The sequence below is a fragment of the Amycolatopsis sp. NPDC049868 genome, assembly GCF_044461365.1.
GTDB lineage: Bacteria > Actinomycetota > Actinomycetes > Mycobacteriales > Pseudonocardiaceae > Amycolatopsis.
This window is the reverse complement of the sequence record NZ_JBITKV010000014.1, coordinates 1-54,300: the sequence shown is the minus strand read 5'-3', so window position 1 is coordinate 54,300 and position 54,300 is coordinate 1. Positions and strand designations below refer to the sequence as shown.

General features: G+C 67.9%; 62 protein-coding genes and 2 tRNA genes (1 of these 64 only partly in view). 36 read left to right on the top strand and 28 right to left on the bottom strand.

Annotated elements, in window-relative coordinates:
* From sigM to ACIBTM_RS38385, 5 genes are all read left to right on the top strand, one after another.
* Window positions 1–94 carry the end of an RNA polymerase sigma factor SigM gene (gene sigM / locus ACIBTM_RS38405; protein ID WP_395882055.1) on the top strand. It extends 566 nt beyond the left edge of the window, so 94 of the gene's 660 nt are visible here — the last part of the coding sequence; its start codon lies off the left edge, out of view; it ends in the stop codon at window positions 92–94.
* On the top strand, window positions 91–879 hold the full coding sequence (locus ACIBTM_RS38400) for a hypothetical protein (protein WP_395882054.1): 789 nt from the start codon (window positions 91–93) through the stop codon (window positions 877–879). Before sigM ends, ACIBTM_RS38400 begins: the two co-directional genes overlap by 4 nt.
* Before the next feature lie 215 nt (window positions 880–1,094).
* Window positions 1,095–2,090: a thioredoxin-disulfide reductase gene (trxB, locus tag ACIBTM_RS38395; RefSeq protein ID WP_395882053.1), complete on the top strand. Its 996-nt coding sequence runs from the start codon at window positions 1,095–1,097 to the stop codon at window positions 2,088–2,090.
* Window positions 2,091–2,127: 37 nt separating this feature from the next.
* Entirely contained in the window at window positions 2,128–2,451 is a 324-nt protein-coding gene (trxA, locus tag ACIBTM_RS38390; RefSeq protein WP_007032253.1) for a thioredoxin, read from the top strand.
* Between the two features lie 251 nt (window positions 2,452–2,702).
* Window positions 2,703–3,851 carry an N-acetylmuramoyl-L-alanine amidase gene (locus tag ACIBTM_RS38385; RefSeq protein ID WP_007032252.1) on the top strand — a complete coding sequence of 383 codons (1,149 nt, stop codon included), beginning with the start codon at window positions 2,703–2,705 and terminating at the stop codon, window positions 3,849–3,851.
* 371 nt (window positions 3,852–4,222) lie between these two features.
* Here the strand turns inward: ACIBTM_RS38385 and ACIBTM_RS38380 are convergent, their stop codons facing one another.
* Window positions 4,223–4,867, bottom strand: coding sequence for an N-acetyltransferase (locus ACIBTM_RS38380; RefSeq protein WP_007032251.1), 645 nt, complete (start codon window positions 4,865–4,867; stop codon window positions 4,223–4,225).
* A 194-nt stretch (window positions 4,868–5,061) separates the two neighbouring features.
* Here ACIBTM_RS38380 and ACIBTM_RS38375 point away from each other — a divergent pair, with 194 nt between their 5' ends.
* Window positions 5,062–6,381: a PLP-dependent aminotransferase family protein gene (locus ACIBTM_RS38375; RefSeq protein ID WP_395882052.1), complete on the top strand. Its 1,320-nt coding sequence runs from the start codon at window positions 5,062–5,064 to the stop codon at window positions 6,379–6,381.
* Between the two features lie 34 nt (window positions 6,382–6,415).
* Complete coding sequence (locus ACIBTM_RS38370; protein WP_395882051.1) at window positions 6,416–7,366, top strand: D-alanine--D-alanine ligase; 951 nt, start codon at window positions 6,416–6,418, stop codon at window positions 7,364–7,366.
* A gap of 49 nt (window positions 7,367–7,415) precedes the next feature.
* On the opposite strand, the gene ACIBTM_RS38365 is transcribed toward ACIBTM_RS38370, so the two are convergent.
* From ACIBTM_RS38365 to rpmH, 10 genes are all read right to left on the bottom strand, one after another.
* Complete coding sequence (locus tag ACIBTM_RS38365) at window positions 7,416–7,802, bottom strand: hypothetical protein (protein ID WP_395882050.1); 387 nt, start codon at window positions 7,800–7,802, stop codon at window positions 7,416–7,418.
* Entirely contained in the window at window positions 7,799–8,104 is a 306-nt protein-coding gene (locus ACIBTM_RS38360) for an HAD family hydrolase (RefSeq protein ID WP_395882049.1), read from the bottom strand. The genes ACIBTM_RS38365 and ACIBTM_RS38360 overlap by 4 nt, the downstream gene beginning before the upstream one ends.
* A gap of 210 nt (window positions 8,105–8,314) precedes the next feature.
* Window positions 8,315–9,331 carry a ParB/RepB/Spo0J family partition protein gene (locus ACIBTM_RS38355; protein ID WP_395882048.1) on the bottom strand — a complete coding sequence of 339 codons (1,017 nt, stop codon included), beginning with the start codon at window positions 9,329–9,331 and terminating at the stop codon, window positions 8,315–8,317.
* Window positions 9,328–10,257 (bottom strand): ParA family protein, encoded by a 930-nt coding sequence (locus ACIBTM_RS38350; protein WP_395882047.1) that lies wholly within the window; start codon window positions 10,255–10,257, stop codon window positions 9,328–9,330. Before ACIBTM_RS38350 ends, ACIBTM_RS38355 begins: the two co-directional genes overlap by 4 nt.
* A gap of 64 nt (window positions 10,258–10,321) precedes the next feature.
* Window positions 10,322–11,002, bottom strand: coding sequence for a 16S rRNA (guanine(527)-N(7))-methyltransferase RsmG (gene rsmG, locus ACIBTM_RS38345; RefSeq protein ID WP_395882046.1), 681 nt, complete (start codon window positions 11,000–11,002; stop codon window positions 10,322–10,324).
* A 212-nt stretch (window positions 11,003–11,214) separates the two neighbouring features.
* Entirely contained in the window at window positions 11,215–11,772 is a 558-nt protein-coding gene (locus ACIBTM_RS38340) for a R3H domain-containing nucleic acid-binding protein (RefSeq protein WP_007032243.1), read from the bottom strand.
* A gap of 30 nt (window positions 11,773–11,802) precedes the next feature.
* Window positions 11,803–12,906 carry a membrane protein insertase YidC gene (gene yidC, locus ACIBTM_RS38335; protein ID WP_395882045.1) on the bottom strand — a complete coding sequence of 368 codons (1,104 nt, stop codon included), beginning with the start codon at window positions 12,904–12,906 and terminating at the stop codon, window positions 11,803–11,805.
* Window positions 12,907–12,910: 4 nt separating this feature from the next.
* A complete protein-coding gene (yidD, locus tag ACIBTM_RS38330) occupies window positions 12,911–13,216 on the bottom strand; it encodes a membrane protein insertion efficiency factor YidD (protein WP_016338357.1) in 306 nt (101 codons plus the stop codon).
* Window positions 13,217–13,220: 4 nt separating this feature from the next.
* The gene (rnpA, locus tag ACIBTM_RS38325; RefSeq protein ID WP_037333978.1) at window positions 13,221–13,604 is read right to left on the bottom strand and encodes a ribonuclease P protein component; all 384 of its coding nucleotides are present in this window, start codon (window positions 13,602–13,604) and stop codon (window positions 13,221–13,223) included.
* Window positions 13,605–13,627: 23 nt separating this feature from the next.
* Complete coding sequence (gene rpmH, locus ACIBTM_RS38320; RefSeq protein ID WP_005154511.1) at window positions 13,628–13,771, bottom strand: 50S ribosomal protein L34; 144 nt, start codon at window positions 13,769–13,771, stop codon at window positions 13,628–13,630.
* A 602-nt stretch (window positions 13,772–14,373) separates the two neighbouring features.
* On the opposite strand from rpmH, the gene dnaA reads away from it, so the two are divergent.
* The 16 genes from dnaA (at window position 14,374) to ACIBTM_RS38240 (ending at window position 31,168) form a co-directional block, all read left to right on the top strand.
* Window positions 14,374–16,008 (top strand): chromosomal replication initiator protein DnaA, encoded by a 1,635-nt coding sequence (gene dnaA, locus ACIBTM_RS38315; protein WP_395882044.1) that lies wholly within the window; start codon window positions 14,374–14,376, stop codon window positions 16,006–16,008.
* 923 nt (window positions 16,009–16,931) lie between these two features.
* On the top strand, window positions 16,932–18,065 hold the full coding sequence (gene dnaN, locus ACIBTM_RS38310; protein ID WP_020632653.1) for a DNA polymerase III subunit beta: 1,134 nt from the start codon (window positions 16,932–16,934) through the stop codon (window positions 18,063–18,065).
* Window positions 18,066–18,103: 38 nt separating this feature from the next.
* Window positions 18,104–18,994, top strand: coding sequence for a phosphogluconate dehydrogenase (NAD(+)-dependent, decarboxylating) (gene gnd / locus ACIBTM_RS38305; protein ID WP_016330461.1), 891 nt, complete (start codon window positions 18,104–18,106; stop codon window positions 18,992–18,994).
* A gap of 9 nt (window positions 18,995–19,003) precedes the next feature.
* On the top strand, window positions 19,004–20,158 hold the full coding sequence (gene recF / locus ACIBTM_RS38300; RefSeq protein WP_395882043.1) for a DNA replication/repair protein RecF: 1,155 nt from the start codon (window positions 19,004–19,006) through the stop codon (window positions 20,156–20,158).
* Window positions 20,159–20,333: 175 nt separating this feature from the next.
* Window positions 20,334–20,924, top strand: a complete 591-nt coding sequence (locus ACIBTM_RS38295; RefSeq protein WP_395882042.1) for a DciA family protein — start codon at window positions 20,334–20,336, stop codon at window positions 20,922–20,924.
* 206 nt (window positions 20,925–21,130) lie between these two features.
* Complete coding sequence (gyrB, locus tag ACIBTM_RS38290) at window positions 21,131–23,098, top strand: DNA topoisomerase (ATP-hydrolyzing) subunit B (RefSeq protein WP_395882041.1); 1,968 nt, start codon at window positions 21,131–21,133, stop codon at window positions 23,096–23,098.
* A 51-nt stretch (window positions 23,099–23,149) separates the two neighbouring features.
* Entirely contained in the window at window positions 23,150–25,675 is a 2,526-nt protein-coding gene (gene gyrA, locus ACIBTM_RS38285) for a DNA gyrase subunit A (RefSeq protein WP_395882040.1), read from the top strand.
* Window positions 25,676–25,711: 36 nt separating this feature from the next.
* Entirely contained in the window at window positions 25,712–26,398 is a 687-nt protein-coding gene (locus ACIBTM_RS38280; RefSeq protein WP_125679336.1) for a DUF3566 domain-containing protein, read from the top strand.
* 47 nt (window positions 26,399–26,445) lie between these two features.
* A tRNA-Ile gene (locus tag ACIBTM_RS38275) sits at window positions 26,446–26,519 on the top strand.
* Window positions 26,520–26,773: 254 nt separating this feature from the next.
* Complete coding sequence (locus ACIBTM_RS38270; protein WP_034321928.1) at window positions 26,774–26,962, top strand: DLW-39 family protein; 189 nt, start codon at window positions 26,774–26,776, stop codon at window positions 26,960–26,962.
* Window positions 26,963–26,999: 37 nt separating this feature from the next.
* Window positions 27,000–27,072, top strand: a tRNA-Ala gene (locus tag ACIBTM_RS38265).
* Between the two features lie 79 nt (window positions 27,073–27,151).
* On the top strand, window positions 27,152–27,592 hold the full coding sequence (locus ACIBTM_RS38260; RefSeq protein WP_395882039.1) for a hypothetical protein: 441 nt from the start codon (window positions 27,152–27,154) through the stop codon (window positions 27,590–27,592).
* A 97-nt stretch (window positions 27,593–27,689) separates the two neighbouring features.
* Window positions 27,690–28,061 (top strand): hypothetical protein, encoded by a 372-nt coding sequence (locus tag ACIBTM_RS38255; RefSeq protein ID WP_395882038.1) that lies wholly within the window; start codon window positions 27,690–27,692, stop codon window positions 28,059–28,061.
* A gap of 4 nt (window positions 28,062–28,065) precedes the next feature.
* Entirely contained in the window at window positions 28,066–29,100 is a 1,035-nt protein-coding gene (locus ACIBTM_RS38250) for a hypothetical protein (protein WP_395882037.1), read from the top strand.
* A gap of 2 nt (window positions 29,101–29,102) precedes the next feature.
* Entirely contained in the window at window positions 29,103–29,615 is a 513-nt protein-coding gene (locus ACIBTM_RS38245) for a YbaB/EbfC family nucleoid-associated protein (RefSeq protein ID WP_395882036.1), read from the top strand.
* 86 nt (window positions 29,616–29,701) lie between these two features.
* Complete coding sequence (locus ACIBTM_RS38240; protein ID WP_395882035.1) at window positions 29,702–31,168, top strand: MFS transporter; 1,467 nt, start codon at window positions 29,702–29,704, stop codon at window positions 31,166–31,168.
* Here ACIBTM_RS38240 and ACIBTM_RS38235 read toward each other — a convergent pair.
* The 6 genes from ACIBTM_RS38235 to ACIBTM_RS38210 all read right to left on the bottom strand — a co-directional run bounded on the left by ACIBTM_RS38235 (window position 31,083) and on the right by ACIBTM_RS38210 (window position 36,133).
* Window positions 31,083–31,481, bottom strand: a complete 399-nt coding sequence (locus ACIBTM_RS38235; protein ID WP_395882034.1) for a MerR family transcriptional regulator — start codon at window positions 31,479–31,481, stop codon at window positions 31,083–31,085. The genes ACIBTM_RS38240 and ACIBTM_RS38235 overlap by 86 nt on opposite strands.
* Before the next feature lie 19 nt (window positions 31,482–31,500).
* Complete coding sequence (locus tag ACIBTM_RS38230) at window positions 31,501–32,433, bottom strand: alpha/beta hydrolase (RefSeq protein ID WP_395882033.1); 933 nt, start codon at window positions 32,431–32,433, stop codon at window positions 31,501–31,503.
* Between the two features lie 64 nt (window positions 32,434–32,497).
* On the bottom strand, window positions 32,498–33,157 hold the full coding sequence (locus ACIBTM_RS38225) for a response regulator (RefSeq protein ID WP_395882032.1): 660 nt from the start codon (window positions 33,155–33,157) through the stop codon (window positions 32,498–32,500).
* Window positions 33,148–34,212, bottom strand: a complete 1,065-nt coding sequence (locus ACIBTM_RS38220) for a sensor histidine kinase (RefSeq protein WP_395882031.1) — start codon at window positions 34,210–34,212, stop codon at window positions 33,148–33,150. The genes ACIBTM_RS38225 and ACIBTM_RS38220 overlap by 10 nt, the downstream gene beginning before the upstream one ends.
* 60 nt (window positions 34,213–34,272) lie before the next feature.
* Window positions 34,273–35,124: an ADP-ribosylglycohydrolase family protein gene (locus ACIBTM_RS38215; protein ID WP_395882030.1), complete on the bottom strand. Its 852-nt coding sequence runs from the start codon at window positions 35,122–35,124 to the stop codon at window positions 34,273–34,275.
* A 10-nt stretch (window positions 35,125–35,134) separates the two neighbouring features.
* The gene (locus ACIBTM_RS38210; RefSeq protein ID WP_395882029.1) at window positions 35,135–36,133 is read right to left on the bottom strand and encodes an AraC family transcriptional regulator; all 999 of its coding nucleotides are present in this window, start codon (window positions 36,131–36,133) and stop codon (window positions 35,135–35,137) included.
* A gap of 53 nt (window positions 36,134–36,186) precedes the next feature.
* On the opposite strand from ACIBTM_RS38210, the gene ACIBTM_RS38205 reads away from it, so the two are divergent.
* Window positions 36,187–37,380 carry a DNA glycosylase AlkZ-like family protein gene (locus ACIBTM_RS38205; protein WP_395882028.1) on the top strand — a complete coding sequence of 398 codons (1,194 nt, stop codon included), beginning with the start codon at window positions 36,187–36,189 and terminating at the stop codon, window positions 37,378–37,380.
* On the opposite strand, the gene ACIBTM_RS38200 is transcribed toward ACIBTM_RS38205, so the two are convergent.
* From ACIBTM_RS38200 to ACIBTM_RS38190, 3 genes are all read right to left on the bottom strand, one after another.
* Window positions 37,361–38,638: a M14 family metallopeptidase gene (locus ACIBTM_RS38200; RefSeq protein WP_395882027.1), complete on the bottom strand. Its 1,278-nt coding sequence runs from the start codon at window positions 38,636–38,638 to the stop codon at window positions 37,361–37,363. The genes ACIBTM_RS38205 and ACIBTM_RS38200 overlap by 20 nt on opposite strands.
* Window positions 38,639–38,732: 94 nt before the next feature.
* Complete coding sequence (locus ACIBTM_RS38195) at window positions 38,733–39,374, bottom strand: pyridoxal 5'-phosphate synthase (RefSeq protein ID WP_395882026.1); 642 nt, start codon at window positions 39,372–39,374, stop codon at window positions 38,733–38,735.
* Window positions 39,374–40,090, bottom strand: a complete 717-nt coding sequence (locus tag ACIBTM_RS38190; RefSeq protein WP_395882025.1) for a hypothetical protein — start codon at window positions 40,088–40,090, stop codon at window positions 39,374–39,376. Before ACIBTM_RS38190 ends, ACIBTM_RS38195 begins: the two co-directional genes overlap by 1 nt.
* A gap of 72 nt (window positions 40,091–40,162) precedes the next feature.
* On the opposite strand from ACIBTM_RS38190, the gene ACIBTM_RS38185 reads away from it, so the two are divergent.
* Entirely contained in the window at window positions 40,163–40,687 is a 525-nt protein-coding gene (locus ACIBTM_RS38185) for a DUF2020 domain-containing protein (RefSeq protein WP_395882024.1), read from the top strand.
* A gap of 166 nt (window positions 40,688–40,853) precedes the next feature.
* Window positions 40,854–41,306: a DUF6918 family protein gene (locus ACIBTM_RS38180; protein WP_038507053.1), complete on the top strand. Its 453-nt coding sequence runs from the start codon at window positions 40,854–40,856 to the stop codon at window positions 41,304–41,306.
* 195 nt (window positions 41,307–41,501) lie between these two features.
* On the opposite strand, the gene ACIBTM_RS38175 is transcribed toward ACIBTM_RS38180, so the two are convergent.
* Window positions 41,502–42,089 carry a TetR/AcrR family transcriptional regulator gene (locus tag ACIBTM_RS38175; protein ID WP_395882023.1) on the bottom strand — a complete coding sequence of 196 codons (588 nt, stop codon included), beginning with the start codon at window positions 42,087–42,089 and terminating at the stop codon, window positions 41,502–41,504.
* A 78-nt stretch (window positions 42,090–42,167) separates the two neighbouring features.
* Here ACIBTM_RS38175 and ACIBTM_RS38170 point away from each other — a divergent pair, with 78 nt between their 5' ends.
* Both ACIBTM_RS38170 and ACIBTM_RS38165 read left to right on the top strand, forming a co-directional pair.
* A complete protein-coding gene (locus ACIBTM_RS38170; protein ID WP_395882022.1) occupies window positions 42,168–42,566 on the top strand; it encodes a nuclear transport factor 2 family protein in 399 nt (132 codons plus the stop codon).
* The gene (locus ACIBTM_RS38165; protein ID WP_395882021.1) at window positions 42,563–42,775 is read left to right on the top strand and encodes a heavy-metal-associated domain-containing protein; all 213 of its coding nucleotides are present in this window, start codon (window positions 42,563–42,565) and stop codon (window positions 42,773–42,775) included. The genes ACIBTM_RS38170 and ACIBTM_RS38165 overlap by 4 nt, the downstream gene beginning before the upstream one ends.
* A gap of 68 nt (window positions 42,776–42,843) precedes the next feature.
* Here ACIBTM_RS38165 and ACIBTM_RS38160 read toward each other — a convergent pair whose 3' ends face one another.
* Window positions 42,844–43,539 (bottom strand): hypothetical protein, encoded by a 696-nt coding sequence (locus tag ACIBTM_RS38160; RefSeq protein WP_395882020.1) that lies wholly within the window; start codon window positions 43,537–43,539, stop codon window positions 42,844–42,846.
* Between the two features lie 89 nt (window positions 43,540–43,628).
* Here ACIBTM_RS38160 and ACIBTM_RS38155 point away from each other — a divergent pair, with 89 nt between their 5' ends.
* The 3 genes from ACIBTM_RS38155 (at window position 43,629) to ACIBTM_RS38145 (ending at window position 45,778) form a co-directional block, all read left to right on the top strand.
* Complete coding sequence (locus tag ACIBTM_RS38155) at window positions 43,629–44,183, top strand: peptidylprolyl isomerase (RefSeq protein ID WP_037333946.1); 555 nt, start codon at window positions 43,629–43,631, stop codon at window positions 44,181–44,183.
* A 43-nt stretch (window positions 44,184–44,226) separates the two neighbouring features.
* Window positions 44,227–45,189 (top strand): rhomboid family intramembrane serine protease, encoded by a 963-nt coding sequence (locus tag ACIBTM_RS38150; protein ID WP_395882019.1) that lies wholly within the window; start codon window positions 44,227–44,229, stop codon window positions 45,187–45,189.
* Window positions 45,190–45,289: 100 nt separating this feature from the next.
* Complete coding sequence (locus ACIBTM_RS38145; protein ID WP_395882018.1) at window positions 45,290–45,778, top strand: hypothetical protein; 489 nt, start codon at window positions 45,290–45,292, stop codon at window positions 45,776–45,778.
* Here ACIBTM_RS38145 and ACIBTM_RS38140 read toward each other — a convergent pair.
* On the bottom strand, window positions 45,763–46,140 hold the full coding sequence (locus ACIBTM_RS38140) for a PH domain-containing protein (RefSeq protein WP_395882178.1): 378 nt from the start codon (window positions 46,138–46,140) through the stop codon (window positions 45,763–45,765). The two genes, ACIBTM_RS38145 and ACIBTM_RS38140, sit on opposite strands and share 16 nt — an antisense overlap.
* A gap of 118 nt (window positions 46,141–46,258) precedes the next feature.
* Window positions 46,259–46,525 (bottom strand): cell division protein CrgA, encoded by a 267-nt coding sequence (gene crgA, locus ACIBTM_RS38135; protein WP_005161856.1) that lies wholly within the window; start codon window positions 46,523–46,525, stop codon window positions 46,259–46,261.
* Between the two features lie 415 nt (window positions 46,526–46,940).
* On the opposite strand from crgA, the gene ACIBTM_RS38130 reads away from it, so the two are divergent.
* The 3 genes from ACIBTM_RS38130 to ACIBTM_RS38120 all read left to right on the top strand — a co-directional run bounded on the left by ACIBTM_RS38130 (window position 46,941) and on the right by ACIBTM_RS38120 (window position 49,154).
* A complete protein-coding gene (locus tag ACIBTM_RS38130; protein ID WP_395882017.1) occupies window positions 46,941–47,837 on the top strand; it encodes a class E sortase in 897 nt (298 codons plus the stop codon).
* Window positions 47,837–47,995 (top strand): hypothetical protein, encoded by a 159-nt coding sequence (locus ACIBTM_RS38125; protein WP_395882016.1) that lies wholly within the window; start codon window positions 47,837–47,839, stop codon window positions 47,993–47,995. The genes ACIBTM_RS38130 and ACIBTM_RS38125 overlap by 1 nt, the downstream gene beginning before the upstream one ends.
* A 184-nt stretch (window positions 47,996–48,179) precedes the next feature.
* Window positions 48,180–49,154 carry an LLM class flavin-dependent oxidoreductase gene (locus ACIBTM_RS38120; RefSeq protein ID WP_395882015.1) on the top strand — a complete coding sequence of 325 codons (975 nt, stop codon included), beginning with the start codon at window positions 48,180–48,182 and terminating at the stop codon, window positions 49,152–49,154.
* Between the two features lie 4 nt (window positions 49,155–49,158).
* Here the strand turns inward: ACIBTM_RS38120 and ACIBTM_RS38115 are convergent, their stop codons facing one another.
* From ACIBTM_RS38115 to ACIBTM_RS38100, 4 genes are all read right to left on the bottom strand, one after another.
* Window positions 49,159–49,551 carry an SCO5389 family protein gene (locus tag ACIBTM_RS38115; RefSeq protein ID WP_005161845.1) on the bottom strand — a complete coding sequence of 131 codons (393 nt, stop codon included), beginning with the start codon at window positions 49,549–49,551 and terminating at the stop codon, window positions 49,159–49,161.
* A gap of 126 nt (window positions 49,552–49,677) precedes the next feature.
* Complete coding sequence (locus ACIBTM_RS38110) at window positions 49,678–50,079, bottom strand: hypothetical protein (protein ID WP_395882014.1); 402 nt, start codon at window positions 50,077–50,079, stop codon at window positions 49,678–49,680.
* A gap of 86 nt (window positions 50,080–50,165) precedes the next feature.
* Window positions 50,166–50,900, bottom strand: coding sequence for an ABC transporter permease (locus ACIBTM_RS38105; RefSeq protein ID WP_395882013.1), 735 nt, complete (start codon window positions 50,898–50,900; stop codon window positions 50,166–50,168).
* Window positions 50,901–50,916: 16 nt separating this feature from the next.
* Entirely contained in the window at window positions 50,917–51,627 is a 711-nt protein-coding gene (locus ACIBTM_RS38100; RefSeq protein ID WP_395882012.1) for an ABC transporter ATP-binding protein, read from the bottom strand.
* Window positions 51,628–51,760: 133 nt separating this feature from the next.
* On the opposite strand from ACIBTM_RS38100, the gene ACIBTM_RS38095 reads away from it, so the two are divergent.
* Together ACIBTM_RS38095 and ACIBTM_RS38090 are read left to right on the top strand one after the other, a co-directional pair.
* Complete coding sequence (locus tag ACIBTM_RS38095; protein ID WP_395882011.1) at window positions 51,761–53,596, top strand: sensor histidine kinase; 1,836 nt, start codon at window positions 51,761–51,763, stop codon at window positions 53,594–53,596.
* A complete protein-coding gene (locus tag ACIBTM_RS38090; RefSeq protein ID WP_395882010.1) occupies window positions 53,536–54,192 on the top strand; it encodes a response regulator in 657 nt (218 codons plus the stop codon). The genes ACIBTM_RS38095 and ACIBTM_RS38090 overlap by 61 nt, the downstream gene beginning before the upstream one ends.
* Window positions 54,193–54,300 lie beyond the last annotated feature (108 nt).

Sequence of the window (54,300 nt, the reverse complement as noted above, 5' to 3'; positions counted from 1 at the left end):
CGTCCCAACTCACGAAAGCAAACGAGAGCGCGCTACCCCGCAACGGGGTGCCAGGCGTCCTCAGGGCACGCCGGGTGACGGGGAGGGACGATGACAGACGAGAGCAGGGGGATCGGTGGGACCGTCGGTCCGCCGTGGTCTGTCGATGTGCTCGCCGACCTGCACGCAGGTGTGCTGGACGAGCGTGAGGCGGCCGAACTGTGGCCGTTGGTGAACGCCGACCCCGAAGCACTGGCGATCATCGAAGCACTGGAAGCGACCACGGCCGACCTCGCGGAGCTCGCGAACGAGCCGGTCGCTCCGATGCCGGCGGAGTACGCGGCACGGCTCGACGCCGCGCTGGCCGCCGAAATGCGGGTGTCGCCTGCGTTTCAAGGCGCATCTGAAAGGCAGCAGGAGCAGGTCGCCCCGGTGGTGGACCTCGCGGCCGCACGGCGGCGGCGGAACAAGCGGATCGGCTGGGGCGCCGGGATAGCGACCGTGGCCGCGGCGGCCATCGCCGCCGTGGCAATCGTTGTCCCGACCACTCAGGAGCCGAGTACGGGCGGTGTCGCCCAGCCCGCACCGTCGGCTCCTGCCGGACCTTCGGTCGGCGGAGACGGCGGAGGGGCCGAAGCCCTCGTCGGCAAGGCGATCGGCGTCCGCGACTTCGGCCCGCTGAAGACCGAAGAGCGCCTTGACGCCTGCGTCGCCGCGGCCGGAATGGACGCCGACGTACGGCCGGAGGGCATCCGGCCGGTGAACGTCGCGGGCAAGGACGGCGTGATGGTGATCTACACCACAGGCAAACTCGCCCAGTTCCGCATCGTCGCCTTCGGTGCCGACTGCGGCCCGGGCAACCCGGCGGTCCTCTTCGACAAAATCATCGGAGCCAAGTAACCGGCCGAAACCTCACTGGTCCCTCGCTCCCCACCACCCCCATTTCGGGGGGAGCGAGGGACCTTTGCTACCACGCTAGGTTTTCTAGCGGCGCTAGAGGTCGGATCTCCGCCGTGGCGCAAGGCGGGAGAAAGTAGCGCCGGTCACCACGGGAACACCGGCCCTTACGATCGTGTTGAGCCTGGTGAACAGGTCACTACGAGCGGAGGTCACGGGTGGCTGCCGAGGAGATCAGGAACCTGATCATTGTGGGATCGGGTCCTGCGGGATACACCGCCGCTGTCTACGCGGCACGAGCGCAGCTCGAACCGCTGGTGTTCGAGGGCACTCAGTTCGGCGGTGCGCTGATGACGACGACGGAGGTCGAGAATTTCCCGGGCTTCCGCGAAGGCATCCAGGGTCCCGACCTCATGGAAGAGATGCGCGAGCAGGCGAAGCGTTTCGGCGCCGACCTGCGTCAGGAGGACGTCGAGTCCGTCGAGCTGACCGGTGACGTCAAGTACGTCGTCGCGAACGGCAAGCGTTACGCGGCCCGCGCGGTCGTGCTCTCGATGGGTGCCGCCGCCCGCTATCTGAACGTGCCCGGCGAGCAGGAGCTGCTCGGCCGCGGTGTTTCGGCCTGCGCCACCTGCGACGGCTTCTTCTTCCGCGACCACGACATCGTGGTCGCGGGCGGCGGCGACTCCGCGATGGAGGAGGCGACCTTCCTGACGAAGTTCGCCAAGTCCGTCACGATCGTCCACCGCCGCGAGGAGTTCCGCGCCTCCAAGATCATGCTGGAGCGTGCCCGCGAGAACGAGAAGATCAAGTGGGCGCTCAACAAGCAGATCACCGGAGTCGAGGGTGAAGGCAAGGTCGAGGGCCTGACGCTCAAGGACACGGTGACCGGCGAGGAGTCCAAGCTCGACGTGACGGGGTTCTTCGTCGCGATCGGTCACGACCCGCGCAGCGAACTGGTGCGCGGTCAGGTGGACCTCGACGAGGACGGCTACGTGCTCACCCAGGGCCGGACCTCGTACACGAACCTCCCCGGTGTCTTCGCGGCGGGCGACCTGGTCGACCGCACGTACCGGCAGGCGATCACCGCCGCGGGCTCGGGCTGCGCGGCCGCCATCGATGCAGAACGATGGCTGGCGGAGCACGCCGGTGTCGAGACCGCCCAGGAGACCCCTGAGCTGGTCGGCGGCGGCTACGGCGCCACCACCAACTGACTTTTCCCAGCCCGTTCACCACCCAGAAGGAGACACCATGGCCAACACCGTGACGGTGACCGACAAGACGTTCGTCGACGACGTGCTGACGAGCGAGAAGCCCGTCCTGGTCGACTTCTGGGCGACCTGGTGCGGCCCGTGCAAGATGGTCGCCCCGGTGCTCGAGGAGATCGCCGCGGAGAACGGCGAGAAGCTGACCATCGCGAAGCTCGACATCGATGCCAACCCGAACACTGCGCGTGACTACCAGGTGATGTCGATCCCGACGCTGATCCTGTTCCAGGGCGGCAAGCCGGTGAAGCAGATCGTCGGCGCCAAGCCGAAGGCCGCGCTGCTCTCGGACCTCGCCGACGTCCTCTGATCTCGCGTTTCACCTGCCGAAACCCGGGGCCTGCCCAGGCTCCGGGTTTCGTCGTTCTTCGGATTGGGTAAAACTCCCTGTTACGGGAACGCCTGGACGAGTTCCACGAACGGCGACTTGACGCACCGACCGGGCCTCCGCGCTCACCGAGAGTTCACAGGGCACAATAGAGCACCGGGGTTCGCCCCGCAGGGTTTTCACAGTCGCGCATCGAGCTCGATCGGTGCCCCAAAGGGAAGAGCGAGGAGTGCATGCGGGTACTCCGCCGCGGTGACGCCGGACCGGACGTCGCCGAGATCAGGTCCACGCTGGCGGCGATGGAGCTGCTCCCGCCGGTGACCGAATCCGGGGAGTACGAGGTCTTCGACACGGCGATGGAACACGCCGTTCGAGCGTTCCAGCAGCGCCGTGGGCTCATCACCGACGGTCTGGTGGGTCCGGCGACCTACCAGGCGCTTCGCGGCGCGGGCTTCCATTTGGGCAGCCGCCCGCTGACCTACATGTTCTCCGCCCCCATGCAGGGTGACGACGTCTTCGCGCTCCAGGAGCGGCTGACCGAACTCGGTTTCGACGCCGGCCGCCCGGACGGGCACTTCGGCCCGCAGACCGAACGCGCGCTCAAGACTTTCCAGCGCGACATGCGCCTGGTCGCCGACGGTATGTGCGGTCCGGCCACCATCCGTGAGCTGCACCGGCTCTCCTCGCCGCGTGCCCGCGGCGGCCGTCCCGTTTTCCTGCGTGAGCAGGAGCAGGTGCGGCAGGCGGGCCCCCGGCTGCGTGGTAAGCGCATCGTGATCGACCCGGGCCACGGCGGTGAGGACCTCGGCGTCGTCGCCGGCGGCCTGCGTGAGGCGGACATCGCCTGGGACCTGGCACGGCGGCTCGAAGGCCGGATGCAGGCCACCGGCATGGAGGCGCTGATCTCGCGCGGCCCGAACCAGAGCCCGAGCGAGGGCGACCGGGCGAAGTTCGCGAACGAGGCGGGCGCCGACCTGTTCCTTTCGCTGCACAACGACAAGAACCCCTCGCCCAAGGCGCAGGGGGTCGCGAGCTTCCACTTCGGCACCGGCAACGGCACCACGTCGACCGTCGGCGAGCTGCTGGCGGGCTTCATCCAGCGCGAACTGGCCGCCCGCACCGGCATGCTCGACTGCCGCACGCACTACAAGACCTGGGAGATCTTCACCCGCACCCGCTGCCCGGCGGTGCGGATCGAGATCGGCTACCTGACCAACCCGGAAGACAGCCGCAAACTGGCGGACCCGGCTTTCCGCGACGTCGTCGCCGAAGGCATCCTGGTCGCCGTGAAGCGCCTGTACCTCCTTGGTGAAGGGGACCAGCCGACCGGCACGTTCACCTTCGCGGACGTCCTGGCCCACGAACTCGCCAAAGCGGAGTAGCCAGTCCTCCACACCCGCACGCGGGCGCACATCGTTCTGCCGACGCCCTCGGCACAACCGGTTGTGTGCCCCCGCGGCCGATCACGCCACCCCTAGATCAACCCGGCGCGCAGCCCCCGCCCTTCCCGGGGGGGCGTCCCCAGGTCCAGCCTACCCATCCACAGATTTTCCACCGCTCCTATCAGCGATCTGTGGATAACTCGGCGGGTTACCCACAGCTGTCCCCAACCCGGGGGATGGCTGCTGCGCGCGCTCGAAAACTCTGCTAGACGGCTCACTCGAGCGCTAGGAACGGTCCTTTCCTTGCGAAATTTGCAAGGAAAGGATCGTTCATGGCAAGCGGAAGGTACCCGTCCAGAAAGACGAGAGGGTCAGGCGCGGCCCAGGCTCGGCTCGGCCGTCGTGATGGAGACCTGGCCGAGCAGCCGTTCGAGGGCTGCCTCCACGTCTTCCTTCCACGAAATCGCCGACCGCAGTTCCAGCCGTAGCCGCGGCCACCGCGGATGCGGCCGCACGGTCTTGAATCCGACGCTCTGCAGGAACGCGGCGGGCAGCACGCAGCTGTGGCCGCCGTCCGGATCGGTCTCGTCGGGCTTGGCGTCCCCGAACGCTTCGATCGCGCGGACACCACGTTTGGTCAGATCCTTCGCGACGGCCTGCACCAGCATCCGGCCGAGTCCGCCACCTTGGAACTCGGGAAGGACCTGGAAGGCGGTCAGCAGGACCGCGTCCGGGCCGGGCGGCGAAGTCGGGAAGGCCAGCGAGCGCGGGACGGCGTTCGGCGGCGCGTAGAGCACGAAACCGACGGGCAAGGTGTCGCTGTAGACGATCCGGCCGCAGGAACCCCACTCCAGCAGCACGCTGGAAACCCAAGCTTCCTTTTCGACCTCGGTCGCGCCGTATTCCTCGGCCTGCGCCTTCATATGCGGCGCCAGCTCCCAGTACACGCAGCGGCGGCAGCTCTTGGGCAGGTGCTCGAGGTTGTCCAGGGTTACGCCCACGACGCGACGCGACACAGACAGACCTCCCTGAATGACGACACCCCACGCAGCCTTGTCCCGAGCAGGGCTCACCGAAGGGGTCCTGACCGAGGATAGGCCGATGTGATGAACACCGGAAGGCCAGGGCCCCTCAAGGGAGGGTGGTTACACTCGATGGAACTACCAGTCGGTAGCGACTATGTCCACTTCGAAGCCGGGTGAAGCGCCTGATGACCGAGAATCGCCCTGTCCGGCCGGAGCCCGGCCGCCACAACCTCGACCCTCACCTCGACCGCTACGCCGCGCGTACGGCCGGGATGACTGCTTCCGAGATCAGGGCCTTGTTCGCGGTCGCCAGTCGCCCCGAGGTGGTATCGCTCGCCGGCGGGATGCCGAACCTCGCCGCGCTCCCGTTGGACACGCTGTCCGCGCAGGTCGGCGAGCTCATCGCCGAGGACGGCCTGGTCGCGCTCCAGTACGGCTCCGCGCACGGCGTCCCCGCCCTGCGCGAGCAGATCTGCGAAATCATGGCCCTCGAAGGCATCAAGGCCCACCCGGACGACGTCGTGGTGACGGTCGGCTCCCAGATGGGGCTCGACATGGTCACCCGGCTGTTCTGCGATCCGGGCGACGTCATCATCGCCGAAGGCCCGTCGTACGTCGGCGCACTCGGCTCTTTCGCCGCGTACCAGGCGGACGTCGTCCACGTCGCGATGGACGATCACGGCCTGGTCCCCGAAGGGCTGCGCGCCGCGCTCGCGGAGACTCGGAAGGCGGGCCGCCGGGTCAAGTTCCTCTACACGATCCCCAACTTCCACAATCCCGGCGGCGTCACGCTGGCCGTCGAGCGGCGCGCGGAGATCGTGGAGATCTGCCGTGAGAACGACATCCTCATCATCGAGGACAACCCGTACGGCCTGCTCGGCTTCAGCGGTCAGACGTACCCGGCGCTCCGCTCGATCGACCCCGACAATGTCGTGTACCTGGGCTCATTTTCGAAGACCTTCGCCTCGGGCCTGCGGGTCGGCTGGGTGCTCGCACCCCACGCCGTGCGGGAGAAACTCGTACTCGCGGCCGAGTCCGCGACGCTTTGTCCGCCGACGCTTAACCAGTTGATCGTGTCGCGATACCTCTCGACTCACGACTGGATGGGTCAGATCAAGACCTTCCGCGAGAACTACCGGGATCGCCGGGACGCGATCCTGTCCGCGCTCGAACAGCACATGCCCGCCGGCTGCACCTGGACCAAACCCGATGGCGGTTTCTACGTCTGGATGACCGTTCCCGAAGGCGTGGACACGAAGGCGATGCTGCCGAGAGCCGTCACGGCCCGGGTCGCGTACGCCTCCGGAACCGGTTTCTACGCCGACGGTTTCGGCAGCAGACAGCTTCGGCTTTCCTACTGCTACCCGACGCCCGAACGGATCCGCGAAGGCGTCCGGCGGCTCGCCGCGGTGCTCGAGTCCGAAATGGACCTGGCGCGTACCTTCGGTAACGCGAGCCCACGCTCGATCTCGGGGCCGCAGAACCCCTCTCCGGACACGGTCTGATCGACCGGACGTCCCCAAGCACAAAGGAGTCTCGGTGGTCGACCGCACCGTTGCCGTACTCGCAGGCGGCCTTTCCCACGAACGCGATGTCTCGATCCGCTCCGGACGCCGGCTCTCGGTCGCGTTGCGGGCGGAAGGTCTCATCGTCGAGGAGTGGGACACCGACGCGGGTCTGCTCGAACGTCTTCGCACCCAGCGGCCCGACGCGGCCATCGTCGCCCTTCACGGTGGTGAAGGGGAGAACGGTGCGGTACAGACGGTCCTGGAGATGCTCGACGTGCCTTACGTGGGCACCAGTTCGCGGGGCTGCCGCCGCGCGTGGGACAAGCCCACGGCCAAAGCGCTCGTCGCCGACGCGGGCTTCACCACGCCGGACTGGGTCGTGCTGCCGCACAGCACCTTCCGCGAGCTCGGCGCGCAAGCCGTGCTGGACTCGATGGTCGATACGCTGGGGCTGCCCATGATCCTCAAGCCCGACCAGGGCGGATCCGCGCTGGGTGCCCAGGTCGTCAAGGACGCCGCGGAAATGCCCGGCGCGATGGTCGGCTGCTTCGCATACGGCGACACCGTCCTCGCCGAGAAGTTCGTTTCCGGCGTCGAGGTGGCCGTGACGGTCATCGAAGGCGAAGAGGGACCCGAAGCACTGCCCGCGGTCGAGATCGTGCCGGAGAGCGGCGTGTACGACTACACCGCCCGCTACACCGCCGGGCTGACCGATTTCTTCACCCCCGCGCGGATCCCCGACGACGCCGCCAAGGCGGTCGGCGAGCTGGCCGTCGCCGTACACCGGCAACTCGGGCTTCGCGACATCTCGCGCACCGACGCGGTGATCACCGAAGACGGCACGGTCCACTTCCTCGCGGTGAACCCCTCACCGGGTCTCACCGAGACGTCGATCGTGCCGGTGGCGATCGAGGCGGCAGGCGCCACCCTCGGCTCGGTCTTCGCAGGCCTCGTCGGACGGGCGATTTCCCGCAAGAGCTGAACCGGACTCGACGAAGGGGACTTGCCCACCGCGGGCGAGTCCCCTTTCTCTATTTCCGGGCCACGACTACGACCTGATGCTCGTCCTCGTAGACGATCTGTCCCGGGTTCGCCGACCAGACAGTTTCACAGGGAACCTCGTGCATCTTCAGGATCGACAAGTAGCCGTCGACCCGCTCGATGAAGACCCGAGCGGTCGCCTTGAACCAGGCCGCGGCCCCGGGATTGAGCTCCGGGTCGTAGACGCTCGGGTCGGCGTGCGCGGGGTTGGTGAAGTTCGCGTCGTACCAGTCGTTGTTCGTCCGGCGGAACGCTTCCTGCTCGACGGTGAGGCGTCCGGCGCGGGCGAGCCCGTTGACGAGACCGAAGACCCCGGTGAAGTTTCCTCGTTCATCGCGGGTCGGGCTCTGGAAGCGGACGAAGGGCAGGCCGGTCACCGCCGGGACCATCCGCAAGCGGTCAAGTACATCTCTGGATCCGGCTTCGGCGCGCTCACCTCATCGGCGGCTAGTTTCACGGGAAACATCTCCGCCAGCCCGCCGCGAACGAGCGCGGCGTCCAGCAGCGCCCGGGGCGAGTTGCCCGCGACGGCGACCGGTACGGCGGCGGCGGTCAGTTCGACCAACTCACGCGCGCCGGGCATCGCCTCCGCCTTCGCGGTGACGACCTCGGTCACCAACCTCAGCAACTCGGCCGCGATCTCGGCGCCGGCATCCGGTTCTCCGAACGCCTCCGCCATCGCGTCGGGCGCCGCGCGAACAGTTCAGTCTCGACGACCGACCAACATGGCTCGGTGTCCATGAGCAATCCGTCGCAGTCGAAGACCACGGCGCGCGGATTTCGACCGCCGAACAGACCCTTCACACTTGCCCCCAGTTCAAGCACTCAGCGTCACCGAGTCATCAGCACCGAGCTATCGTCACCGTGACAAAACAACCCGGGGTGATCCCTAATCGGTTTCCGGTGTCTGATTTGCCTGGTTTTGATCCATGAGCGCCACGATGCGTTCAAGATCGTCAACCGAGCCGAATTCGAGGGTGATCCGCCCCTTGCGGCGGCCCAAGTCGACCTTCACGCGAGTGTCGAACCGGTCCGAGAGCCGGTTCGCCAGTTCCTGGAGACCGGGCGCCTGGATCGGCTTGCGGGGAGCGGGCTTCGGCTTGGCCGGCTTTTCGCTTTTCTTGAGCGTGACGGCTTCCTCGGTCGCGCGGACCGACATGCCCTCCGCGACGATCCGCGCGGCCAGCTCTTCCTGACTTTCGGCGTCTTCGAGAGAGAGCAGCGCCCGCGCGTGGCCCGCCGAAAGCACCCCGGCCGCGACCCGTCGCTGGACGGCGAGGGGGAGTTTGAGCAAGCGGATCGTGTTCGTGATGACCGGGCGGCTGCGCCCGATCCGGCTCGCCAGTTCCTCGTGGGTGACCGCGAATTCGTCGAGCAGTTGCTGATACGCGGCCGCTTCTTCGAGCGGGTTGAGCTGAACGCGGTGGATGTTCTCAAGGAGCGCGTCGCGCAGCATCGCCTCGTCGGCGGTCTGGCGGACGATCGCCGGGATCGCCTCCAGCTCCGCCAGCTGGGAAGCGCGCAGCCGCCGCTCGCCCATGACGAGTTCGTACTCGTCGTTGCCGAGCTCCCGGACCACGATGGGCTGCATGAGCCCGAACTCGCGGATCGAGTGCTCCAGCTCGTTGAGCGCGTCCTCGTCGAAGACCTGCCGCGGCTGCTTCGGGTTCGGCTTGATCTGGCTGACCGGCACCTCGCGGTAGACCGCGCCGGCGACCGTTCCGCCGTGCGAACCGGCCGCGCCGTTGGCCGCGAACCAGCCCTTGTCGTCCGGCCCCGCGGGTTTGCTCGCGGGAGCGGACGGGACAGGGGAGCCGTTCTCGGCCGGAGCCGCCGAACCCGGTGGCGGACCGGTGGGGATCAGGGCGGCGAGCCCGCGCCCGAGCCCCCCTCTGCGCTCGCTCATGCCGTACCGCTCCTTTCCTTCATCTCCACTCCGCGCTGGGCGATCTCCTTCGCGGCGTCCACGTAGCTCATCGCGCCCCGCGAACCCGGGTCGTACGCGAGGACCGTCTGCCCGTACCCGGGCGCCTCGGAGACCTTCACACTGCGCGGGATCACCGTCTTGAGGACAGTGTCCCCGAAGTGGTTTCGGACCTCGCTCGTCACCTGATCGGCCAGCTTCGTCCGGCCGTCGTACATGGTGAGCAGAATCGTGGAGACGCTGAGTTCGCGGTTCAGATGCGCCTGAACGAGCTCGATGTTGCTCAGCAGCTGACCCAGACCTTCGAGCGCGTAGTACTCGCACTGGATCGGGATCAGCACCTCCTGCGCGGCGACCATCGCGTTGACGGTCAGCAGGCCGAGCGACGGCGGGCAGTCGATGAAGACGTAGTCGACGCCGATCTCGTCGAGGATCTCGGACGAGAGCGCCTCCTTGAGCCGCATCTCGCGGGACGCCATGGAGACGAGTTCGATCTCGGCACCGGCGAGATCGATGGTCGCGGGCACGCAGTAGAGGTTGGGCGACTGCTCGCTCTGCGCCGCCGCCTCGGCCAGCGTCACCTCACCGATCAGCACCTCGTAGATTGACGGCGTACCGGATCGGTGGTCGATGTCGAGCGCGGTGCTCGCGTTGCCCTGGGGGTCCAGGTCGATCACGAGCGTCTTGAGTCCGTGGACGGCGAGGGCGGCGGCGAGGTTCACCGTGCTCGTCGTCTTGCCGACGCCGCCCTTCTGGTTGGCGACCGTCAGCACTCGCCGGCGGTTCGGCCGGGGGAGCGCACCCTCCTTGGGGTGCAGCACGCTGGCGGCGCGGACGGCTTCTTCAGCGATGGGCGTCCAGCCGAGTTCCTGGCCGACGCTCGCAGGGTCGGACGGCGGGGGAGTCACCGGTCTCGAGCCTCCTCTGTAGTGGACGTGAGAGTCGTTCTGCGTTGTTTCACGTGGAACCGGTCTAGCTGCGCCTGCCGCGCTGTCGAGACGGTTTCGGGGGCAGACGGTGGATCACGACGACCGTGCTCGGAACCTCGAGCACCTTGGTGCCGCACTCGAAGACTTCCGGTTCGCCGCCGCCGGCCTTCCGGACGGCGGCGCGATCGCGTTCGATTTCCTCTCCAGCGCTCGCTCCTTTGAGGGCGACCAGAGTGCCTTGGGAACGCACGAGCGGGAGGCACCAGTTCGCGAGCCGGGCCAAGGGAGCGACCGCCCGGGCGGTGACGACATCCGCGCCACCGAGCTCCTCACGTACCTGCCGCTCCTCCGCGCGCCCGCGGACAACGGTGATAGGGAGTTCCAGCTTCTCGGCAACCTCGGCCAGCCAGTCGACCCGGCGAGCCATCGGTTCGAGCAGAACGATATCGAGGTCCGGTCGGCTGATCGCGAGCGGTACACCCGGAAGTCCCGCACCCGACCCGACGTCGACCACGCGGGCGCCGTCGGGGATCCGCTCGCCGATCACGGCGGAGTTGAGAACGTGACGCTCCCACAGCCGGTCGACCTCGCGGGGGCCGATGAGCCCGCGCTCGACGCCATGCCGTTCCAGGAGTTCGACGTAGCCGGCGGCTTGCTCGACGCGGTCTCCGAATACTTCCGACGCCGCACTCCGTACCGATGCGGCGACCCCGTCCAAGCCCAACTCTTGCTCCTCAACCCTCGACGCCGTTTCACGTGAAACGCGCTCCACTGATTGTCCATGACGCCGAGCGCAAAGCGGGGAGACAGTCCGAAGTTGTGGACAACTCCACTCGGCTTCCCGCGTTTCACGTGAAACGCCACGCTTGTAATTCACCCCCGACACAACGAAGCGGCCCGCCGGATGACCGGCGGGCCGCTTCGTTCGAGTAATCGTCAGGCGGGGAAGATGACGACCCGGCGCTTCGGGTCCTCTCCTTCACTCTCGCTCTTGACCCCGTCGACGGCGGCGACCGCGTCGTGGACGACCTTCCGCTCGAACGGGCTCATCGGCTGGAGCCGGACACGCTCGCCGGACGAGACGACCGTCTCGGCGGTCGAGCGGCCGAGCTCGCGGAGCTCCTCGCGGCGGTCCGCGCGCCAGCCCGCGATGTCCAGCATCAGCCGGCTACGCGAACCGGTCTCCTGCTGCACCGCCAGCCGCGTCAGCTCCTGCAGCGCTTCCAGCACGGTGCCGCGGGGACCGACGAGCTTCTCCAAGTCCTCGCCACCGTCGATGCTGACGATCGCGCGACCCGCTTCGACGTCGAGGTCGATGTCGCCGTCGTAGTCCAAAAGATCGAGCAGCCGCTCGAGGTAGTCACCGGCGATGTCGCCCTCCTTCACGAGGACGTCGTCGTCGACACCTCCCTTGCGAGCGGTCTCTTCAGCGGCGCCCTCAACCTCGGCCGCGCTGTTCTCCTCGGCGTCGATCGTGTCGATCGTCTCCGCCATTACTGGTCTCCTCTCCGGCCCGGATCGGCGTCAGCGACGCTTCCGGCCCGATTTCTTAGTCGAGTCCGAGATGAGACCGGGCACGTCCGTGCCGTTCTCCTTCGAGCCGTTCGTCGACGACTCGGCTGTTGCGTCTTCGGCGTCCTTCTTCTCGGCGGCGGACGAACCGGTCTGGGCGAAGCCGTGCGGCGAGCCCGCCTTCTTGACCTGACCACCGGAGGACGGCTTGTTCTTCTTCTGCTGGACCGGCTTCTGGCCGGGGCGCGGCGCGGTCGGCTTCTGGCCGGGCTTCGGGCCGAGGTTGGAGCGCTTCTCCTTCTCGGCGGCCTTGCGGGCCTCTTCTTCCTTGTCGATCCGCGTGTAGACGAGACGCTGCTGCATCAGGGTCCAGCCGTTGTTGGCGAGCCAGTAGAAGAGGAGGCCGACCGGGAACAGCGCACCGAAGATGAGGACACCCAGCGGGAAGATGTACATCGTCAGCTTGTTCATCATCGCGGTCTGCGGCGTGGCCGACTCGGGGTTCTGGCGCTGGACCGAGTGACGCGCGGTGAGGTGCGTGGCGATGCTGGCGACGATCATCAGCGGGATCGCGACCGGAGCGACGTACCAGTGGAAGCCCGCCGGTGCGTTGCCACCGCTGACCATGTCGACACCGGTGTAGATCGCGTCACCGAGGTTGACGCCGAACAGCTTCGCGTGAACGTAGGACTCGACGCCCGCCTGGTCGAAGAAGTAGTTCTCGGTCTTGGGGCCGCCGTACGGGTTGATGGTGAACATCCGCAGGACGTGGTTCAGACCGATGAAGACCGGGATCTGAAGCAGCATCGGCAGGCAGCTGCCCAGCGGGTTGACGCCGTGCTCCTTCTGGAGCTTCTGCATCTCCATCGCCTGGCGCTGCCGGTCGTTCGCGTACTTCTTCTGGATCTTCTTCATTTCCGGCGCGAAGTCCTGCATCTTCTTCATCGACCGGACCTGGTTCACGAACGGCTTGAACATGATGCCGCGGACCGTGAACGTCAAGAAGATGATCGCCAGGATCCAGGAGACCGCGTTCGCCTCACCGAACACGAGCCCGAAGACCTTGTGCCAACACCACAAGATGAAGGACACGGGGTAGTAGATGAAGTCGAGCACTGAGCTACTCCTCGATCGGTGTTTCAGGTCGGCGGTGGCGCCACGAGAACGTCTCGGGTACCGGATCGCGGCCAGGCATGGTCCACGGGCCACAGCGCAGCAGACGCCGGACCGCGAGATAAGTGCCGCGGCCGGCGCCGTGCCGGGTCAGTGCCTCGACGGCGTACGCGCTACAGCTCGGGTAGAACCGGCACGCCGGAGGAAGGAAGGGAGAGATCGCCTTGCGGTACAGCTTGATGGGCAGGAGCAGCACCCATGCCACCGGGCCCGGGCGGGCGTCTTCGGTGGTCTCGTTCTCGGTGGCTCGCATGCCATTACACCGCTGATCCGTGGTCGGGGGGTCGCGTCTGGCGGGACAACCCGAGACGCCGCAACGACGCGTCGAGGTCCGAGCCGAGTTCCGCGCTGGACGCGTCCGCGGCCGGAGGTAGTGCCCGTATCACCAACGAGCTGCCCGGCGGCAGTGTTCCGATCCTGGCGGAAACGAGATGCCTCAACCGGCGGGTGACCCGGTGGCGGACCACCGAATTGCCCACGGCCTTGCTCACCACAAAACCCGCCCGCGCCGCTTCGGCGGCATCGGGCGGGTCCGTGGTCAACGCATGGACGACGAGGCGGCGCCTGCCTGCCTTGGCCCCACGCCGCATCACGGCACGGAAATCCTCACTGCGCCGCAACCTCGCGGCGGCCGGCAGCACGACGTCCCTCGACGGCGGCCGGATCAGGCGGACAGCGCGCCGCGGCCCTTGCGACGGCGAGCCGCCAGGATGGCCCGGCCCGCGCGGGTCCGCATCCGCAGCCGGAACCCGTGGACCCGGGCGCGTCGGCGGTTGTTCGGCTGGAAGGTGCGCTTACCCTTGCTCACGACTAACTTCTCCTGTTTCTCGGCCGCCGGGAACGGTTCGACCCGTTCCTGGCGTGTCGTGCTGACGCACGGCAGTCTCTGGTGTCTCCTACCAACGTGTGGCCTCGTCACGTCGAGCGACGACAACGTGGGCACGCGAAACGCCCCCGCTGTATACGGGAGACCTTACGAGGGTACGCACCCACCGGCCGGGCCCGGCAAGCACCCCCTCGACCACGGACCGCGACCGTACGTGGAGAGTGATCACCGGCGACGCGAGGGCATCGAATGGCAACACGCCGTACACCGTGAAATGCTTGCGCACGAGGACGCCTTGTGGCAACGAGCGGGGCTTGTTAGCGTGCCCCTCCCGGGTTTTCGCCGAGGTGGAACGGTGCAGGCGCCCGGGTGTCCTTGGGGATGTGGAGGCGTCCCGTCGGCATACGACGATCCCGCAGGTGGCGTCACCGCGGGCCGCCGTACATTAGTGCACAGCTGTGGACAACTATGTGGATATTTGCTGTGCGCATGAGCCGACCGGGCCATGATGACGCTCGACCCGGCGTTCGGGCCGCTGAGTGATCTCGCCGCAGCGCACCGATGAGGGGAGGGGAGTCAGGCAGGTGTCCGATCACCAGCACAATCTTGGCGTCATCTGGGAACAGGTCGTGCGCGAGCTGTCCGATGGCACCCTCTCCCCGCAGCAGCGCGCCTGGATGCGGGTGACCCGGCCGATCGGCCTGCTCGACGGCACCGCGCTGCTCGCCGCCCCCAGCGACTTCGCCAAGGAAGCGATCGAACGCGCCCTGCGCGGCGCGATCACCGAAGCCCTTTCGCGACGGCTCGGCCGCGCGGTCTCGCTCGCGGTGAAGGTCGACAGCACCGAGCCCCACACTTCGATACCCCCGCCGTCGCCGGGTCCTCGCTATGAACCGACGTCACCCGGCCGGGTGGAAAACGGGTCCGGCCCGGTACCGGGTCCCCCGCCACTGCCCGAGGGTGACGGCATGCTGTCCCCGACCAGGCCCCGGCCCGAGCCTCCGAAGCCGAGGCCGCCGAGGCAGCAGCCGGTGGACAACAGCCTCAACGATGGCGATGACAGCGATGAAGAAGTCGACGAAGAGGGCGAGGCCCTCGCCGCCGTGACCGAGATCTGGCCGACGTTCTCCGGTCAGCCGATCGCGGGCCAGCCCTACACCGCGCCGGCGCAGCCGCAGACGTCGAAGACGAAGCTCAACGAGAAGTACACGTTCGACACCTTCGTCATCGGTGCGTCGAACCGCTTCGCGCACGCGGCCGCGGTCGCCGTCGCCGAAGCACCGGCGCGCGCGTACAACCCGTTGTTCATCTGGGGAGAGTCCGGACTCGGGAAGACCCACCTGCTGCACGCGGTCGGGCACTACGCCCAGCGGCTGTTCCCCGGCATGCGCGTGCGGTACGTGTCGACCGAAGAGTTCACCAACGACTTCATCAACTCGCTGCGAGACGACCGCAAGGTCGCGTTCCAGCGCCGGTACCGCGACATCGACATCCTGCTCGTCGACGACATCCAGTTCCTGGAAGGCAAAGAAGGTACGCAGGAAGAGTTCTTCCACACCTTCAACACCCTCCACAACGCGAACAAGCAGATCGTCGTCTCCTCCGACCGCCCGCCGAAGCGCCTCGAAACGCTGGAAGACCGGCTGCGCACGCGGTTCGAGTGGGGCCTCATCACCGACATCCAGCCGCCGGAACTCGAAACGCGTATCGCGATCCTTCGCAAGAAGGCGGCACAGGACCGGCTCGCGGTTCCCGGCGAAGTCCTGGAGTTCATCGCTTCGCGCGTCGAGGCGAACATCCGGGAACTCGAAGGCGCGCTCATCCGCGTCACCGCCTTCGCGTCGCTGAACCAGCAGCCGGTCGACGTGGCCCTCGCCGAGATCGTGCTCCGGGACCTCATCCCGGATTCGCACGCGCCGGAGATCACCGCGCCGACCATCATGGGCGTCACATCGGAGTTCTTCGACGTGACCCTCGACGACCTCTGCGGCCCCGGCAAGACGAAGGCGCTCGCGACCGCACGACAGATCGCGATGTACCTCTGCCGCGAACTGACCGACATGTCGCTGCCGAAGATCGGGCAGACCTTCGGCGGCCGCGACCACACGACCGTCATGCACGCGGACAAGAAGATCCGCAAGGAGATGGCCGAACGGCGGCGCATCTACGACCAGGTCCAGGAACTGACTTCCAGGATCAAGCAGCGCGCGAGGCAGTAATCCCTTAGCACACAAGGACTTCAGGGGCTCTCACCGTCCAGGTGGGAGCCCCTTCTGCATGCCCGCACGCACCCCTCGCGGCCGTCCACATAGGCCAGAGAGGCGTGTAGAGCGGCTAAGAGTGGGTACTTCGGAGATATGCCTGAAGAGTGAGAAGGACGCGAAGCTTGCGTACACGCACTTCAGAATTTTCCTTGTGCACAAAGGGAATCCACATGCTGTGGGTATCTTGTGCACAACTCCGGCGGGTCCGAGAGCTGCGGCGATCGGGTTTTCGTCCACATCGCACTCACAGGCAGTCCACAGCATTTCCACACCAAGATCCACACGCTGTCCCCAGGTTGCCCACATCTTGTGCACAAGGGTGACGCAGGCTGCACGGATCACTCTCCCGAGCGATTCCGGTCACGAACGGCGCCCACAACCCTGGGTACAAACCGCCCCACAACTGGGGATAACCATGGGGACAACTGTGGATGATTGTGGACAGATCGAGCGCCGCCCGAATCCATCCACGGACGGCCCGAGCTGTCCACCGTCCGTACACACCCGGAGTCCACAGCCTCGGACGCGCCCGGACCTGCGCGAACGAGCCTTGTCCACACAATCCACAACGCCTATTACTACTGCTGTCTTTTCTTCTTCTCTAGAAGAGAACAAAACAAAAACAGGCGAAGGACGAAGTTGGGGACAGCTCCGGAGCCGTGTCGTCTTGTCGACAAAAGCAAGGGGAGGCCGAGGTGACGCGGACCCCGGGGACGGCCTAACGTGGGTCCCTGCACCTGGTCTGCGTGTCGACGTGCGTTCGCGTCCTCGCACGGACCGAACACACCTGCGAGGCACCTGGCCATCGCGCTCTCCGGCCGAGGTGACCCGTTGAGCTTTCGAGCCGTCAGGGGCTCGGCTGTCGAAAGGAAGCGCGCATGAAGATCCGCGTCGAGCGTGACGGGCTGGCCGACGCCGTCGCGTGGGTGGCGAGAAGCCTCCCGTCGCGGCCTCCGGTCCCGGTTCTGGGCGGTGTCCTGCTCGATGCGGGATCCGACGGGACGAGTGACGCCCTCACCGTCTCCGGATTCGACTACGAGGTCTCCGCCACCGTCGGCGTCCCGGCCACCATCGCCGACGGCGGCCGCCTCCTGGTCTCCGGCCGTCTGCTGGCCGACATCACCAAGTCACTGCCCGCGCAGCCGGTCGAGATCTCCGTCGACGGCGCCCGCGCGACCATCACCTGCGGCTCCGCGCGTTTCTCCCTGCCGACCATGCCGGTCGAGGACTACCCTCAGCTCCCGTCCCAGCCCGCCTTCGCCGGTGAACTCACCGGTGACGCGTTCGGCCAGGCCGTCACGCAGGTCGTCGTCGCCGCGGGCAAGGACGACACCCTCCCGATGCTGACCGGGATGCGCTTGGAGATCTCCGGCTCCTCGCTGACCCTGGTCGCCACCGACCGCTTCCGGCTCGCGATGCGCGAGTTCACCTGGGAGCCGGCCGAGGGGCTGTCCGACGCCGCCGTCCTCGTCCCGGCGCGCACGCTCGCCGAGGCCGCGAAGACACTCGGCGCCAGCGGGGCCAAGATCCGGCTCGCGCTCGCCAGCGGCGAAGGCCTGCTCGGTCTTTCCGGTTCCGGTCGCTACACCACGACCCGTCTCCTCGACGCGGAGTTCCCGCCGTACCGGCAGCTCCTGCCGGCGCAGCACACGTCGCGCGCGGTCATCGAGGTCTCCGCGCTCGCCGAGTCCATCAAGCGTGTTTCGCTGGTCGCCGAGCGTGGCACCCAGGTGCGGCTGGAGTTCAACGACGGTTCGCTGCGGCTCTCCGCCGGTGGCGACGACGAGGGTTCGGCCGAGGAAGAGCTTCAGGTCGACTACGAGGGTGAGCCGGTGACCATCGCGTTCAACCCGGGGTACCTCGTCGACGGGCTCGGCGCGCTGAACGCGAACCGGGCGGAACTGACGTTCACCACCCCGAACCGGCCGGCGCTGATCAAGCCCGCCGACGAGGAGGGCAACGTCGTCCCCGGCTACCTGTACCTCCTGATGCCGGTTCGCCTCCCGGGCTGACCGGCCGCCACTTTCTGTTCGCACCAAAGGGGATCTTCATGGCTCAGCTGGGACTCATCGGCCTCGGCAAAATGGGGTTCAACATGCGTGAGCGGCTGCGTGCGGCCGGTCACGAGGTGGTCGGCTACGACCGCAATCCCGACGTCACCGACTCCACCTCACTCGAGGACATGGTGTCCAAACTGGACGGTCCCCGGATCGTCTGGATCATGGTGCCCGCCGGCGAACCCACCCGGCAGACCGTCGCGGAGCTCGGCAACCTGCTGTCCGAGGGCGACCTCGTGATCGACGGCGGCAACTCGAAGTACACCGACGACCGGATCAACGCGGACCTGCTCGCCGCGAAGAAGATCGGGTACCTCGACTGCGGGGTTTCCGGTGGCGTGTGGGGCAAGGACAACGGCTACGGCCTGATGGTCGGCGGCGCGGCTTCGGACGTCGAGAAGGCCATGCCGATCTTCGACGCGCTTCGTCCCGAAGGTCCGCGTGACGAGGGCTTCTCGCACGCCGGCGCCGTCGGTTCCGGTCACTACGCGAAGATGATCCACAACGGCATCGAGTACGGCATGATGCAGGCCTTCGCCGAAGGTTTCGAGCTGCTCGAAGCCGCGAAGGTCGTCGAGAACGTGCCCGCGGTGATCAAGGGCTGGCAGCGGGGGACCGTCGTCCGCTCGTGGCTGCTCGACCTGCTCGTCCGCGCGCTCGACGAGGACCCGGAGCTGGACGACCTCGAGGGCTACGTCGAGGATTCCGGCGAAGGCCGGTGGACCCTCGAAGAGGCGATCAACAACGCGGTCCCGGCGCCGGTCATCTCGGCCGCGCTGTTCGCGCGGTTCGCCTCGCGCCAGGAGGACTCCGCCGCCATGCGGGCCGTCGCCGCGCTGCGCAACCAGTTCGGCGGGCACTCGGTCAAGAAGGCCGGCGACTAGGCAAACGGGTTGTACTTAAGACATCTCCAGGTCACCGACTTCCGGTCCTGGCCACAAGCCGATCTCGCGCTCGAACCCGGCCCGACCGTCCTCGTCGGACAGAACGGCCGCGGCAAGACGAACCTCCTGGAGGCGATCGGCTACATCGCGACCCTGGGCTCGCACCGCGTCGCGACCGACGCGCCGTTGGTGCGGCACGGGTGCGAACGCGCGCTGATCAGGGTCGCGGTGGTCAACGAGGACCGCGAGCTGACGGTCGAGCTGGAGATCACGCCCGGTAGAGCGAACCGCGCGCGGGTCAACCGCGGCGCGGTCGGCAAGCCCCGCGACGTGCTCGGGATCCTGCGCACGGTGCTGTTCTCCCCGGAGGATCTGGCACTCGTGCGCGGGGATCCCGGGGAGCGCCGTCGGTTCATGGACGAACTCCTCGTGCTGCGCGCTCCCCGGTACGCCGGGGTCCGCGCCGACTACGAGAAGGTGCTGAAGCAGCGGAACGCTTTGCTCAAGACGGCAGGCAAGCGGCGTACGGGGCGCGAAGACCCGTACGCGTTGTCGACGCTCGACGTCTGGGACGACCACCTGTCGGTGGCGGGGGCCGCGTTGCTGGCCGCCCGGCTCAACCTGATCGCGGACCTCGCGCCGTACGCGGCCTCCGCGTACATGGGGGTCGCGCCCGACTCGAGACCGGCGAAGATCGCGTACAAGTCGAGCCTGGGCGAAGCGATGCCAGCGGGCTATGGCACTCCGGACGGTCCTCGCGCCGACCAAGCGGTCCTCAAGGAAGTGCTGGTCGAGGCGCTGAAACGGTCGCGGAACCTGGAGCTCGAACGCGGGGTGAGCATGGTCGGCCCGCACCGGGACGAGCTCGACCTCATCCTCGGCGAAGCGCCGGCGAAGGGCTACGCGAGCCATGGGGAGTCCTGGTCGTTCGCCCTCGCGTTGCGTCTGGGAAGCTACGAGCTCCTGCGTGGCGAGGCCGGGGAACCGGTGCTTCTGCTGGATGATGTGTTCGCCGAGCTGGACCGGCGCCGCCGGGCCCGACTGGCGGAGGTGGCGGCAGGCGCCGAGCAGGTGCTGGTGACCGCCGCCGTGGACGAGGACGTGCCCGCCGAACTGGCCGGACATCGATTCCTCGTGGCGGATGGTGAGATCAACCGAGGGTGATCCCGTGAAGCGGACACCCCGGGTGATCGGCGCCACAGCAGTTGCCCACCGATCTGGGGACAAACCTGTGGACAGTGTGGATAACACCGGGAACGCGTTATCGCCCCGCGTGACCAAAGGGCCTGATAAGCGGCTTGACACCCCCCACGCGGGTGGCGACCCGAGTGGGGGAGCCTTGTTCGATACGCGGAGTGAGCGACCTTCGGTATCGAACGGCGCAACCGATACCGAAAGCAAAGAACCGACTACAGGTCGTGATCTTGCTCGTGCCGCGCTGGACGCCGCGAAGGCCAAAGCGAAGGCCCGTGGAGTTGAACCGGGTGTACGCCGCGGCCGTATCACCGGAGGGGGAGCCGGTTCGGCAGGGCAAAGCCCGCGACGTCGTCGCTGGTCAGGGCCGGGCGCCGACGCCCGCGACCCGCAACCGCTCGGCAGGCTCGCCTCCCGGATCGCCGTCGACCGCGGCTGGAACACGCGGCTGGCGAACGGTCAGGTCTTCGGCCACTGGGCACGCCTGGTGGGTGAAGAGGTCGCCGAACACGCTCAGCCGGTGGCCTTGAAGGACGGCGAGCTGACCGTTCGCGCGAGTTCGACGGCGTGGGCGACGCAGCTTCGGCTGCTTCAGGGGCAGCTGCTGGCGAAGATCGCCAAAGGTGTCGGGCACGGCGTGGTGAAGAAGATGCGGATCCAGGGGCCGACGGCGCCGAGCTGGCGGAAAGGGCCGCGGCACGTGCCGGGACGCGGTCCGCGTGACACGTACGGCTGACCCGAGTTGCGCTTCGCCGCGACAGTGCCCATTAAAGCGCCGAGAACGCCTCCAGAGTGCTTCGCGAACGTCAAGACTCTTCTTCGAACGAATTAGCGCGCCTGTGAGCAAATCAGGGGTGTCCTTGCCGCATGTCTGCGGACGCGGCCAAGTACACTGGAGATGAGCGAGCGTCCGCTCGGGCGAGACGAGGAGAATCAACGCCTGTGACCGAGAACAAGAGCGAGTACAACGCGTCGTCGATCACGGTGCTCGAAGGCCTCGAAGCCGTCCGCAAGCGTCCCGGTATGTACATCGGTTCCACCGGTGAACGCGGCCTCCACCACCTCGTCCAAGAGGTGGTCGACAACTCCGTCGACGAGGCCATGGCCGGTTACGCGACCAAGGTCGAGGTTACCTTGCTGAGCGACGGCGGGGTGCGCGTCGTCGACGACGGCCGCGGTATCCCGGTCGACATGCACCCCAAGGAGCAGAAGCCGACCCTGGAGGTCGTGCTCACCGTGCTCCACGCGGGCGGCAAGTTCGACAGCGACTCCTACGCGGTCTCCGGTGGTCTGCACGGCGTCGGCGTTTCCGTGGTGAACGCGCTCTCGACCAAGCTGATCGCCGAGGTCAAACGTGGCGGGCACAGCTGGCGCCAGGTGTACACCGACCAGATCCCCGGCGAGCTGGAGGACCTCGGCCCGGCCGAGGACACCGGCACCACGATCACCTTCTGGGCCGACGGCGACATCTTCGAGACCACGACGTACAACTTCGAGACGATCTCCCGGCGTCTTCAGGAGATGGCCTTCCTCAACAAGGGCCTGACCCTTTCGCTGCGCGACGAGCGCGTCGCCGACGAAGAGACCGAAGAGGACGCTTCCGGCCAGGCGGCGCGGGTCAAGCAGAAGACCTACTGCTACCCGGGCGGTCTCGAAGACTTCGTCAAGCACATCAACGGCAGCAAGGACCCGATCCACGCGTCCGTGATCTCCTTCGAGGCCAAGGGCACCGGCCTCGAAGTCGAGGTCGCCATGCAGTGGAACAACGGCTTCACGCCGTCGGTGTACACCTTCGCCAACACGATCAACACGCACGAGGGCGGCACGCACGAAGAGGGCTTCCGCGCCGCGCTCACCCGCGTCGTCAACGCGTACGCGCGCGAGAAGAAGCTGCTCAAGGAGAAGGACGCCAACCTCTCCGGTGACGACGTGCGCGAGGGGCTCGCCGCGATCGTCTCGATCAAGCTGTCCGAGCCGCAGTTCGAAGGCCAGACCAAGACCAAGCTGGGCAACAGCGAGGCCAAGACGTTCGTGCAGCAGACGTCGAACGAATGGCTGGCCGACTGGTTCGAGCGCAACCCCACCGAGGCGAAGACGATCATCAACAAGTCGATCTCCTCAGCGCAGGCGCGGATGGCGGCCCGCAAGGCGCGGGACCTCGTCCGCCGCAAGGGCGCGCTGGAGATCGGCGGGCTGCCCGGCAAGCTCAAGGACTGCCGCTCGACCAACCCGTCGGAATGCGAGCTCTACATCGTCGAGGGTGACTCGGCGGGCGGTTCGGCCAAGGAAGGCCGCGACTCGATGTACCAGGCGATCCTGCCGATCCGGGGCAAGATCATCAACGTCGAGAAGGCCCGTATCGACCGCGTCCTCAAGAACACCGAGGTCCAGTCGCTGATCACCGCGCTCGGCACCGGTATCCACGAGGAGTTCGACCTCGAGAAGCTGCGCTACCACAAGATCGTGCTGATGGCCGACGCCGACGTCGACGGCCAGCACATCACCACACTGCTGCTCACCTTCCTGTTCCGGTTCATGCCCCCGCTGATCGAGCACGGGCACGTGTTCCTCTCGCGGCCGCCGCTGTACAAGATCAAGTGGCCGCGGCAGGACCCGGAGTACGCCTACTCCGACAGGGAACGCGACGCCGTCATCCAGGCGGGAGTCGAGGCCGGCCGGAAGCTGCCGAAGGACGACGCGATCCAGCGGTACAAGGGTCTCGGCGAGATGAACGCCGAAGAGCTGTGGGAGACCACGATGGACCCGGCGAACCGGCTGCTCGGCCAGGTCACCCTGGACGACGCCGCGCAGGCCGACGACCTGTTCTCCGTCCTCATGGGCGAGGACGTCGAAGCGCGCCGTTCCTTCATCACGCGTAACGCCAAGGACGTGCGCTTCCTGGACGTGTAGACGTCCCCGTTCCTTTTGTCCCCTTAGGACTGCTTCCACGAGAAGGACCTCATGACGGAAACCTTGCCGCCTGCTCCGGACCACGACCGGATCGAACCGGTCGACATCCAGCAGGAGATGCAGCGCTCCTACATCGACTACGCGATGAGCGTCATCGTGTCGCGGGCGCTGCCGGACGTGCGTGACGGACTCAAGCCGGTGCACCGCCGCGTGCTGTACTCGATGTTCGACTCCGGCTTCCGCCCCGACCGCGGGTACAACAAGTGCTCCCGCGTCGTCGGCGACGTGATGGGCAACTACCACCCGCACGGTGACTCCGCGATCTACGACGCGCTGGTGCGGCTCGCCCAGCCGTGGGCCCTGCGGTATCCGCTGATCGACGGCCAGGGCAACTTCGGCTCCCCGGGCAACGACCCCGCCGCCGCCATGCGGTACACCGAGTCCCGGCTGGCGCATCTCGCGATGCACATGCTGCAGGACATCGAAGAAGAAACCGTCGACTTCTCCGACAACTACGACGGCCGCACCCAGGAGCCCGACGTCCTGCCGTCGCGGTTCCCGAACCTGCTGGTCAACGGTGGTTCCGGAATCGCGGTCGGGATGGCGACCAACATCCCGCCGCACAACCTGCGCGAGGTCGCCGACGGCGTCAAGTGGGCGCTGGAGAACTACGACGCGACCGACGACGAGCTGCTCGCCGCGCTGCTGGTCCGGATCAAGGGCCCGGACTTCCCGACCAAGGCGATGATCCTCGGCAACTCCGGGATCGAGGACGCGTACCGCACCGGCCGTGGTTCCGTGCGCATGCGCGCGGTCGTCGAGGTCGAAGAAGACGCCAAGGGCCGCACGATCCTGGTCGTGTCCGAGCTGCCGTACCAGGTGAACCCGGACAACCTGGTCGAGAACATCGCGAACCTGGTCCGCGACGGCAAGCTCACCGGCATCTCCGACATCGCCGACGAGTCCAACAGCCGCAGCGGGATGCGGATCGTCGTCACGATCAAACGTGACGCGGTCGCCAAGGTCGTGCTGAACAACCTGTACAAGCACACCCAGCTGCAGCAGAACTTCGGTGTCAACATGCTGGCACTGGTCGACGGCGTGCCCCGCACGCTGCGGCTGGACCAGATGGTCCGGCACTACGTGAAGCACCAGATCGACGTCATCGTCCGCCGGACCCGTTTCCGGCTGCGCAAGGCCGAGGAACGCGCCCACATCCTGCGCGGTCTGGTCAAGGCGCTGGACATGCTCGACGAGGTCATCGCCCTCATCCGGCGCTCGCCCTCGGCCGAAGAGGCCCGGCCCGCGCTGATGAGCCTGCTCGACGTCGACGAGATCCAGGCGACCGCGATCCTCGACATGCAGCTCCGCCGCCTCGCGGCACTGGAGCGGCAGCGGATCATCGACACCCTGGCCGAGATCGAACTCGAGATCGCCGACCTCAAGGACATCCTCGAAAAGCCCGAGCGGCAGCGCACGATCATCGCCGAGGAGCTCCAGGAGATCGTCGACAAGTACGGCGACGACCGGCGCACCAAGATCATCCCGTTCGACGGCGAGGTCTCGGTCGAAGACCTCATCGCGGTCGAGGACGTGGTCGTCACGATCACCCGCACGGGTTACGCCAAGCGAACGAAAACCGATCTGTACCGCTCGCAGAAACGCGGCGGCAAGGGCGTCCAGGGCGCGACCCTCAAACAGGACGACATCGTCCAGCACTTCTTCGTGTGCTCGACGCACGACTGGATCCTGTTCTTCACGAACAAGGGCCGCGTGTACCGGGCGAAGGCCTACGACCTGCCCGAGGCCAACCGCAACGCGCGCGGCCAGCACGTCGCGAACCTGCTCGCGTTCCAGCCCGACGAGCAGATCGCCCAGGTCATCGAGATCCCGAACTACGAGGTCGCCCCGTACCTCGTGCTCGCGACCCGCCGCGGCCTGGTGAAGAAGACCAAACTCACCGACTTCGACTCCAACCGCGCCGGCGGCCTCATCGCCGTCAACCTGCGCGAAGGCGACGAACTGGTCGGCGCGGTCCTCGCGGCCGCCGAGGACGACCTGCTCCTCGTGTCCGCGGAAGGCCAGTCGATCCGCTTCCACGCCACCGACGAAGCCCTGCGCCCGATGGGCCGCGCGACGTCCGGTGTGCTGGGCATGCGGTTCAACGACGGTGACGAGCTGCTCGGCGTCAACGTCGTCCAGCCGGACAAGTTCCTCCTCGTCGCCACCGGCGGCGGCTACGCCAAGCGCACCCCGACCGAGGATTACCCGGTGCAGGGCCGCGGCGGCAAGGGTGTGCTCACCATTCAGTACGACCAGAAACGTGGCAGGCTGGTGGGCGCGGTCATTGTCGACGCCGAAGACGAGCTCTACGCGATCACCTCCAGCGGCGGGGTGATCCGGACTTCGGCCGGACAGGTGCGCAAGGCGGGTAGGCAGACGAAGGGAGTGCGGCTGATGAATCTCGACGAAGGAACCACTCTTCTCGCGGTCGCACGCAACGCGGACGAGCCCTCAGACGTCGCCACTGCAGGTAGTACTGAAGGAGAAGAAACCCCGGCGTCGGAGCAGGAGTAGACGACGCCCCACGTACTGGGTAAGGACTGACACCTCGTGACACCATCCGAGAAGCCCGAAGCAGGCGGCGCGCAGGCGGGTTCGTCGAGCCCGCCTTGGCAGCGCGACAGCGGCGCCGGGGAACCTGAAGGCTCCAGCGAGCAGACGGTCTCGGTGTCTTCGGTCGCCACCGAAGACGTGGCCCACTCGGACCCGAAGCGGGACGCGACAACCGTGACCGACTATCACGGGGTAAGCGGCACAGCCGCGAAGAGGCTCTTCGGCGACAGCGGAGAGGGCGACCCCGCCCCCTCCGCCATCCCGTCGGCCTCCCGCACCCGTGCCGCCCCCACCGCGCTCCGCCGCCCCGGCCGCGGACCGCGTCGCGCCAGCCTGCAGATCAAACGCTTCGACCCCTGGTCGGTGCTGAAACTGTCCCTCGTCCTCGGCGTCGCGCTGTTCTTCGTGTGGCTCGTCGCCGTCGGCGTCCTCTACACCGTCCTCGACGGCATGGGCGTCTGGGACAAACTCAACGGGACCTACTCGTCGCTCGTCGGCGGCGAAGGGGCCGACGCGCCGGCCGACCCGTTGATCAGCGCCGGCCGCGTCTTCGGGATCGCGGCCATCCTCGGCGCCATCAACATCGTGCTGATCTCGGCGCTGGCCACCGTCAGCGCCTTCATCTACAACGTCTCCGCCGACCTCGCCGGAGGCCTGGAAGTGACCCTTTCCGAACGAGAGTGACCCGGTTGCAGGGCGCCGAAAGGCGTCCTGTAATCTTCTCCTCGTTCGGGCCCATAGCTCAGGCGGTTAGAGCGCTTCGCTGATAACGAAGAGGTCCCAGGTTCAAGTCCTGGTGGGCCCACCCGATTGCCCGGTCTGTGTTCGCGGAAAGCGCGAACCCGGATCGGGTGTTCTTCGTTTTGGGGGTCGAACCCCCAAACCCCCGCCAGGGAGGGCTTCGCCCCCCTGGACCCCCCAAGCGTTGGGGCGCGTGGTCGTTGTGGGTTCCGGTGGTCTTCGTTCCACGTGGAACGTTGGGCAGGGGGCGTCCGGAGAACGGCGTGCAGTAGCATCGGTGGGTAAGCGGAGCAACTCGGCGGAAAGAGGGGGCTTCTGATGAAGAAGCTGTTGGCACTCGCGGTCATCGCGGGCGGCGTGCTGTTCGTGATCAAGCGCAACAAGGCCGCCAAGGCCGAGGCCGACCTCTGGCGTGAGGCCACCGCTCCCACCGAGCGTCCGCTGGGATCCGCTTCCACCAACGGAAGCGCCCCGGCCAAGGCCGCGGACGCCTCCCGCAACAACTGATTTCGGCGCAGGCGGTTATCATGATCGCCTGCGACCCGGGGCTGTAGCTCAATTGGTAGAGCACTGCCTTTGCAAGGCAGGGGTCAGGGGTTCGATTCCCCTCAGCTCCACTCTGTGATCGAAAAGGCCACCCGCACCGGCGGGTGGCCTTTTCGCTTCCGAGGCCTGACTTCCTGTCAGAATGCGCGCATGAGTGTCCTCTTCGACTACTTCGCAGCGCCGGACAACGACGCCGCGGCCGCCACGATCGACCTCGTCGGCGGTCCGGCCGACGCGTCCTTGCCGACCGTCTCGCTCAAAGGCGTGGACCCGTTCGTGCAGCTGGGCACGCTGGAGTCCCTGCTCACCGGGGTCGGCTACGAGACCATCATCGAACGCGACATCGCGCCCGTCGCCATGGCCGACGGCGGCGCGCGTCTGGTCGTCTCGCTGACCGAGGAGCTGTCCGCCGCGCTGTCCGACGCCGACGAGGCGCGCCTGCGCGAGGTGGCCGAGCCGTGGTCCCGGACCGATGAGTTCGGCGGCCAGGCCGACCCCGCCGACCTGGCCACCATGCTGACCGGCCTCGCGGAGCTGGCCCGCACCGCCAGGACCCGGGGCGATCGCCTCTACTGCTGGGTCAGCGTCTGAGTGGTGACGTTCGTCACCGTACGCGGATGACAAAGTCGCGCGTCCAGCCAAGTCAACGCTGCTTACATGGGGGTGGAATCCGGACAGCGAGGTGAACATGGTCAGTTTCGAAACCGACCTCGACGATCTCAGGTTGTCGAGCAAGGAACTGCAGAATGCCGCGGACATAGTCAGCACCGCGCACACCGGTGTGCGCGGGCAGGACGTGCCCGCTCCCGACCCGGTGACGGGTGGCCTTCTGCCCGGCTTTTTCGCGCCGGACACCGCGTTCGGGAAAACGCTGGGCATGCGCGGGGTTTCGGCGGCGTACGAGGAACACCGCCAGGCCGTCGAGAAGATGCTCGGGAAGCTGCACCGCAGCACGCAGGACGCCTCACAGGCACTGGCGAGGGTCGCCGAGCTTTACGAAGCCGCCGACGAGGACAACAAGCAGCGGCTGAACCGCGCGGCGTACGGGAACCAGGGGTAGCGGCGTGGACGGGTACTTCAACGCACTGGACGCGGAGACCACCTCCGGATTCGGCGACAACAGCAAACTCCTCGAGGGGATCTCCGACGACCTCACCGCGGGCGCCGAGAAGGCCTTCACCGCGGTGGACCTTCTTTATCCGCCGTGGATGTTCGGCGGCGCGGAATTCAGCGATGGGTTCAAGGACCAGATCCGCGACTTCTTCCTCGAATTCTCCGAGGCGGAGCTGGTCGGCGAGAACAGCCTGCAGACCATGATCGAGGCCTACGAAGGTCTCTGGAACGCTTTCCAGGACACGAAAGCGCCGCTCGACCGGTCCTTGACCCTGCTTCTCAAATGGCGTGGTGAAGGGGCCGAGACCGCCAAGAGCTACATCCAGGGTCTCGTGAACACCTATTCCCGCGTGGGCACCAAACTCACCGTGCTGGAAGCCGACATCGTGGCCGCGAGGGACGCCATCGCGACCGCCAGGGCCGACCTGAGCAATCTCGCCGCTTCCTTCCTGACCGCCGCGGAAAAGTATCAGGACGATCAGGAACGCCAAGACGAATCCGCCTTGGTGAAGGCGTTGGCGGCGGGTTTCGCCGGCGCTGTCGCGGCTTTGCTCGTGGCGGCCGTGCCGCCCGCAGGGGCCGCCCTCACCGCGGCGACGTTCTTCACCACCGCGAACGGGGTCCAGGTCGCCGGTGCGGCGGCTGGTGCCGGGCTCTCCACTCTGGTCTCCGAGAACGCTTCGATCGTCGGGGACAGCCCCGAAACCATCTACAACAGCTTCCACGACGGTGTGGTCAACATCCGTGAAGGCATGTTCCGCGCGACCGAGTCGCTGATTTCGAAGATCAACGTCGAGATCAACAACCTGCCGATCGTTCCCGAACCGCCGGACGTCAGCCCCGGCGAGACCTTCGACCCCGGCAACTTCGAAACGGAGAACACCGACAAGGGAACGGAAAAGCGGGTCCGGGACAAGAACGTCGACATCTCGAACGACGGCAAGTTCCAGGAACCGCCGCGGGAGCTGTCACCCCTCAAGGAGTGAGCGTGGCCGACAAACCGGCACCCAAGAAACCGGGTAACGACCGGCAAGCGATGCTCGAGGCGCTGGCCGCCCTCTCGGTGGACGCGTCCTCACCGGACGGTGCCGTTTCCGTTTCGGTCAATACCGACGGCGTGATGACGCGGCTCAGAGTGGGCGAAGCCGCGTCGCGGATGTCGCCCGCCGAGATCGCGGACACTGTCATGCGGACCTATCAGGAAGCGCAACAAGGATCCGCGAAACGCAGCGCGGAACTGATGGCGCCGATCGGCAATGCCGGATACATCACGGACCGGCTTCGCTGGCGGCTCGGGTTCACCCCTTCCTTCCAGCAGAGCGGGGAAACCGCGGCGCCGGCGGGGGCGGTACCGCGCCGGGCGACGGTGGTCACCGAGAACGTGGTGCTCAAGGACCGTTCGGAAGAACCCGCCGGGCCCGCCGAGGACGAACAGCCCGAACCGGCGGAATCCGACGACCAGTACTACGAACAAGGCCTGCGGTACCGGCCTTCCTGGTAGCGCCTGCTTGCCCTCAAGCGCGCTTCAGCGTGCACGCTGGCCCGGCGGCGGAAGATCATCCGCCGCCGGAGGCGGAGGGTGACGGTATGAAACGTGAAGGCATCGTGCTCGGGTTGGCCTGCGCCGGATCCTTCGTGGTGATCCTCGACGCGACGATCGTTTCCGTCGCCCTGCCCGCGATCCGCTTCGGCCTCGGTTTCCCGGCCGGCGCGCTGACCTGGGTGGTGAACGCGTACACGCTCACCTTCGCCGGCTTTTTGCTGCTGGGCGGCCGGTTGTGCGACGAATTCGGGGTCCGGCGGATCTTCGTGCTCGGGATGAGCCTGTTCACCGTCGCACGGCTCGCCGCCGGGCTCGCCGGTTCCCCGGAAACACTGCTCGTCGCCCGCACGGTGCAAGGGTTCGGCGGCGCGTTGCTGATGCCGGTGACGCTGTCCCTGCTGACCACGACGTTCACCGAACCCGGCCGCCGCGCGCGGGCCTTGGGCACCTGGAGCGCGGTGGGCGCGGCCGGTGCCGCGGCGGGGCCGGTGATCGGCGGCCTGCTGACCCAGTGGGCGGGCTGGCGCTGGGTGTTCTTCGTCAGCGTCCCGATCGGTGTGGTGGCCGTCCTCGTCGCCGGAGCCGTGCTGCCGCTCCGGGATCGAAGCCGTTCTCGCGGCAGGCTGGACGTGCTCGGCGCGGTGTTGTCGGCGACGGGACTCGTCGGCGTGGTCTACGCGGTGATGCGTTCGTCGTCCGACGGCTGGGGAAGCGGGTCCGTGCTGCTTCCGCTGTCCGGCGGGCTCGTCCTGCTCGTCGTGTTCCTGGTGCACCAGCACAGGTGGGCGGACGAACCGCTGGTCGCGCTCGGGATCTTCCGGCTGCGCTCGGTCAGCAGCGGGAACGTGGTGATCTTCCTGCTGGGGCTGGGTTTCCTCGCCAGCCCGATCCTGCTTTCGCTGTACCTGCAGGATGTCCACGGCTACTCGCCGATGCGGGCCGGATTGGCCTACCTGCCGGTGGGGGCGGCGATGTTCGCCGGCGCACGGACCGCGGGCGGGTTGTCGGTGCGGATCGGGCCCCGGCGTGCGGCGGCGCTGTACTGCGCGGTCGGCGCGGCGGGGTTCGCCGGGATCGCGGCGCTGGCCGGTGCGCACGCTTCCTACGTCGTGTCCGTGCTGGTACCGGGAATGGTCTTCGGATTCGGGACGGCGGCGGCCTTCACCCCGATCACCGTGGCCGCCACCAGCGGGGTGCCGGAACGCCAGAACGGCCTGGCCGCCGGTCTGCTGAACACGGTCCGGCAGACCAGCGGCGCGCTCGGCCTCGCCGCGTTGACCGCGCTCGCGGCGGCGGTGACCGCGGGTTCGCCGTCCGGTCTGCCGAAAGGGGAGGCGCTGGTGCACGGCTACACCGCCGCGTTCCTCGCCTCCGCCGCCTGCCTCGCGGCGGCCGCGGTGGTCGCGGCGGTGGCGATGCCCGGGCTCAGCTCGCCGCGGCGTGGGCGGGCAGGTCGACCCGGTCGCGGAACCAGGGGCAGTCCTCAAGGTTCCCCTCACGGCGGCAGGTGAGGAGTTCGACCAGGTAGTCGTGCGCGGTGTCGAGCCGCGCACGCTCCCGCTCGATCTCGGCGAGCTGTCCCGTCACCACTTCCCGCCAGCGGTGCTGTTCGGCGAGCAGTTCGGTGATCCTGACCAGGCCGAGCCCGCCGATCCGCCGCCAGTGCTTGATCAGCGCGATGCGATACAGCTGATCGTCGTCGTAGTACCGCTGCCCCGAGCGGCGGCGGGCGGTGATCAGCCCGCGGCGCTCCCAGTAGTGCAGGGTCGAGATCGCCAGCCCGAAATGGTCGGCGGCCTCGCGAACCGGCGTCAAGGAATCCATGCGGCCAGTCTAGGTTAGGTTACCCTAAGTTTCGAGCCAGCCAGGTGAAGGTCCACCGGTAGAAGCTCCGTGCGGCGAGGCTGGTGTTGATCGAATGACCGCTGCCCCGCACGATCTCGTCGGCGCCGCAGCCGCCGCCTTCGCAGACCAGGGTGTCGTGTTCGCCCAGTACGTACGCCGTCGGGACCTTCGGCGCCGATCGTTTCGCCGCGCCGGGTCCCACCGAACGGAGTTCCGCCGCCGCCAGCGTGTCCTTGAGGGCTTCTTCGACGGGAATGATCGCCGGGTCGTAGGTGCCGGGGTGATGGAAGGTCTGGGCGCGAGTGCCCGGACGGGTCGTGAAATAGCCGCGGGCCCAAGGCTTTCCGGCGAACTTCGGGTCCAGTTCGGCGGGATGGAACGGGGACGCGGCCGCGGCCCGGGCACCGGGCCGGTCGCGCGGGATACCGCTGACGATCACGGCGTCGACGCCGCCCCGTTCGGCGGCTCTTTCCGCGACGAGGCCGCCCATCGAGTGTCCATTGAGGACGATCGTGCGGAAGCTCGGGCGCAGCTGCCGGACGACCTGATGGACGGCTTCTCCGCCGGCGTCGAAGTCGAGCGTCTCCGGATCCGGGCGGCTGCTGCGGCCGTAGCCGAGCCTGTCGAGGTTGAGCGTCGCGTAGCCCGCCTTGGTGGCACTGTCCACATAGGAGTATCGACGCGGCTGGTACGGCCAGTCCCAGTAGGAGCGGTCGTAGGTCCCGCCGTGCAGCAGGATCTGCACCGGGGTGCGCGCGGTGAGCTTCCCTCGGGCGCAGAATTCCCCCGCGATGGTCTGGTGTTCGCCGTTCACCTGTACCGAAAAGCGTTGTTCGGTGCAGCGGGCCGGTCGTTCCGCGGCGACGGCCGTCGTGGTTCCCGGCAAGGTGAGGAGCGCGGTGAGCAGAGCGGCTTTCACGGTGAATTTCATGGCGAAAGCGTCGCTCGCCGGGCTGGGTCGCGTCGTCGTGCCGCCGTGGAGATCGACGGCTACGTCAGGCGCGCACCATCCCGGTCCGGTAGGCGAACACCACCAGCTGCGCGCGATCGCGGGCGTGCACCTTGCTCATCGCGCGGCTGACATGCGTCCGCACGGTCGCCGCGCTGATGAAGAATTCCCGCGCGATCTCCTCGTTCGACATCCCCTGCGCGACCCGCTGGACGACTTCGTGCTCCCGTTCGGTGAACGCCGAACCGTCCGCACGGGGCAGCGAAGGCGTCGGCCGCGCGGTGAATTCCGCGATCAGGCGACGCGTCACGCTCGGCGAGAGGAGCGCGTCGCCCGCGGCGACCACGCGGACGGCTTGGAGGAGATCCGCGGGCGCGGTGTGCTTGAGCAGGAACCCGCTGGCGCCCGCGCGCAAGGCGTCGAAGACGTACTCGTCCAGGTCGAAGGTGGTCAGCATGACGACACGGACCCCGGAAAGCCGCTCGTCCGCCACGATGCGGCGGGTGGCCTCGATCCCGTCGAGGCCGGGCATCCGCACATCCATCAGCACCACGTCGGGCACGGTTTCCGCGACGACGGTCACCGCCGCCGCACCGTCGTCCGCTTCCCCCACCACAGTGATCCCGGCTTCCACCCGGAGCAGCGCCGCGAAGCCGGACCGCACCAGGAGCTGATCGTCGGCGAGCACCACCCTGATCACGGCCATCGCGCGCTCACCCGGAACCTCCCGTCCTCACGGCCCGTCGTCAGTGTGCCGCCGGTCGCCCTGGCCCGTTCACCCATTCCGCTGATCCCGGCGCCAGGAACGTCCGGACCAGGTGTGCGCACGTCGTTGACCACGTCGAGCCGCAAACCGTCCTCGCCCACCCGCACCGTCACACCGACGGGGGACGCGCCGTGCTTCGCGGCGTTCGTGAGCGATTCCTGGACGATCCGGTACACCGCGCCGCCGACCGGCTGACCGATCCCGGGAGCGTCGAGGTCCAGCGTGACGGCCAGGCCGGCCTGATCCATCGAAGCGACCAGCTCCGGAATGTCCGCGATACCCGGCGCCGGCCGGAGCGGGGCGGAGTCGTCACGCAGCAGCCGCACCATGGCGTTCAGTTCGTCCAGGATCGTGCCGCTGACCGTGCGGACGACTTCGAGCGCTTCCTTCGCCACTTCCGGGTGATCGTCGATGACGTGCCTGGCCATCCCCGACTGGACGTTGATCACCGCCATCGCGTGGCCGACGCTGTCGTGCAGATCCTGGGCGATCCGCAGCCGCTCGCCGAGGACGCGATCGCGTTCCGCCCGTTCGGCGGCCGCGGTCCGCTCACGACGTCCTCGAAGCGCGTCGGCCGCGAAGACCGCGACGCCGGCCCAGCCGACGAAGACCAGATCGAGGACACCTGCCCCGCCCGTGGCCAGGTTCGTGCCGACGACCGTCGCCGCCATACCGCCCGCGACGGCGTACGCGAGCCGTCGCGGGCGCAGGATCCCGAGCGCGAACAACGGCACGAGACCGGCGAACAGCACGGGACCGTCGGGATAGCCGAACCCCAGGTAGAGCAGGAGCGCAAACGCTTCCGTCCCCGCTGCCGCGACCGGCATCCGCCGGACGGCGGTGAGCGCGAGACAAGCGAGCACGACGATCGCGAACCCGAACGCGCCGACCGGTCGTTCCCCGGGTTCGGGCTCGAGGTTCGCCGTGCCGACGACGAGCAACGCGCTCACCGCGAGCCAAGCGGCGACGGCTCCACCTCTGATCAGCCACCTCACCGGCTCAGTCTGCCGAACCGGGCGCACGCGCACGTCCGCGTTCCGTGGATCCCGGCTACGTCAGATGTGCAGCAGCCGCTCGTCGAGTTTCGTCAGATGGTCGCGGCCGAACTCGCCGTTCTCCAGATCGCGCCACAGCACCGGCGGCAGATCCTGCGCCACCTCGGGCGAGCGTGAAGCGGCGGCCAGCGCGATCGTCGCGACGGTGTCGACGTCGCCGGTGAGCGCGACGGCGGAGTGGAGCATTCCGCTCAGGCTCCGGCCGTTCGCGAGGGTGGTCAGCGCGGCGCGCACGCTCATCCAGCCTTGCGGCCCGACCCTGCCCGACCACGGCAGCGCCCAGCCGCCGTGCCCGACATCCTCGGGAAGGATCCCTTCGATCCACCTCGCGATTTCGGAAAGCGGGCCGAGCCGATGGTGGCAGTAGTGCACGGCCAGCGCGGCCGCCTGCGCCGCGGCGATCCCGGCCGGGGTGTCGTGCGTGATCCTGGCCTGCAGTTTCGCGTGATAGAGCACGTCGTCGACGGTCGGCAGGACCCCGATCGGCCCGGCGCGCATGGCGGCGCCGCTCTTGTCGCTCTGCGGCCGGAGCCGTCGTAGCAGCTCTTCGCCGTCGCGGACCTCGCTGAGCAGCTGATGGAAACGTGGCGCGTAGCCGTCGTGCGGATCGCGGTGATACGCCCGCACGAACTGTTCGGCGAGCAGCAGCGGCGTCCACCGCAGTCCCGAGACGAGCACTTCGGCGATCGCGATCGTCATCTGCGTGTCGTCGGTGTAGCGGCCGGCCGGGGCACCGGGCTGGCCGTGATGAGGCACGTAGCCGGTCAGGTTGTTGTGCTCCGCGACGAAGCTCGGGTACGCGTGCTCGAAGGAGCCTCCGTACGCGTCGCCGATGGCCAGCTCGACCAGCATTCGGGCTCCTTCAGGCGGTGAAGCGTGCCGTTTCCGAGGGAAGTTTGCCGTAGGTGTCGCGGTAGAAGCCGGAAAACCGGCCGAGATGCGTGAAGCCCCACCGCAGCGCGACGTCGGTGACGGTGTCTTCGGCGCGCCCTTGCGCGATCGCGAGCAGGTCCTGGTGCACATGGTCGAGCCGCACCCGGCGCAGGTACTCCATCGGCGTCAGCCCCAGATCGGTCCGGAACGCCTGCTGCAACGCGCGCACGCTGACCCGCGCGGCCATCGCGAGTTCGCCGATCGACACCGGTTCGGCGGCGTGCTCCTCGCAGTAGGTCATCGCGCGACGCACCGCCGACGACTTCGGCCGGGCCCGTTCCTCGGCGAGATCGCCGGACAGCGAATGCGGCTGACTGTCGAGCAGCCCGTGCAGCAGCAGCTTCTCGAAATGTGCGGCGGCCAGCGGTGACCGGTCGAACATCCCCGACGCGGCGGTCTCACTGAAGGTGTGGAGCAGGGTGAGCCACTGGTCCATGTCCGGCGCGACCATCGGGTCGAACCGCAAGGTCGACATCGGCGCCTCGCCGAGCCGCTCGTGCATCGTGTCCATCACCAGCTGCCTGCCCAAGCGGAGCAGCAGGATGTCGGGATGGTCGTACCTGGTCCGGAACCGGGTGCCCGGACCGGTCACGACGTGTCGTGCCGGAACGACCTCGCCGTCGATCTCGACCTGGCTCTGGCCGTTGAGGGTCACGACGACGGTGTACGTGTCCAGGGTTTCTTCGCCCTGGAGCACGACATCGGAGTCCAGCGTCAGCTCGTAGACCGACAGGCCGTTCGGGTCGCTTCCGGTCACGCGGAGGCCGCTGAGCTGGGAGATGTCGAAGAACCCGGTGGGTGCCGGAGTATGCAGCTTGACCGTGTCCGGCGCGAGGAACGCCTGGAAAGTGTGCTCGAGTTCCTCGAAGTCGTCGCCGGTGACCACCGTCGACGCGATCGGGGAGCCTTCCGAGAACCGCTTGCGCACCCGCCGATCCTGCCAGGCTGCGGGGGGTCGGGAGATGCCAATACCGTGGAATCATGGCGACCGGAAAGCTTCGCGCGTGGTGGGCACATCGGCAGGGTCTCGACGGATCGCTGCCCGGGGCATCGGCGGCCGAGGTGCTGGAACGGACCGGCTGGATGCGCTCGGTCGGCGGGTCGGCGCCCTATCTCGGGCTGTTCGCCAGGGCCCGCCTCGATCGCGAGACGGTGGACGCGGACGTCGCCCGGCTGGCCATCCATGAGCTGCCTTCGGCGCGCGGCTGCACTTACGTCCTGCCGTCGGCGGATTTCGAACTCGGCCTGACCGTCGGGGCCGGGGCGCCCGCCGGCGAACTCGCGGCCGCGGAGAAGTACCTCGGCGTCACACAGGCCGAGATCGAGCAGCTGTGCGTCACCGTCGCCGACCTGCTCGACGCGTCGGATGAACCGCTCGGCCCGGCCGCGATCAAGGACGCCGCCGGGGCCGTGGTGCGCAATCTGGGGGAGGCGGGCCGCAAACGCGGCACCACCACGACGTTGCCGCTCGCGCTCGGCCTGCTCCAGGCGCGCGGCGACATCCGCCGGGTCCCGGTCAACGGACGGCTGGATCAGCAGCGCTACGGCTATGTCCGCTGGACGCCGTCCCCGCGCGGCGGACTGACCGATATGGACACCGCGCGGACCGAACTCGCCCGGCGCTACTTCTCGTGGGCGGCTCCGGCGTCGCTCAAGCACTTCCGCTGGTTCTCCGGTTTCACCGCCGCGAGCGCGAAGAAGATCGCGGAAGAGCTGGAGCTCGTGCCGCTCGACGGCACCGATCTCTTGATGCCCAAGGAACTCGTGGACGAGTTCGCCGCGTTCACCGTGCCGGCCGAGCCGTCGTACGCGCTGCTCGCGGGGGTCGACGGCATCCATCTTCTGCACCGCGAGATGTCGCGGCTGCTCGCCGACGCCGACGTCGAACGCCCGGTGCCCGGAGGCCGGGCGGGGGAGACGCTGGGCGGACAGGCGGATCCGCCGAGTCACGTGATCGTCGACAGGGGCCGCATCGCCGGCTTGTGGGAGTTCGACACCGAGGCCGGGAAAATCGTCTACAAGTTCTTCGGCGACGAAGACGCCGCGTTGCGCGAGACGATCGCGAGGACCGAGGAATTCGTCCGTGACCAACTGGGCGACGCCCGGAGCTTCAGCTTGGATTCGCCGAAGAGCCGGGCGTCGCGAGTGGCCGATCTCAGGCCTTCGCCTCGTTGACGATGATGTCGACGGCCTTGTCGTTGCGGGCGGTCTGCTCCGGGATCACCGAAGCGGGCGGGTAGAAGCCGTCGATCCCGCCGTCCTTCGGGTACATCTCGAAGGTGTAGCTGAGGATCTTGTGCTTGCCCCATGCCCAGTCGTTGATGTCGCCGTCGGTGACGTACAGATCGCTGGACTGCTCGGGCGTGTAGCCGTTGGTGCCCGCCATCTGCTTGCCGACGTCGGCGAAGCGCTTCGCTTCCTCCTCGTTCAGGCCCGTGTCGGTCTCGGCCTTCGTGTAGCCGTAGGGCCAGAGCACCAGCTCCGAAAAGGTGTGGAAGTCGATATGCGTCTTGATCTGCTGCGCGCCGCCGACCACGCGGGAGTCGATGAACGCCGCGACCGCCTTGGTCTCGGACTCGGAGAACGCCGACGGACCGTGGTAGTCCTCGGCGGACGGGCTGTTGCTCGACCCGCCGCAGCAGTTCCACTTGTAGTCCCAGTTGCGGTTCGGGTCGGTGCCGACCGCGCTGCTGCCCGGCACGGGCTTCCGCGTCTTGCGCCAGCCCTGGTACTCGCCGCCGGTGATGTCGTACTCGGAGCCGTCCGGGTTGACGTTCGGGATCACGTAGATCTCGTGCTCGTCGACCATCTTCTTGATGGCCGGGTCGCTCGCGTACCCGCTGGTGAACCGCTGCACGATCCGCAGGCACATCTCGGTGGTGAGGTGTTCGCGCGCGTGCTGGTTGCAGGTGAACAGGACCTCGGGCTCGTTCTCGTCCGTGCCCGCGTTGTCGCTGATCTTCAGCAGGTTCAGCTCGCGGCCTTCATAGGACTTGCCGACGCTCGACAGCGTCGCGATGTCGCTGTGGTCCTTCGCGGCCTTCTGCAGCTCCGCGGTCGTTTCGGCGTAGGTGTGGTACGCCTCGTCGCCCGGCGGGAAGTCGCCGGCGACCGCCGAGGTGCCCGCCCGGCCACTGCGCTGTTTCAGCATGCCGTCGAAGTCGCCGAGCGACTTCAGGCCGAAGCCGTTCGCGCGCAGGGCCGCGGCCTGTCCCGGCGTGGCGACGACGGTCAGCGCGCCGCCGCGTGAGCCCGCGACGTCGACACCGGTGCGGGCGACCTCGGTGCGCTTGTCGGGGGTGGACGCGCCTTCCACCGAGTACAGCCCTCTCGCCGGATCGCCGGTCTGGGCGCTCGCGACGGGCGTCGTGACGGCCAGCAGGGCGAGCCCTGTGGCGGCCAAGGCGCCCCCGATGCGACGGCGTGTGGACATTTCGCCTCCGAACGATCTGGGGACAAGGTGGCGTTCACCGTCGCCGAAGTGAATCATCCACGACAACCCGACGATCGTCGTTCCCAGTTACCGTTTACGGCCAGAGGCGTTCTTTGTGCCAGCTCCCGTCCGCGCGCCGGTAGCGGAGCCGCCGGTGCCTGCGGTCATGGCTCGCCTGCCAGAACTCCACTTCGGACGGCGTCACCAGGTAACGGGTCCAGGTTTCCGGTGCCACGCCGGGATTCTCCTCGACCCACCGCTCCGCTTCCGCGGCCGCGCGGTCGAGGTCGGCCGGATCGTCGAGCACCTGGGACTGCCTGCCGATGAACGCCTCCACCCGGGACGCCGGCGGCCGGGCGGTGAAATCGGCCGCGGACACCTCGGGATCGGCGACCGAGACCGGGCCGCGCATCCGGATCTGGCGGCCGCGTCCTGGCCAGAAGAACGTCAGTGCGGCGAACGGATTCTTCGCCAGCTGAACACCTTTCGGGCTTTCGGAGCTCGTCGCGACCGCCCAGGTGTCCCCGTCGACGTCCTTGAGGATCACGACCCGCGCGTCCGGCACCCCGTCGGCGTCCACTGTGGACAGTGTGACGGCGTGCGGCGCCAAGACGTGTTCTCCCGCCTCGTCGAGCCATTCCAGGAAGAGCTCGCGCGGGGTCGCGGGCGTGGCCTCGGTGTCGAACTCCGGAAGTTCTCCGGGGAACGAAGGCCAGCCGCGCAGCGTGCGATCCATCAGTACCCCGGCGGGCGCTGCGGCGGATAACCGGGCGCGGGCGGCGGATAGTGCGGCGGATGCTGACCCGGCGGCGGACCCTGTGCGGGCGGCGGCCCGACCGGGTATTGCGGCTGCTGCTGCGGCTGCCAGCCGGGAGGTGGCTGCTGCGGACCTGGAGGCGGCTGCTGCGGACCGGGCGGCATCGGCGGCTGCTGGCCCTGCGACTGCGCCCACTGCACCTGCTGATAAACCTCGGCGGGCTGCGGGAAACAGAACGTCAGCTTCGCGTTGACCGAACCCTGGACCGCCGCGCCCCACAGCTTCCCGCCGACGAACGCGTACATCTGCGCCGCCGAAACGTCGACGGCCACCATGCGCGTCTCGCCGCCGAACTGGTTACCGGATTTCGCCGACGCGGCCTGCGCGGCGTCCGGGTACACCCGGTCACCGATCAGCCCGGCGATGACCACCGAAGCGGCCGTCCAGCCGACCGTGCCCATCACATTCGCGCGCGCGTGCTGCGTCGCCAGCCCGGTGAAGTCGTACAACGCGGGCGCCGTCACCTCCGGGATCGCCGCGGCGACCACGCAGTAGTTCATCGTCGACATCATCACGGACTCGGTGAACAGGCCCACGACGGCGGCGCTCGGGCCGATCTGGACCGTGTTCAGCCTGCCCCCGCTGCGCTGGATGCGCTCTGCCACCGCACCCAGGTACTGCTCCTTGCTGAGCACTGACGCCTCCCGAAGACTCCTCGCGCACAGCCATCGTCGCACGAACGGCGATCTGCTTCACTGGACGCCACTATGCGACGTCTTCTGATCTTGCCGCTCGTCGTGCCGCTGCTGGCGGCCTGCGGGCCGACGGAACAGCCGCCGCCCGCGGCGAGTTCGCCCGCGCCGACGAACACCCCGGCGCCCAGCATCCCGCCCGCCCCGGAGCCCACCGGCAAGGGCCCGTGCCCGTATCTGGGCAACGAGTTCGTCTCGGACGCCAACGGGCAGAAGGTCTCCAAGGTCAAGACCTCGGCCGACCAGCCGCATCCGACCTGTTTCTTCTACGCGCTCAGCGGGAAACTGCAGCTCACCGTGCGCGTGTACGTCGGGGAACCCGCCGTGGCCAAGGCGCTGGTGGATCAGGCGGCGCCCATCGACACCTCCAACCCCGCCGACGAACCGGCGGGCTGGAAGGGCGGCTACCAACCCTCCGGCGAAGGCGCCGTGTACGCCGTCGCGAAGGGCGGGAACGCGGTAGTCGTGACCACCAACCAGAAGCAGAGCATCAAGGCACGTACGGTGGCGAAGGAGGCTATCGGCGAGCTGAAGCTCTAGGTAGTGGTATCCACACGTCAGAGTGAAGTTGATCTTGTACTACCCTGTGCCGCACGCGCGAGGTTCGCGGGACCAGCGCGACGCCAGATCCGGCGGAGGCCGCCTTGCGGTGTGGCTCGGCGGCACAAAAGATCATTTCTCCCCATAAGACAAAAGGACAGGTTTCGTGGCTGACACCCTCAAGGAAATCTTGCTCGACTCCAGCCGTCGCCCGGCGGTCGTGAGCGACTTCGAAGGCCTCGTCGACGCCGAGGTCTCGGACAAGGGCGGCGTTTCGGGTGCCGTCGTGAAGACCGGCTTCGCCGCCGTCAAGAAGATCAAGCCGGGCATCATCCCCGCCGCCGTCGACACCCTGCTCGACGACTTCACCGGTGCTCTCGAGCCGTTCTACGGTGACTACAAGGCCAAGGGTGGCAACGACTTCGGCGCCTACCTGGTCGGCCGCAGCGACGAGGCTTCGGACGCGCTCCTGTCGGTCACCGACTCGCGCGCCGAGAAGAGCAGCCGCGACAGCATCAAGAAGGTCTACTCGAAGCTGCGCCCGAACGGCAAGAAGAACGTCGAGGAGGCCCTTCCCCGCCTCGGCCAGCTGATCGACAAGCACGCTGCGTCTGTTTGATCTTGATCGCGCTGACGTAAAGCGCGCCGAAGGGGCGCCCGGGCCGCTTTCAACATCCTGTTGGGAGTGGAGGGCGCCCCTTCATCGCGTTTACGTGGGCCTTCGGCCCGAAAGAGGGCGCGATCGGTGAAGTCTCGCCGTCGCGCTGGCGCGCTTTCGGCGAGACGAGTCCGCCGGTCCCGTTGTTGGGCGCGTTTATTTTGTCGCGCCGAGGATTCGGAGCAGGCTGGTGTGGAGGGCGTCCGCCGCTTCGTCGACGGACATCCGGCCGGAGTCGACCTCCTCACCGGAGGCGTGCCCGAGTTTCACGGTGACCGCCACCAGCCAGCCCGTCGGCAGCCGATCGTCGAACTCGCTCGTCGCCTTGCCCCGCCGGATGACACGTTCGAGCCGGTCGGCGACCGGCGAGTGGCGCCGCTGGTCGGCGTCCGGGCTCGCCGGCAGGGAAGTGATCTTCCGGAGCAAGGCGGGGTACCGCCCGGACGTGCGGCGTCCGGCTTCGATCAGCCGCACCAGCGCCTCGGCGGCCGGGCCGTCGTCGAGGTCCGCGGCGTCCATCGCGGCGACGGCCTCCTCGGTGATGCGGTCGAGTACCGCGGCCAGCAGTTCCCCTCGTGACGGGAAGTGGGCGTAGACCGTCTGACGGGTCACGCCCGCGGCGGTGGCGATGGCTTCGACGCCGGCGTCGGGATCGGCGCCGAGGGTCCGGAGCGCCGCGTCCAGGATCGAAGCCCTGCTGCGCTGTGCGTCGGAGCGCTGGTTCCGCGCCGAAGATCGAGGCATCTCTTACACCTTGTCAGAATTGATGGGCCGTGGATATCTTACATCTTGTAAGAGATCATTCGCGACGCTGGGAGCGGCATGGAACCTTTCGGCACAGATCCGAAGAAGTTCATCGCGGATTTCAACCTGTCCTTCCACGACGAACTGGTGAACAGCGACGAAGACGCGGAAGTGATCGTCGACCGCTATCACACGCCGGACATCGTGCAGATCGCCGACGGGCACCCGATGGACCGGGACAAGCTCATCGCGCACACCCGCCCGGTCCGCAAGAATCGGCCCACCGCGCGATGGGAGGTGCACGAAGCGGTGGCGGCCGGAGACCGGATCGCCGCCCGGAGCACCTTGTACGTGACGAATCGCAAGAGGGACCTCACGATGGAGGTGTACTTCTTCGGCGAGTTCACCCCCGACGGCCGGATGCGCCGGGGACACACGCTCACCCGCACCGTCCCCGTCGAAACGGCGTCGGCATGAGCGAGAGCACCTACGCCGTGAGCGGAATGGTCTGCGGGCACTGCGCGGGCTTCGTCACCGAGGAGATCGAAACCATCGCGGGGGTCACCGCGGTGGCGGTGGACGTCGAGAACGGCACGGTCACCGTGACCAGCGACCGAAACCTCGACGTGGCCGACGTCCGCGCCGCCGTCGAAGAGGCGGGCTACGAACTCGGCACCGGGACGTGAAAGGGCCGCCCGGGACCGGGAAAGTGGTCCTGGGCGGCCCTTCACGACAAGCAGAAGAGGGTGAGGCGTCAGTTCTTCTTGTCGGCGGAGCCCGCGTTCGAAGCCTGGTGCCCGTTCTTCGGAGCCGTGGGCTTAGCCGGAGCGGCCGGCTTCGCGGGAGCGGGCTGTGCCGGCTTCGGCGCGGCGGCGGCCGGAGCGGCGGGCTTGGCGGGAGGAGCAGGAGGAGCGGGCGGAGCCTTCGGCGGCGCGGGCGCGACCGGCGGCTCCTGCTTGGAACGCAGGGCGTAGGCGGCACCGGCGCCGACGACCGCGATACCGATCACCCAGGGCCAGCGACGACGCTTGCGCGTCCCCTTGGCGGCGGTCTTCGCCTCGACGAGCGCGGCCTTGAAGTCCTTCTTCGCCGCCTTGAAGTCCTTCTTGCCCCGGCGCTTGGACTCACCGGCGGACTTCGCGGCCTGGATGGCGGCCTTGCGTGCCTTGCGGCCCGGCTTCCGCATCTCGGAAAGCCTGGCCAGCGCCTCCTTACGAGCCGCCTTCGAGCTCCGCTTGAGCTCCTTGCGGGTCAGTTCCGTCTTCTTCGCGAGCTTCTTGCGCGCGCGACGGCTGGTCTTAGCGATCTCACCGGCGCTCTCGGAGAGCTTCTGCTCGGCTACCTCGACGGCGTGGGCGGTGGCTTCCTTACCCGCCTCGACGGCACGTTTGCGCAGGCCGAGCGCGCCGGCCTTCGCCGACTCGCTCACCGAATCTGCGGCCCGGGTCATGGCCTTCACCTCATCAATCGTTTTGATTCTGCTTCGTTGCTTGTAACCTATCGTGCCCCTTTTCCCCAGATCTTGCCGCAGATGGCACGATGAAGCTCGTGACTGAAAGCAAGGGATCCCTCATTGGTGGCGCGCTGAAGGCCACTCTGCACACCAACCAGGGTGACATCAACCTGAACCTGTTCCCCGACCACGCGCCGAAGACGGTCGCGAACTTCGTCGGGCTCGCCGAGGGCAGCAAGGAGTACACCCAGCCCAACGCGCAGGGCACGAACTCGGGCCCGTTCTACGACGGGTCGATCTTCCACCGCGTCATCGACGGCTTCATGCTGCAGGGCGGCGACCCGACCGGCACCGGCCGCGGCGGCCCCGGCTACAAGTTCGGCGACGAGTTCCACCCGGAGCTCCAGTTCTCCAAGCCGTACCTGCTGGCCATGGCCAACGCCGGGCCCGGCACCAACGGCTCGCAGTTCTTCATCACCGTCGCGCCGACGACGCACCTGAACTTCAAGCACACCATCTTCGGCGAGGTCGCGGACCAGGCTTCCCGCGACGTCGTCGACGCGATCGGCCGCACGGCGACCGGTCCGGCCGACCGTCCGCTGCAGGACATCGTCATCGAGAAGGTCAGCATCAGCCGCTGATCGCAGAGCCTGTCACTGGGGATTTCGGTAGGTTGGTGGCATCGTGAGCCAACCACCGAATCCCCAGTACCAGCAGGCCGCCATGCCCGGCTGCTGGTGGCACCCGAACCGGCCGACCGGGCTGAGCTGTTCACGCTGCGAGCGTCCGGCCTGCCCGGATTGCCTGCGCGAAGCCGCCGTGGGCTTCCAGTGCACGGACTGTGTCCAGGCCGGCCGTCAGCAGGATCGCGCCCAGCAGAGGCAGTACCGCGACGCCGGTTACGGCTCGCGCACTCTCGCGGGCGCCCAGCCCGTTCAAACCGCTGTCGTGACGCCGGTACTCCTGGCGCTCAACGTCATCATCTTCTTCATCACGGTCGCCCAGTCCGGCAGCCTCGCGAACAACAACTTCTCCGACCTCTTCCAGTACGGCCAGCTGTGGAATCCCGCGACGCTGGCCGGCGACGAATGGTGGCGGATCCTCACCTCGGGCTTCTTGCAGTACGGCCTGCTGCACATCGCGAGCAACGCGTTCTCACTCTGGTTCGTGGGGCGCCCGCTGGAGACCGCGCTCGGCCGCGTCCCGTTCACGGTGCTCTACTTCGTCTCCCTGCTCGGCGGCTCGGTCGCGAACCTGGTCTTCAGCGACCTCGACGCCGTCCCGGTGGTCGGCGCGTCCGGCGCCATCTTCGGGCTCATCGGCGCGTACACGGTCATCGTCATCAAGCTGCGGCTCAATCCGACGTGGCTGCTGGTGATCCTCGGCCTGAACGTCTTCATCACCTTCCAAGTGCCCGGCATCTCCATCCTCGGGCACGCCGGCGGGTTCGTCGCGGGGCTCCTGGTCACCTTCGCGCTGCTGTACGCGCCGGACAAGAACCGGCTGAAATGGCAGCTCGGCGGGATCGCGATCGTCGTGGTGGCGATGATCGGGCTCGTCGTCTGGAAGGACTCACAGACGATTTCCGCGTCCTGTGAGCTCACCACCAGCCGGGGTGCGCCCTCTTACGCCTGTTACCCGGAGTAGCCGCACTTCCCCCAAGTGGGTCATTCGAAAACCCGATGGAGAAGCGGCCGGGCTGGATACCTTCGAGTTGATCATGTGCATCATCAACTTGGGGGTTGAGATGAAGATCCGGAAAGCAGCAGCTCTCGCCGCCGTCGCCGTGCTGGCGTCGGTATCGGCACCCGCGGTCGCGCAGGCCGGGCAAGCCGCCGAGACCTGCCAGACCTACACCAAACGCTATTTCCTCGGCTCGGGCAGCACCATCACGCTCCGTGTCGCCTACGTCGACTCGGCGTTGAAAATCTGCTTCGGCGATCCCGGCGTCACGTCCTCGGCGGCCACGCAGACCGTCGGCACGACAGGGCCGGGTGCGGCCACCGGCTGGGAGATCACGGCGGGCCCGGCGGTGGTGGAAGACCAGCGGCCCCGGCACGTCAAAGCGAAGTTCAGCGGGTCACTGCGGAACTGCGTCGTCAAGATCAACCCGATCTGCTCGCCGGCCTCGCCGTACGAGATCTTCGGGGAGTACGCGCCGCCCGCGATCGGTCCGGCCGTTCCGGGCTGGTCACACGGCCCGAACGGCGACGTCCACTACTACGACAACGCCTGACCCTTGAGGGCGGTGAGGACGTCCAGCACGTCGCGGGGGTCCTCACCGAGGTCGATCCGGCCGAACACCAGCAGGTGATCGCCGGATTCGACCTCAAGGGTCAAGTTGTCCCGGCCGAGCCGTCGGGTGGTGCGCAGCCGGAGCCGGGCTTCGGTCCAGGAGTAGCGGTGCGCACCGCCCACGGTCCTGGCCAGGAGTCCGCCGGGACCGGCGGCCAGCCGGGGACGGAGCAGGGTGCCGTGCAGCGCGAGCGCGCCCACGGACAGCATCGCGACCCCGGTCAGGACGGTTCCGCCGACGTCGCCGCCGATGGCCAGCCACAGCACGCCTGCCAGCAGCAACAGGGTGATCACCCAGGCCACTACCACAACGTTGCGCTGCGGCGCCCACGAGGTGGGGTAGTTATCCACAGGGGTTATCCACACTGGGGATGAGTCACACCGGTGTAATTCGGCGTCAAGCCGCCATCCGGGGTAATGCTCACCGCCACCGCATCGTCATGAGCAACCCGGCGATCATCAGCACGAAACCGATGGCGAAGTTCGTGTTGCCCAGATCCGCCATGAAGGGGATCTTGTCGCCCGCGATGTAGTTGACGACCAGCCACAACAGGCCGATCAGCATGAGGCCGAACATCACGATCTTGTAGAACAGGTTCGACGGGCCCGCGGCCTTGACCTTCACCGGCGTGCGGCGATCGGTCGGCGGGGTGTACGCCGTCTTCTTGCGGACCTTGGACTTCGGCATCGTGTTCCTCGCGTACTGTTCGGCTTCCCTGGTGGCGATGACCCGCTTTCGGGTGCGCAACCAGCGCCACGTGCACACGTTAACGTAAACGAGCGCCGCTGGGCACCGTCCGGGACCGGTCGATTTCCCGCACTGTGACAATGGTGTCACACACGGTTCGGCAGCGGTTTGGTTCGAGACTGAGGAGCTTTGCGTGGCTGAGCGGGAAGAGCCAGGCGGGGACCGTCGGCGGTACTCCGAACGCCCACCCGGTGGAGGCCGTCCGGCCCCCCGGCGTAGGCCGGAGGACCCAATCCCGCCGCGCCGCGGCCCGGGAGAGGCGCCGACACCTCGCCGGAGGCCGCCGGATGGCAGGTCCTACGAAGGGCCGCCGCCGCGTCGCCGGAGTGACGCGCCACCGCCGCGCCGTCGTCCCATGCCGCCGCCGGGGTCGACCGAAGAGACCGTCATCTTCGAACCGGTCGGCGGTGGCACCGCGACCGAGGAACGGCCGCCGCCGCGCGAACTGGGCAAGGGCGGCGTCGCCATCCGGACCGTTGGCGAACTCCTCATCACCGCCGGCCTGGTGGTGCTGCTGTTCATGGTCTACGAGGTCTACGTGACCGACCTCTTCTCCGCGGGCAAACAGTCCGAGGCCAGCTCCGAGCTGGACGGCGAGTGGGGCAAGGACCGGCAGCTGCATCCCGACCTGGTCGACGGGAAGGCGTTCGCCAGGATCCACATCCCGGTGTTCGGCGCCGACTTCAACTTCACCATCCAGGAAGGCACCACCGAGGCCGCGCTCGAAGTCGGCCCCGGCCACTACAAGGGCACGGCGCTGCCGGGCGAGCCGGGCAACTTCGCCATCGCCGGCCACCGGGTCGGCAAGGGCGCGCCGTTCAACGATCTGGACAACCTCAGCTCGTGCGACCAGATCATCATCGAGACGCAGACCGACTTCTACATCTACAAGGTGCTGCCGTACAAGGACGAGGTCGAAGGCTGGGCGGCGGGCAAGGGCGCGCAGCCGAAGTGCAAGAACGTCGGCACCCTGCGCAACCCGAACGCCGCCGACGGCGGCCCCTACGGCGAGACCAACGGCCGCCGTATCGTGTTCCCCACCAAGGGCGACACGGTGAACCCGGTGCCGTACAAGGACCCGGGGATCCTGCCGAAGGCCGAGCAGGTCTCGCTGCTCACGCTGACGACCTGTCACCCGAAGTTCTCGGCGAAGGAACGGCTCATCATCCACGCGGTGCTGGCCCAGCAGGTGCCGAAGAGCCAGGTCGGTTCCTACGCCGAACTCCTGCCCAAGATCTCGGAGGCGCGCTGATGTACGGCTGGATCTGGCGCAAGCTGCCGGGCCCCTTCGCGGTGAAACTGGCGACGGCGGTCGTGCTGGCGCTCGGGATCGTGGCGCTGCTGATATTCGTCGTCTTCCCGTGGCTGGAACCGCGGCTTTGGTTCAACGAGATATCTGTCGAGCGCTGACGGAAATATTTCGCAGGGCGCCGGCTCGTAGATGGCTTGCGAGGGCGTGAAGGCGCCCTGCAAAAGATTTCCGTGGCCTTCGGCCGAAAGAGGGCGCTCGACGGTGAAGTCTCCGTCGGGCGCAGGGCGCCCTTTGGGAGACCTTTGGGCTGAGTGAGTTCGAGTCGCGTTCAGGGGGCCTGTGATGGTGCGGTTCGGGGTCTTCCTCGTCTCCGGGCGGTTTCCCGGGCAGGAGGACGCCGATGTGCTGCGCCGGTCGGTCGACGCCGCCATCGCCGCGGAGCGGGCCGGGTTCGACGACGTGTGGTTCGCCGAGCACCACTTCATGCCGTACGGCGTCTGCCCGTCCGCGATCACCCTCGCCGCGCACGTGCTCGGCCGCACCGAGCGGATCGCCGTCGGCACCGCGGTGAGCGTGCTGTCCATCGCGCATCCGGTGGCGCTCGCCGAACAGTGGTCGCTGCTCGACGCCGTGTCCGGCGGACGGCTGCGAATCGGCGTCGGCCGCGGCGGGCCGTGGCAGGACCTCGAGGTGTTCGGCACCGGTGCTTCCCGCTACGAGACCGGGTTCGAGGAGAGCCTTGACCTGATGCTCGCGGCGATGACGTCGAAGACGGTCTCGGCCGACGGGGAGCATTTCCGGTTCCGTGAGGTGCCGATGGTGCCGCGGCCGGAGCGTGCACCTCGCCTGGTCGTGGCCTGCGGGGACGCCGGCTCGCGCGCGGTCCGGCTCGCCGCCGACCGTGGGCTGCCGATGCTGCTCGGCCTGCACACCGACGACGACGGCAAAATCGAAACCCTTGCCGCGTACGGGGATTCCGCCGCCGAGCACGTCTCGACGGTGATGTGCCAGGTCGGGGACGACGCGCTGGACGTCGTGCGGTCCGCGTTGCCGGGCTCCCTGAAGGAAGGCTTCGCCGGGCACGTGTACCTCGACGGCAAACGAGGCCTGGACAAGGATCCCGTCTCCTACACCGACAAACTGTGCGAGATGCACCCGATCGGCGGAGCGGGGTACTGCGTCGACAAGCTGGGGACGAGCATCCGGCGTACCGGGGTCTCCCACGTGATCATGATGGTGGAAGCGTCCGGTACGCCGGAGGGAACGCTCGAGAACATCGCGCGGATCGGGGAAGAAGTGCTGCCCGCGCTGCGCTGACGGATCAGCAGTCGCGGAGTTCCGGGCTCTGGTTCAGCAGCTGGCCGCGGACGGACACGAACGCGCGGTAGCGGTCACTGTCCACTTGGGACTTCTTGAACACGGCGACGCGGTGGCAGTTCTGGAACGCCAGCTTCACGCCGAAGTGCCGTTCCAGGCCGCCGCGGATGGCGTCCGAGGCCAGCGCGCGCAGCAGCTGACCGCGTTCGGCCTCGCTCGGCGGCGGCGTCTCGTTGTCGGCGAATCCGTCGGCCGCGCCCTCGGCCTCCGCGATGACACCGGTGATCACGGTCCAGGCGTAGGGCAGCGATTCCCGGACACAGGCGACGAATTCGGCGTCGGAGACCTCCCCGCGCTCGGCCTTCTCCAGCAGCGCGGGCGATACATCCAGAGACATCGAACCTCCGAGAGAGACACGGTGAACGTGGGCCATCTACCTGACTACCCACCCGCGGCCCAAGCCACAAGAGAAAACGATCATCATCACCACTTTGGCGGAAGCCGCCGTCACGTCACAGCGCTCTCACCACTTGACCTTCTTGGTCGTGCAGGCGTCCGGCCACCAGTCGATCGTCTCGCAGACCGACACCTCCCGGAGACCGCCGGTGTAGACCTCGCCCGTACCGCAGCCGGGCTTCGAGCCGTTGGCGTCCGAGTACCCCCGTGCGGCGCCGTCCGCCCACTCGAACCAGATGTAGACCTTGCGTCCGTCGGCCTCGTTGTCGCAGATGAGGAAGTCGCGCGTGTCCCGTTCGACGGATCCATAGTCGTGGCCCTGGTGCATTTCCGCGATGGGGCCGGCCGCCGCGTCCTGACCTTCGTCGGCTGAAGCCGTTGCCGTGCCTGCCGCGCCTAATGCGCAGGCCGCGGCGAGCACAGTGAGTGCGCGACGCATACCTCCACCGGTCGTCACGTTCTTGTCCATGAAACCTCCCTTTGGTCGATCTGACGCCAACCACCGTCACTCGCGGTGCGGACGTTCGTCCAAGCCTTTGCCCTGGGACGAAAACGTCACTCCCAGCGAAAGAGCTTCGCGGCCACGACACAGCTGCCCACCGCGAACGCCGCCAGTACGGCGAGTTGCAGCGGCTGCGCGCCGGTACCGGTCCAGGCGTCTTCGAGGGCTTTGACGCCCGGCGGGATGTACGCGCCGATGTCCTGGATCGCCTGCGGAAGCAACGGTCGCGGCAGGTAGACGCCGCCGAGGAACATGATCGGCAGGTAGGCGACCATCGCGATCCCGCTCGCGGCGCGGCTGGTCTTGGCGACCGAGGCGGCGATCAGGCCGAGACCGAAGATCGAGACGGTGCCGAGGACGAACGTCAGCAGGAAGCCGAGCGGGTGACGCGGGCCGGGGACGCCGAAGAAGACGGTGCCCGTCACGAGCAGCAGGCCGACTCCGGCGATCGTCACCGTCACGTTGATGATCAGCTGCGCCACCAGCAGCTTCGCCGGATGCACCGGGGTGGTGGCGAAGCGGCGGAGGACGCCTTGTTCGCGATAGGTAGCGATGATCCCCGGGATCGCTTGCAGGCCCATCATCGCGATGGCGAGGACGACCATCGACGGCACCCAGGCGTCGAGGAACCGCTGTCCGGGCGTGTCCTCGCTCTCGGCCCGGATGGCCGGGATCGCGCCCAGGATGGCCATGATGGCCGTCGGCAGCACGAGCCCGCCGATGACGAAGCCCGGTGTGCGGAGGGCGAGTTTCGTTTCGGTGAGGGTGATCTTGGTGAGCGTGTTCATTTCTCGTCTCCTCCAATCAGTCGCGGCCGGTCAGGGTCACGAAGGCGTCGTCCAAAGTGGATTTACCGGCGCGGCCGCGGAGCTCGCCGGGAGTGCCGGTGGCGACGACGCGCCCGGCGTCGAAGATCGCGAGGCGGTCGCAAAGACGTTCGGCCTCGTCCATGAAATGGGTGACGAGCAGGACGGTGACGCCGGTGTCGCGCACGGCCTCGACGAGCTTCCAGGTGTCGCGGCGGGCATGCGGGTCCAGTCCGGTGGTCAGCTCGTCGAGGACGGCGACCTCGGGGCGGCCGACCAGCGCGAGCGCGATCGAGACCCGCTGCTTCTGCCCGCCGGAAAGCTTGCCGAAGTACTTGTCCCGCTGCTCCGTGAGACCCACCTTCGCGAGCAGGTCGCCGGTGTCGGCGGGGTTCGCGTAGAAGGACGCGTAGAGGTCGAGCGCCTCGTGGACCTTGATCTTGTCCGGCAGGCGGCTCTCCTGGAGCTGCGAGCCGAGACGCTGCCGCAGCGCGGTGTGGTCCTTGCCGGGGTCGAGGCCGAGGACCGACATGGTGCCGGAGTCCGGCGTGCGCAGTCCCTGGAGGCATTCGACCGTGGTGGTCTTGCCGGCGCCGTTGGTCCCGAGGATCCCGAAGATCTCGCCCTGTTCCACGTGGAACGAAACGTCGTCGACCGCGACGTGCTCCCCGTACGTCTTGCGGAGGTTGGTGACTTCGATGAGTGGCATGCGAAAAACGTTATGGCGCAACGGACTTCGCCAGAATGGCGCTGAACCCAAAGCTGGGGTGGGGCTAGGTCCACCCTGATCGTGGTCCTGTGGTCACTGCGCCGGGCAGGGGCGGTGGGGAAGACTTCGTCGCATGATCCGCACCTATCTCACCTCAGTGCGCCGGGGCTTCGTGCTCGCGGGCTTGGCGCTGGTGAGCTGGCTGGACCTGCTGCTCGAACTGGTGGGTTTCTGCCTGCTTTGTGTCGGCCTGGTCTTCGCCTACACACTCGCGCTCGAAGGGACGCGTCCGCGCGCCGCACTCACCCGGCGCCTGGCCGGACGCTGGTGCGATATCGAGGTCGAGCCGCCCTATCGGCCCGCCCCGCCCGAACCGGAACGCGAGCGCGACGGCTGGTATCGCGACGGGAACAGCCTGTTCAAGCGGTCGTGGTTCATCAAGTGGACCAAACGGTTCGAATGGATCTGCGACGATCCGGCGACCGGCCGCGATCTCGGCTGGCAGCTGTGGAATCCGGTCGCGGGCCTGCTGCTGGTGCCCGCGGTCCTGCTGGCCGGGCCGCGCGCGCTCCGGCTGTACGGGAAGTGGACGCGCTGGTGGCTCGGGCCCCGCCCGGCTCGCACCGGGGACGGCTGGATCAGGACGAGGCTGAAGGCGCTGGGATTCCAGCTGGCGCTGTTCGGGCTCTCCGTCGCGCAGCTCGCGATGGTGGTGCCGACACTGCTTATCCTGGTCTTCGGACTGACGCCGCTGTTCGTGACGCTGGTCGTCGCGGGTCGTTCGGTGACCGACACCCTGCGCCGCGAGGCCAAGAACTGGACCGGCGTGCGGATCGACCGCCCGTATCTGCCGGAGCCGTCGTTCCCCCTCCCGCGCGCGGACGGGATGTACCAGTACCGGCGGCAGCTGTACGACACGCCGTGGTGGCCGGCGCGGCTCGGCCGTTGGCGCTGGGTGCTGCGTGATCGCGCGACCTGGCGTGACATGGCGGGCGCGGCGGTCAACTCCGTCGTGCTGCTGCTGATGGCGGTGCCGACGGCGTCGCTGGTGTTCTTCGGTTTCTGGGGATTTCTGTCGCTGTGGGTCTGGCGGCCGATCGCCCACTGGACGGACACGTCGTGGACGATGATCGGCCTGCCCGAGGCGACCACGCACTGGCAAGCGCTCGCGCTGACCCCGGTGGTCGTGGCGGCGTTCGTCGCCGGGCTGGTCCCGACGCCGTGGCTCGCCCGTCTGGGAGCGCGCTTCGCGAAGCTGCTCCTTGGGCCTACAGAGGCTTCGCGGCTGGGGCAGCGTGTCGAACGGCTGAAGCAGACGCGGGCGGACGCGTCGGTCGCGCAGGCCGCCGAGCTGCGGCGTATCGAGCGGGACCTGCACGACGGCGTCCAGTCTCGGCTGGTCGCGATGGGCATGAAGCTGGGCGCGGTCGAAGCGCTGATCGACAGCGACCCGGCCGCGGCGAAACGGCTGGCCGCCGAGCTGCGGCAGGCGTCATCCGAAACGTTGACCGAGTTGCGGCTGCTGGTGCGCGGGATTCACCCGCCGGTGTTGTCCGAGCGCGGGCTCGGTGACGCGGTGCGGGCGTTGGCGCTCGACAGTCCGCTGCGTGCCTCGGTGAACGGCACCCTGCCTCGGCTGGAGCAGCCCGCGGAGGCGTGCGCGTACTTCGCGGTCAGCGAGTTGCTGGGCAACGCCGCGAAGCACGGCGAGGCGCGGCGAGCGTCGATCGAACTGGGTTACGACGACGGTCTGCTGCGGATCGAGGTGACCGACGACGGGAAGGGCGGCGCGAACGCGGCCCGGGGAAGCGGGCTTCGCGGGATCGAACGCAGGCTGGGCGCCTTCGACGGTACTTTTGCTCTGACCAGCCCGCTCGGCGGGCCGACGAAGGCGATCATGGAGATCCCGTGCCAGCTCGACCCCGATGCGTCGTCGCCGAGGACCAGTACCTCCTCCGAGACGGCTTGACGCATTTGCTGACCGCGCACGGTTTCGACGTGGTCGAGGCGGTGGGCACCGGGCCGGAACTGGAGCGGGCGCTGCGCTCGCACCGGCCCGACGTTTCGGTCGTCGACGTCCGGATGCCGCCGACGCTCACCGACGAAGGACTTCAGGTCGCGCTGGCCGTGCGTCGTGACATTCCCGGATTGCCGATTCTCGTTCTGTCGCAACATGTCGAGCAGCTCTACGCGCGGGAACTCCTGGCCGACGGGTCGGGCGCGATCGGATACCTGTTGAAGGACAGGGTCTTCAACGCGGACCAGTTCATCGACGCGGTGCGGCGGGTGGCGGGCGGCGGGACCGCGATGGATCCCGAGGTGATCGCGAAACTGGTCGCGGGCAACACATCCGACCCACTCGCGGCGCTGACCCCGCGCGAACGCGAGGTGCTCGGCTTGATGGCCGAAGGCTGTTCCAACGCCGCCATCGCCGGGCGGCTGCATTTCAGCGAAGGGGCGGTGGGGAAGCACACCGCGAACATCTTCGCGAAGCTCGGCATCGTCGCCTCGGACGACACGAACCGCCGGGTGCTCGCGGTCCTCGCCTACCTCGGCTCCGCGTGAAGGCCCCCTTCCCCTTGGGTTCTAGTGGTGGTTGCAACACCTGAGTTGTTCAGGGGTTGTGTTGTTCGAAATCCGCAAGGATCGGTCGCCTCAGGGGCCGAGGAAGCT

Excerpts from the sequence above, each read along its gene's own strand:
- ACIBTM_RS38160 (WP_395882020.1), bottom strand. The coding sequence starts at position 43,539 with ATGACCCGGGCCGCAGATTCGGTGAGCGAGTCGGCGAAGGCCGGCGCG.
- ACIBTM_RS38165 (WP_395882021.1), top strand. The coding sequence starts at position 42,563 with ATGAGCGAGAGCACCTACGCCGTGAGCGGAATGGTCTGCGGGCACTGC.
- ACIBTM_RS38235 (WP_395882034.1), bottom strand. The coding sequence starts at position 31,481 with ATGGATTCCTTGACGCCGGTTCGCGAGGCCGCCGACCATTTCGGGCTG.
- ACIBTM_RS38225 (WP_395882032.1), bottom strand. The coding sequence starts at position 33,157 with ATGGCCGTGATCAGGGTGGTGCTCGCCGACGATCAGCTCCTGGTGCGG.
- ACIBTM_RS38270 (WP_034321928.1), top strand. The coding sequence starts at position 26,774 with ATGAAGAAGCTGTTGGCACTCGCGGTCATCGCGGGCGGCGTGCTGTTC.
- ACIBTM_RS38100 (WP_395882012.1), bottom strand. The coding sequence starts at position 51,627 with ATGCCACTCATCGAAGTCACCAACCTCCGCAAGACGTACGGGGAGCAC.
- ACIBTM_RS38155 (WP_037333946.1), top strand. The coding sequence starts at position 43,629 with ATGAAGCTCGTGACTGAAAGCAAGGGATCCCTCATTGGTGGCGCGCTG.
- trxA (WP_007032253.1), top strand. The coding sequence starts at position 2,128 with ATGGCCAACACCGTGACGGTGACCGACAAGACGTTCGTCGACGACGTG.
- ACIBTM_RS38360 (WP_395882049.1), bottom strand. The coding sequence starts at position 8,104 with ATGGCGGAGGCGTTCGGAGAACCGGATGCCGGCGCCGAGATCGCGGCC.
- dnaN (WP_020632653.1), top strand. The coding sequence starts at position 16,932 with ATGAAGATCCGCGTCGAGCGTGACGGGCTGGCCGACGCCGTCGCGTGG.
- ACIBTM_RS38095 (WP_395882011.1), top strand. The coding sequence starts at position 51,761 with ATGATCCGCACCTATCTCACCTCAGTGCGCCGGGGCTTCGTGCTCGCG.
- ACIBTM_RS38175 (WP_395882023.1), bottom strand. The coding sequence starts at position 42,089 with ATGCCTCGATCTTCGGCGCGGAACCAGCGCTCCGACGCACAGCGCAGC.
- ACIBTM_RS38340 (WP_007032243.1), bottom strand. The coding sequence starts at position 11,772 with ATGGCGGAGACGATCGACACGATCGACGCCGAGGAGAACAGCGCGGCC.
- ACIBTM_RS38255 (WP_395882038.1), top strand. The coding sequence starts at position 27,690 with ATGGTCAGTTTCGAAACCGACCTCGACGATCTCAGGTTGTCGAGCAAG.
- ACIBTM_RS38355 (WP_395882048.1), bottom strand. The coding sequence starts at position 9,331 with ATGAGCGAGCGCAGAGGGGGGCTCGGGCGCGGGCTCGCCGCCCTGATC.
- ACIBTM_RS38385 (WP_007032252.1), top strand. The coding sequence starts at position 2,703 with ATGCGGGTACTCCGCCGCGGTGACGCCGGACCGGACGTCGCCGAGATC.
- ACIBTM_RS38240 (WP_395882035.1), top strand. The coding sequence starts at position 29,702 with ATGAAACGTGAAGGCATCGTGCTCGGGTTGGCCTGCGCCGGATCCTTC.
- ACIBTM_RS38205 (WP_395882028.1), top strand. The coding sequence starts at position 36,187 with ATGGCGACCGGAAAGCTTCGCGCGTGGTGGGCACATCGGCAGGGTCTC.
- ACIBTM_RS38115 (WP_005161845.1), bottom strand. The coding sequence starts at position 49,551 with ATGTCTCTGGATGTATCGCCCGCGCTGCTGGAGAAGGCCGAGCGCGGG.
- ACIBTM_RS38105 (WP_395882013.1), bottom strand. The coding sequence starts at position 50,900 with ATGAACACGCTCACCAAGATCACCCTCACCGAAACGAAACTCGCCCTC.
- ACIBTM_RS38145 (WP_395882018.1), top strand. The coding sequence starts at position 45,290 with ATGAAGATCCGGAAAGCAGCAGCTCTCGCCGCCGTCGCCGTGCTGGCG.
- gyrA (WP_395882040.1), top strand. The coding sequence starts at position 23,150 with ATGACGGAAACCTTGCCGCCTGCTCCGGACCACGACCGGATCGAACCG.
- gnd (WP_016330461.1), top strand. The coding sequence starts at position 18,104 with ATGGCTCAGCTGGGACTCATCGGCCTCGGCAAAATGGGGTTCAACATG.
- ACIBTM_RS38375 (WP_395882052.1), top strand. The coding sequence starts at position 5,062 with ATGACCGAGAATCGCCCTGTCCGGCCGGAGCCCGGCCGCCACAACCTC.
- ACIBTM_RS38400 (WP_395882054.1), top strand. The coding sequence starts at position 91 with ATGACAGACGAGAGCAGGGGGATCGGTGGGACCGTCGGTCCGCCGTGG.
- ACIBTM_RS38230 (WP_395882033.1), bottom strand. The coding sequence starts at position 32,433 with ATGAAATTCACCGTGAAAGCCGCTCTGCTCACCGCGCTCCTCACCTTG.
- ACIBTM_RS38260 (WP_395882039.1), top strand. The coding sequence starts at position 27,152 with ATGAGTGTCCTCTTCGACTACTTCGCAGCGCCGGACAACGACGCCGCG.
- ACIBTM_RS38120 (WP_395882015.1), top strand. The coding sequence starts at position 48,180 with ATGGTGCGGTTCGGGGTCTTCCTCGTCTCCGGGCGGTTTCCCGGGCAG.
- ACIBTM_RS38130 (WP_395882017.1), top strand. The coding sequence starts at position 46,941 with ATGCCGCCGCCGGGGTCGACCGAAGAGACCGTCATCTTCGAACCGGTC.
- ACIBTM_RS38170 (WP_395882022.1), top strand. The coding sequence starts at position 42,168 with ATGGAACCTTTCGGCACAGATCCGAAGAAGTTCATCGCGGATTTCAAC.
- ACIBTM_RS38185 (WP_395882024.1), top strand. The coding sequence starts at position 40,163 with ATGCGACGTCTTCTGATCTTGCCGCTCGTCGTGCCGCTGCTGGCGGCC.
- ACIBTM_RS38200 (WP_395882027.1), bottom strand. The coding sequence starts at position 38,638 with ATGTCCACACGCCGTCGCATCGGGGGCGCCTTGGCCGCCACAGGGCTC.
- ACIBTM_RS38195 (WP_395882026.1), bottom strand. The coding sequence starts at position 39,374 with ATGGATCGCACGCTGCGCGGCTGGCCTTCGTTCCCCGGAGAACTTCCG.
- ACIBTM_RS38110 (WP_395882014.1), bottom strand. The coding sequence starts at position 50,079 with ATGGACAAGAACGTGACGACCGGTGGAGGTATGCGTCGCGCACTCACT.
- ACIBTM_RS38215 (WP_395882030.1), bottom strand. The coding sequence starts at position 35,124 with ATGCTGGTCGAGCTGGCCATCGGCGACGCGTACGGAGGCTCCTTCGAG.
- crgA (WP_005161856.1), bottom strand. The coding sequence starts at position 46,525 with ATGCCGAAGTCCAAGGTCCGCAAGAAGACGGCGTACACCCCGCCGACC.
- ACIBTM_RS38125 (WP_395882016.1), top strand. The coding sequence starts at position 47,837 with ATGTACGGCTGGATCTGGCGCAAGCTGCCGGGCCCCTTCGCGGTGAAA.
- yidD (WP_016338357.1), bottom strand. The coding sequence starts at position 13,216 with ATGCGAGCCACCGAGAACGAGACCACCGAAGACGCCCGCCCGGGCCCG.